53 protein-coding genes and 3 pseudogenes (1 of these 56 only partly in view) are annotated in these 56,892 nt (G+C 59.0%); 33 read left to right on the forward strand and 23 right to left on the reverse strand.

Translation table 11 applies throughout. The features are described 5' to 3' along the window. Window positions 1-373: the 5' portion of a trypsin-like serine peptidase gene (locus tag J2Z31_RS08650; RefSeq protein ID WP_209601497.1), read on the reverse strand. It extends 836 nt beyond the left edge of the window; the window shows 373 of its 1,209 coding nt (coding positions 1-373); its start codon is at window positions 371-373; the stop codon falls past the left edge of the window. 1,797 nt (window positions 374-2,170) lie between these two features. Here J2Z31_RS08650 and J2Z31_RS29170 point away from each other — a divergent pair. The 3 genes from J2Z31_RS29170 to J2Z31_RS08665 all read left to right on the forward strand — a co-directional run bounded on the left by J2Z31_RS29170 (window position 2,171) and on the right by J2Z31_RS08665 (window position 3,691). Next, on the forward strand, window positions 2,171-2,509 hold the full coding sequence (locus tag J2Z31_RS29170) for a YybH family protein (RefSeq protein WP_268828449.1): 339 nt from the start codon (window positions 2,171-2,173) through the stop codon (window positions 2,507-2,509). A 74-nt stretch (window positions 2,510-2,583) separates the two neighbouring features. Next, window positions 2,584-3,177: an ankyrin repeat domain-containing protein gene (locus J2Z31_RS08660; RefSeq protein ID WP_209601499.1), complete on the forward strand. Its 594-nt coding sequence runs from the start codon at window positions 2,584-2,586 to the stop codon at window positions 3,175-3,177. Between the two features lie 16 nt (window positions 3,178-3,193). Beyond that, complete coding sequence (locus J2Z31_RS08665) at window positions 3,194-3,691, forward strand: YHS domain-containing (seleno)protein (RefSeq protein WP_328243261.1); 498 nt, start codon at window positions 3,194-3,196, stop codon at window positions 3,689-3,691. 18 nt (window positions 3,692-3,709) lie between these two features. Here the strand turns inward: J2Z31_RS08665 and J2Z31_RS08670 are convergent, their stop codons facing one another. Next, a complete protein-coding gene (locus tag J2Z31_RS08670) occupies window positions 3,710-5,887 on the reverse strand; it encodes an adenylate/guanylate cyclase domain-containing protein (RefSeq protein ID WP_209601500.1) in 2,178 nt (725 codons plus the stop codon). A 137-nt stretch (window positions 5,888-6,024) separates the two neighbouring features. Here J2Z31_RS08670 and J2Z31_RS08675 point away from each other — a divergent pair, with 137 nt between their 5' ends. Then, complete coding sequence (locus J2Z31_RS08675) at window positions 6,025-6,372, forward strand: hypothetical protein (protein ID WP_209601501.1); 348 nt, start codon at window positions 6,025-6,027, stop codon at window positions 6,370-6,372. Window positions 6,373-6,395: 23 nt separating this feature from the next. Here J2Z31_RS08675 and J2Z31_RS08680 read toward each other — a convergent pair whose 3' ends face one another. From J2Z31_RS08680 to J2Z31_RS08690, 3 genes are all read right to left on the reverse strand, one after another. After that, complete coding sequence (locus tag J2Z31_RS08680) at window positions 6,396-6,608, reverse strand: hypothetical protein (RefSeq protein ID WP_209601502.1); 213 nt, start codon at window positions 6,606-6,608, stop codon at window positions 6,396-6,398. A gap of 78 nt (window positions 6,609-6,686) precedes the next feature. After that, entirely contained in the window at window positions 6,687-6,920 is a 234-nt protein-coding gene (locus J2Z31_RS08685) for a PD40 domain-containing protein (protein WP_209601503.1), read from the reverse strand. Window positions 6,921-7,000: 80 nt separating this feature from the next. Then, a complete protein-coding gene (locus tag J2Z31_RS08690) occupies window positions 7,001-8,200 on the reverse strand; it encodes a Calx-beta domain-containing protein (protein WP_209601504.1) in 1,200 nt (399 codons plus the stop codon). Between the two features lie 272 nt (window positions 8,201-8,472). Between J2Z31_RS08690 and J2Z31_RS08695 the strand changes: the two genes are divergently transcribed. The 3 genes from J2Z31_RS08695 to J2Z31_RS08705 all read left to right on the forward strand — a co-directional run bounded on the left by J2Z31_RS08695 (window position 8,473) and on the right by J2Z31_RS08705 (window position 10,634). Continuing rightward, complete coding sequence (locus J2Z31_RS08695; RefSeq protein WP_209601505.1) at window positions 8,473-8,838, forward strand: DsrE family protein; 366 nt, start codon at window positions 8,473-8,475, stop codon at window positions 8,836-8,838. A gap of 250 nt (window positions 8,839-9,088) precedes the next feature. Then, window positions 9,089-9,664: a transglutaminase-like cysteine peptidase gene (locus tag J2Z31_RS08700; RefSeq protein ID WP_209601506.1), complete on the forward strand. Its 576-nt coding sequence runs from the start codon at window positions 9,089-9,091 to the stop codon at window positions 9,662-9,664. A 256-nt stretch (window positions 9,665-9,920) separates the two neighbouring features. Beyond that, window positions 9,921-10,634, forward strand: a complete 714-nt coding sequence (locus J2Z31_RS08705; protein WP_209601507.1) for a LuxR C-terminal-related transcriptional regulator — start codon at window positions 9,921-9,923, stop codon at window positions 10,632-10,634. On the opposite strand, the gene J2Z31_RS08710 is transcribed toward J2Z31_RS08705, so the two are convergent. Continuing rightward, a complete protein-coding gene (locus J2Z31_RS08710; RefSeq protein WP_209601508.1) occupies window positions 10,631-12,421 on the reverse strand; it encodes a flagellin N-terminal helical domain-containing protein in 1,791 nt (596 codons plus the stop codon). The two genes, J2Z31_RS08705 and J2Z31_RS08710, sit on opposite strands and share 4 nt — an antisense overlap. Window positions 12,422-12,615: 194 nt before the next feature. On the opposite strand from J2Z31_RS08710, the gene J2Z31_RS08715 reads away from it, so the two are divergent. From J2Z31_RS08715 to J2Z31_RS08740, 6 genes are all read left to right on the forward strand, one after another. Beyond that, window positions 12,616-12,969 (forward strand): hypothetical protein, encoded by a 354-nt coding sequence (locus J2Z31_RS08715; protein ID WP_234939342.1) that lies wholly within the window; start codon window positions 12,616-12,618, stop codon window positions 12,967-12,969. 274 nt (window positions 12,970-13,243) lie between these two features. Next, window positions 13,244-13,489, forward strand: coding sequence for a hypothetical protein (locus J2Z31_RS08720; protein ID WP_209601509.1), 246 nt, complete (start codon window positions 13,244-13,246; stop codon window positions 13,487-13,489). A 555-nt stretch (window positions 13,490-14,044) separates the two neighbouring features. Next, window positions 14,045-14,740 carry a hypothetical protein gene (locus J2Z31_RS08725; protein ID WP_209601510.1) on the forward strand — a complete coding sequence of 232 codons (696 nt, stop codon included), beginning with the start codon at window positions 14,045-14,047 and terminating at the stop codon, window positions 14,738-14,740. A 5-nt stretch (window positions 14,741-14,745) separates the two neighbouring features. Beyond that, complete coding sequence (locus J2Z31_RS08730) at window positions 14,746-15,372, forward strand: hypothetical protein (protein ID WP_209601511.1); 627 nt, start codon at window positions 14,746-14,748, stop codon at window positions 15,370-15,372. A gap of 596 nt (window positions 15,373-15,968) precedes the next feature. Beyond that, the gene (locus J2Z31_RS08735; protein WP_209601512.1) at window positions 15,969-17,144 is read left to right on the forward strand and encodes a helix-turn-helix transcriptional regulator; all 1,176 of its coding nucleotides are present in this window, start codon (window positions 15,969-15,971) and stop codon (window positions 17,142-17,144) included. Between the two features lie 117 nt (window positions 17,145-17,261). Further along, on the forward strand, window positions 17,262-18,134 hold the full coding sequence (locus tag J2Z31_RS08740; RefSeq protein WP_209601513.1) for a hypothetical protein: 873 nt from the start codon (window positions 17,262-17,264) through the stop codon (window positions 18,132-18,134). Between the two features lie 742 nt (window positions 18,135-18,876). On the opposite strand, the gene J2Z31_RS08745 is transcribed toward J2Z31_RS08740, so the two are convergent. After that, window positions 18,877-20,055 (reverse strand): tyrosine-type recombinase/integrase, encoded by a 1,179-nt coding sequence (locus J2Z31_RS08745; protein WP_209601514.1) that lies wholly within the window; start codon window positions 20,053-20,055, stop codon window positions 18,877-18,879. Between the two features lie 365 nt (window positions 20,056-20,420). On the opposite strand from J2Z31_RS08745, the gene J2Z31_RS08750 reads away from it, so the two are divergent. Beyond that, window positions 20,421-22,196, forward strand: a complete 1,776-nt coding sequence (locus J2Z31_RS08750; RefSeq protein ID WP_209601515.1) for an adenylate/guanylate cyclase domain-containing protein — start codon at window positions 20,421-20,423, stop codon at window positions 22,194-22,196. A 1,191-nt stretch (window positions 22,197-23,387) separates the two neighbouring features. Here the strand turns inward: J2Z31_RS08750 and J2Z31_RS08755 are convergent. The 3 genes and pseudogenes from J2Z31_RS08755 to J2Z31_RS29175 form a co-directional block, all read right to left on the reverse strand. After that, on the reverse strand, window positions 23,388-25,109 hold the full coding sequence (locus J2Z31_RS08755; RefSeq protein WP_209601516.1) for an adenylate/guanylate cyclase domain-containing protein: 1,722 nt from the start codon (window positions 25,107-25,109) through the stop codon (window positions 23,388-23,390). Between the two features lie 277 nt (window positions 25,110-25,386). Further along, window positions 25,387-25,686, reverse strand: a complete 300-nt coding sequence (locus tag J2Z31_RS08760) for a hypothetical protein (protein WP_209601517.1) — start codon at window positions 25,684-25,686, stop codon at window positions 25,387-25,389. Between the two features lie 72 nt (window positions 25,687-25,758). Further along, window positions 25,759-25,899, reverse strand: a pseudogene (locus J2Z31_RS29175) (non-homologous end-joining DNA ligase); the annotation flags it as partial. A 603-nt stretch (window positions 25,900-26,502) separates the two neighbouring features. Here J2Z31_RS29175 and J2Z31_RS08765 point away from each other — a divergent pair. From J2Z31_RS08765 to J2Z31_RS08780, 4 genes are all read left to right on the forward strand, one after another. Continuing rightward, window positions 26,503-26,691 (forward strand): hypothetical protein, encoded by a 189-nt coding sequence (locus J2Z31_RS08765; protein ID WP_209601518.1) that lies wholly within the window; start codon window positions 26,503-26,505, stop codon window positions 26,689-26,691. A 266-nt stretch (window positions 26,692-26,957) separates the two neighbouring features. After that, window positions 26,958-27,611 (forward strand): SOS response-associated peptidase, encoded by a 654-nt coding sequence (locus tag J2Z31_RS08770; protein WP_209601519.1) that lies wholly within the window; start codon window positions 26,958-26,960, stop codon window positions 27,609-27,611. Window positions 27,612-27,619: 8 nt separating this feature from the next. Further along, a complete protein-coding gene (locus tag J2Z31_RS08775) occupies window positions 27,620-28,138 on the forward strand; it encodes a thermonuclease family protein (RefSeq protein ID WP_209601520.1) in 519 nt (172 codons plus the stop codon). 228 nt (window positions 28,139-28,366) lie between these two features. Then, the gene (locus J2Z31_RS08780) at window positions 28,367-28,744 is read left to right on the forward strand and encodes a hypothetical protein (protein ID WP_328243262.1); all 378 of its coding nucleotides are present in this window, start codon (window positions 28,367-28,369) and stop codon (window positions 28,742-28,744) included. Between the two features lie 350 nt (window positions 28,745-29,094). Here the strand turns inward: J2Z31_RS08780 and J2Z31_RS08785 are convergent, their stop codons facing one another. The 4 genes from J2Z31_RS08785 to J2Z31_RS08800 all read right to left on the reverse strand — a co-directional run bounded on the left by J2Z31_RS08785 (window position 29,095) and on the right by J2Z31_RS08800 (window position 33,648). After that, window positions 29,095-30,027, reverse strand: coding sequence for a ketopantoate reductase family protein (locus J2Z31_RS08785; protein WP_209601521.1), 933 nt, complete (start codon window positions 30,025-30,027; stop codon window positions 29,095-29,097). A 57-nt stretch (window positions 30,028-30,084) separates the two neighbouring features. Then, complete coding sequence (locus J2Z31_RS08790) at window positions 30,085-31,863, reverse strand: adenylate/guanylate cyclase domain-containing protein (protein ID WP_209601522.1); 1,779 nt, start codon at window positions 31,861-31,863, stop codon at window positions 30,085-30,087. A gap of 276 nt (window positions 31,864-32,139) precedes the next feature. Next, window positions 32,140-33,378, reverse strand: coding sequence for a COG3904 family protein (locus J2Z31_RS29180; protein WP_234939343.1), 1,239 nt, complete (start codon window positions 33,376-33,378; stop codon window positions 32,140-32,142). Window positions 33,379-33,405: 27 nt separating this feature from the next. Continuing rightward, window positions 33,406-33,648 (reverse strand): hypothetical protein, encoded by a 243-nt coding sequence (locus J2Z31_RS08800; RefSeq protein ID WP_209601523.1) that lies wholly within the window; start codon window positions 33,646-33,648, stop codon window positions 33,406-33,408. Window positions 33,649-33,833: 185 nt separating this feature from the next. Here J2Z31_RS08800 and J2Z31_RS08805 point away from each other — a divergent pair. The 3 genes and pseudogenes from J2Z31_RS08805 to J2Z31_RS08815 all read left to right on the forward strand — a co-directional run. Continuing rightward, window positions 33,834-35,063, forward strand: a pseudogene (locus J2Z31_RS08805) (flavin-containing monooxygenase). Window positions 35,064-35,346: 283 nt separating this feature from the next. Beyond that, a complete protein-coding gene (locus J2Z31_RS08810; protein WP_209601524.1) occupies window positions 35,347-37,089 on the forward strand; it encodes an adenylate/guanylate cyclase domain-containing protein in 1,743 nt (580 codons plus the stop codon). Between the two features lie 9 nt (window positions 37,090-37,098). After that, window positions 37,099-37,323: pseudogene (locus J2Z31_RS08815) on the forward strand (MBL fold metallo-hydrolase); the annotation flags it as partial. Window positions 37,324-37,528: 205 nt separating this feature from the next. Here J2Z31_RS08815 and J2Z31_RS08820 read toward each other — a convergent pair. Then, entirely contained in the window at window positions 37,529-38,257 is a 729-nt protein-coding gene (locus J2Z31_RS08820; protein ID WP_209601525.1) for an NIPSNAP family protein, read from the reverse strand. Between the two features lie 98 nt (window positions 38,258-38,355). Between J2Z31_RS08820 and J2Z31_RS08825 the strand changes: the two genes are divergently transcribed. Both J2Z31_RS08825 and J2Z31_RS08830 read left to right on the forward strand, forming a co-directional pair. Beyond that, window positions 38,356-38,964 (forward strand): TetR/AcrR family transcriptional regulator, encoded by a 609-nt coding sequence (locus tag J2Z31_RS08825; protein ID WP_209601526.1) that lies wholly within the window; start codon window positions 38,356-38,358, stop codon window positions 38,962-38,964. A 1-nt stretch (window position 38,965) separates the two neighbouring features. Beyond that, window positions 38,966-39,412: a hypothetical protein gene (locus J2Z31_RS08830; protein ID WP_209601527.1), complete on the forward strand. Its 447-nt coding sequence runs from the start codon at window positions 38,966-38,968 to the stop codon at window positions 39,410-39,412. Between the two features lie 325 nt (window positions 39,413-39,737). Here the strand turns inward: J2Z31_RS08830 and J2Z31_RS08835 are convergent, their stop codons facing one another. Continuing rightward, window positions 39,738-41,609 carry an ABC transporter ATP-binding protein gene (locus tag J2Z31_RS08835; protein WP_209601528.1) on the reverse strand — a complete coding sequence of 624 codons (1,872 nt, stop codon included), beginning with the start codon at window positions 41,607-41,609 and terminating at the stop codon, window positions 39,738-39,740. 594 nt (window positions 41,610-42,203) lie between these two features. Between J2Z31_RS08835 and J2Z31_RS08840 the strand changes: the two genes are divergently transcribed. Beyond that, window positions 42,204-42,827 (forward strand): hypothetical protein, encoded by a 624-nt coding sequence (locus J2Z31_RS08840; RefSeq protein WP_209601529.1) that lies wholly within the window; start codon window positions 42,204-42,206, stop codon window positions 42,825-42,827. A gap of 199 nt (window positions 42,828-43,026) precedes the next feature. Then, window positions 43,027-43,476, forward strand: a complete 450-nt coding sequence (gene rpiB / locus J2Z31_RS08845) for a ribose 5-phosphate isomerase B (RefSeq protein ID WP_209601530.1) — start codon at window positions 43,027-43,029, stop codon at window positions 43,474-43,476. A gap of 529 nt (window positions 43,477-44,005) precedes the next feature. On the opposite strand, the gene J2Z31_RS08850 is transcribed toward rpiB, so the two are convergent. The 4 genes from J2Z31_RS08850 to J2Z31_RS08865 all read right to left on the reverse strand — a co-directional run bounded on the left by J2Z31_RS08850 (window position 44,006) and on the right by J2Z31_RS08865 (window position 47,582). Further along, on the reverse strand, window positions 44,006-44,248 hold the full coding sequence (locus J2Z31_RS08850; protein ID WP_234939344.1) for a hypothetical protein: 243 nt from the start codon (window positions 44,246-44,248) through the stop codon (window positions 44,006-44,008). 102 nt (window positions 44,249-44,350) lie between these two features. Then, window positions 44,351-45,025 carry a hypothetical protein gene (locus J2Z31_RS08855; RefSeq protein WP_209601531.1) on the reverse strand — a complete coding sequence of 225 codons (675 nt, stop codon included), beginning with the start codon at window positions 45,023-45,025 and terminating at the stop codon, window positions 44,351-44,353. 466 nt (window positions 45,026-45,491) lie between these two features. Then, the gene (locus J2Z31_RS08860; protein WP_209602278.1) at window positions 45,492-47,030 is read right to left on the reverse strand and encodes a winged helix-turn-helix domain-containing tetratricopeptide repeat protein; all 1,539 of its coding nucleotides are present in this window, start codon (window positions 47,028-47,030) and stop codon (window positions 45,492-45,494) included. Window positions 47,031-47,117: 87 nt separating this feature from the next. Continuing rightward, window positions 47,118-47,582 carry a cupin domain-containing protein gene (locus J2Z31_RS08865; protein WP_209601532.1) on the reverse strand — a complete coding sequence of 155 codons (465 nt, stop codon included), beginning with the start codon at window positions 47,580-47,582 and terminating at the stop codon, window positions 47,118-47,120. Window positions 47,583-47,902: 320 nt separating this feature from the next. Here J2Z31_RS08865 and J2Z31_RS08870 point away from each other — a divergent pair, with 320 nt between their 5' ends. Both J2Z31_RS08870 and J2Z31_RS08875 read left to right on the forward strand, forming a co-directional pair. Next, window positions 47,903-48,946: a PD-(D/E)XK nuclease family protein gene (locus J2Z31_RS08870; protein ID WP_209601533.1), complete on the forward strand. Its 1,044-nt coding sequence runs from the start codon at window positions 47,903-47,905 to the stop codon at window positions 48,944-48,946. Window positions 48,947-48,963: 17 nt separating this feature from the next. After that, entirely contained in the window at window positions 48,964-49,200 is a 237-nt protein-coding gene (locus J2Z31_RS08875) for a hypothetical protein (RefSeq protein ID WP_209601534.1), read from the forward strand. A gap of 119 nt (window positions 49,201-49,319) precedes the next feature. On the opposite strand, the gene J2Z31_RS08880 is transcribed toward J2Z31_RS08875, so the two are convergent. After that, the gene (locus J2Z31_RS08880) at window positions 49,320-49,562 is read right to left on the reverse strand and encodes a hypothetical protein (RefSeq protein WP_209601535.1); all 243 of its coding nucleotides are present in this window, start codon (window positions 49,560-49,562) and stop codon (window positions 49,320-49,322) included. Continuing rightward, window positions 49,519-49,929: an ATP-binding protein gene (locus tag J2Z31_RS29925; protein WP_209602279.1), complete on the reverse strand. Its 411-nt coding sequence runs from the start codon at window positions 49,927-49,929 to the stop codon at window positions 49,519-49,521. Before J2Z31_RS29925 ends, J2Z31_RS08880 begins: the two co-directional genes overlap by 44 nt. Before the next feature lie 873 nt (window positions 49,930-50,802). On the opposite strand from J2Z31_RS29925, the gene J2Z31_RS08890 reads away from it, so the two are divergent. The 6 genes from J2Z31_RS08890 to J2Z31_RS08915 all read left to right on the forward strand — a co-directional run bounded on the left by J2Z31_RS08890 (window position 50,803) and on the right by J2Z31_RS08915 (window position 55,863). Continuing rightward, window positions 50,803-51,606, forward strand: a complete 804-nt coding sequence (locus J2Z31_RS08890; RefSeq protein WP_209601536.1) for a hypothetical protein — start codon at window positions 50,803-50,805, stop codon at window positions 51,604-51,606. A gap of 74 nt (window positions 51,607-51,680) precedes the next feature. Then, window positions 51,681-51,926: a hypothetical protein gene (locus J2Z31_RS08895; protein ID WP_209601537.1), complete on the forward strand. Its 246-nt coding sequence runs from the start codon at window positions 51,681-51,683 to the stop codon at window positions 51,924-51,926. Between the two features lie 181 nt (window positions 51,927-52,107). Further along, on the forward strand, window positions 52,108-52,338 hold the full coding sequence (locus J2Z31_RS08900; RefSeq protein ID WP_209601538.1) for a hypothetical protein: 231 nt from the start codon (window positions 52,108-52,110) through the stop codon (window positions 52,336-52,338). A gap of 203 nt (window positions 52,339-52,541) precedes the next feature. Then, window positions 52,542-53,675: a phosphoribosyltransferase domain-containing protein gene (locus J2Z31_RS08905; RefSeq protein WP_328243267.1), complete on the forward strand. Its 1,134-nt coding sequence runs from the start codon at window positions 52,542-52,544 to the stop codon at window positions 53,673-53,675. Between the two features lie 131 nt (window positions 53,676-53,806). After that, window positions 53,807-54,904, forward strand: coding sequence for a cysteine protease StiP domain-containing protein (locus tag J2Z31_RS08910; protein WP_209601539.1), 1,098 nt, complete (start codon window positions 53,807-53,809; stop codon window positions 54,902-54,904). Continuing rightward, window positions 54,904-55,863 (forward strand): HpcH/HpaI aldolase/citrate lyase family protein, encoded by a 960-nt coding sequence (locus J2Z31_RS08915; protein ID WP_209601540.1) that lies wholly within the window; start codon window positions 54,904-54,906, stop codon window positions 55,861-55,863. The genes J2Z31_RS08910 and J2Z31_RS08915 overlap by 1 nt, the downstream gene beginning before the upstream one ends. Before the next feature lie 483 nt (window positions 55,864-56,346). On the opposite strand, the gene J2Z31_RS08920 is transcribed toward J2Z31_RS08915, so the two are convergent. After that, window positions 56,347-56,631 carry a DUF4236 domain-containing protein gene (locus J2Z31_RS08920; RefSeq protein ID WP_209601541.1) on the reverse strand — a complete coding sequence of 95 codons (285 nt, stop codon included), beginning with the start codon at window positions 56,629-56,631 and terminating at the stop codon, window positions 56,347-56,349. Window positions 56,632-56,892 lie beyond the last annotated feature (261 nt).

Genomic DNA, 56,892 nt, shown 5'->3' on the forward strand with positions numbered 1-56,892 from the left:
TTGGCAAAAGGCGCGGCAGATAGGCCGGCGGAACGCCGACAGGGCGGAAGCCCTCGATCGAACGACCGCCGTGCGTTGCGCGATGCCGAAGCTGACGCGCTGCCAACCGTTCTTCGAGAGTTCGGGCGATCGTAACGCCCGTGGCATGCTCCTCATCGAGCAGGGGAAGGCCCGGAAACATAGGCGAAGACGAGCGAAGCACATAACCGCCTTCGACTTCCGTCTCCTCGACGGCGATACGGTCACGTGAGAAGAACGCAAAAGCGCTGCCGTTGACATGCCCCCATGGCCTTGTGTCGCGTTCGAGGAACTCTCGATCATCAAGTGCAATGAGTTCAGTCGTAGTAAGTGGGCGTGACTCTTTTCCCTGCATTGCTGCTCTCCCAATTTTTGCAAACTATTGGTCGGCTCGGGGAACGTTGAAGTTGCCAAGACCGTCCCGTGGCAGGCTGGAAATCAACAAACAAGTGTGAGACTCACAGGATCGCGCCGTTCCGCTCAGCGCTCCAACCAGCAGCCAAGCACGTGACCGCTTCACCCTGCCCTAGTCGAGGTTGTATAGTTTACACCTAAGATTCAAAGTTGCACACCCACCCGAATGGGCGACGCCGGTACCGCAAGGTAAGTACTGGCCCTCACGCTGTGCCAGCAGTTCGCCCCGGGGCCTGGAACGCGGGCCGGCGGCAAGCTTTAGCCATCGTCGCGGTTGCTCTTTCTGGCAGACCGATAAAATGTGACGCTCGGCATCGTCGCGGAACGGCTGCGTCTTACGCCACTGCAGGGCCGAAAAACTTGGAAACTGCGAGTGGAACTCCCTCCCGACTTCGCGTGCTTCACCGGTCCTCCCCAAGTTGCGCGTGCGCGGCCGCGAGATTGCGTTTTGAGCCAGGTCCACCCGCCTGTGGATGGCGGAGCGTTTCGACAGCATCCTGCTAACCACCGGCGGCATACTGCGCTCAGCCGAGAAACGACTAGTGGTCGCCCCAGGGGATAGGGGTTAAGGCGAAAACTATTCTCGGCGCATTCGACGGGCTCAGTTGCACGCCCCTCGAACACCCGGAGATCGGCAAGGCGGGCCCATCCCGCGGAGTGATTGGGGTTGAGGCGAACCCCCTGCTCGAACTCGGCCACTCCCGCTTCGAACTCGCCCTCATAAGCCCGCAGGTAGCCTAGCACGATATGCGCGTCGGCGTTTTCTGGATCGATCTCGACCGCTTCGCGGCCGCAGCGCGTGCGGCGGCGCGATGTTCGTCTATGGGCTCCCCGTAATAAAGCGAATCAGAGTGATGGCTCATCGCAAGCCAGGCGTGCGCCCCGGCAAAGCCCGGATCGATTTCGATGGCCCGGGCCAGGAGTGGGCGGGCTGCCCTCGTTTCCCGTAGCGATTGCGTTGCGAGCGCTCGCCCCCGAACAAAAAGGTCGAATGCCTCGAGATTGGTGACCCTTCGGAAGGGGCTTTGCCGACGGTAGGGCATGCGCAAGGGCGTTGATCACCTTGCCGACCACTGCGTCCTGCAGGGCGAAGATATCCGCGAGGTCGCGGTCAAGGCGTTCGGCCCAAAGACAGCTGGCATTGGAGGCGTCGATGAGCTGAGCGTTGATCCGCACCCGTGTGGCCGCCCGCCGCACGCTTCCCTCGATGAGATAGCGAACCCCCAGTTCCCTGGCGATCATGCGCAAATCCATCGACCGACCCCTGTACGCGAAACTCGAATGACGGGCTATCACCAGCAGGCCATCGACCTTGGAAAGATCGGTGATAAGGTCTTCCGCAAGGCCTTCAGCGAAATACGCCTGTTCCGCATCGTTGCTCAGGGTGTGGCGAAAGGGAGCACCGCGATCGAAGCGACCTGCGGCAGTGACGGCTCGGCATCTGGGCCGCCATGCGCCGCCCGTACACTCGAAGCGGGGACCGTAGTTTCCCAGATCACACGAAACACCCGGGGTCCGGCAGAAACCAGGGTTGGTTCGTCGTCGTCCGGCATTCTGGGAGGGTACGCCCCGCCAGTTCTGCCTTCAAGCAAAGAAGAAGCTCCCCGAAATGACGTCGGGCCGTCCACGCCAGTATGGGAATCGGCAACCTGGCGGAACATTGATAGATTCAGGATCAGCACTTTCCCTCCTGGTTCGGGAGTTACCTGTGGCCGTACTGTTCGATTTCCAAGCTCTCATGGACCGTATGACCGCCGCTTACCGCGCTGGCGACGCATCTGCGTGTGCCGCCATGTTCACGTCGGATGCTCAGCTTTACTCGCCATATGCTCCTCCAGCGCTTGGCCGGCAAGCAATCGAGGCACTTCACCGGGAATGGACCCGTGACGGTGTGCCGGACAAGGAGCTGAAAGTTCTCCAGGCCGGAAGGTCAAATCAAACCGCTTGGACCCTGAGCAGCTACTCGGAGGACGGGGGAAAGACCCGAGGGACAAGCCTGTGCGTCTGGCAACGGGAAGCTGACGGGAACTGGCGAATTCACCTGTGCAGTCTGAATAGCGAAGTAGTCTCGCCATGAGCCCTTGGGATGCGCCGCCGTCTACACAACAAACCGGGTCCATGCTATTTTTTTCCCAACCTCGAGGCACAGCCATGCGTGGGTTGCTGGCATCCGTCGGGCTGATTTTCACGGCGACGATCGCCGCCGCGGGGAATCCCTTGTTGGATGCCGTGGCGACTGGAGATACGGCCGCCGTCGAGCGGGCTCTCGCCGCGGGTGCCGATGTCGACACCCGGACACGCGACGGGGCAACTCCTCTCATCAACGCCGCTCTCGCAGACAGGCCTGTGATAGCCGAATTGCTGATCGCCAAGGGGGCCGGCGTCATGGCACGAAATTCCGGCGGCTTTACACCACTTCACGCCGCCGCCTATTCCGGCAGCCTGCCGATCGCCAAATTGCTGCTCGACCATGGCGCGACGCTCGACGACGTGGCCAACAAGGCAGGCGCGACGCCGCTGATGGTTGCCGGGGAGGAAAACCACCTCGCGCTCGCCGAGTTCCTGCTCGCCAAGGGTGCCGATGTCGGGCACGCCGAGGTCCACGGTTATATGCCGATTACGCGGGCGTTCTTGAAAGGCAACACGGAGATCGTCCGGCTGTTCAAACGGCATGGCGCGACCTGCCCTCCGTCCAGTCTCCTGGGCGATAAAGATCACGCGAAGTGCATGAAAATCCACGATTGAGCGGGAGGCTAGTGCAGTGACCAGAAGCGCTTCCACACGACGGATTCGTGGTTCCGCGGCGATATTCATTGTGGCGGCGGCTGTCGGCATACCTTTGACAGTCGCCGCCGACGAAGTGAATACGGGCTACTTCGGCGGCGTGGCGATCATGGGGTACGATCCCGTCGCCTATTTCACCGAGGGCAAGGCCATGAAAGGCTCGGAGAAATTCTCCTACGAATGGCTGGGAACGCCATGGCATTTCGCGAACGCCAAACACCGCGAAATGTTCATCGGCGACCCGCTGAAGTATGCGCCTCAGTACGGCGGCTATTGCGCTGGCGAGGTGACGAACGGGTCAGCCACGGTCAACATCGATCCGGAAGCGTTCAAGATCATCGACGGCAGGCTCTACCTGATCTACGACAAAGGATCGGCCGACTGGTTCGCGGCCAATGCGGCGGAAACTGTCCCCCAAGCCGATGGCAAGTGGCCGAAAGTCGCGGCCGACCTCCAATCCGATCGGTATCACTGAAACGGCCGGCTCTAAATTCTATTTGACGGGCGAGAAATAGAAGACCTTGCTCGAGTTCACGTAAGCATAGCTGGTTTCATCGGCCGACCCTGCGCGTCTGTATACCGGTCCGCAATCGGCGCGACCGAAGAAGATGTCGCGACCCTGCTCGCAGAGCGTGTCTCCCCTGACGACAACCGTTTCGACCGTCATCTGCGTGGCAGACCGGAATACCGCCTTGCCGTCGCGACCGATCTGCATGAGCGCCGGGCTTCCGGAGGGTTCGGTCATGCCCTTGAGCAGCTTGCCCATGACGGCGCTGGCGATCTCGTCTCCGTCCAGGCGGTCGCGCTCGTCGCCCCGGAAACCAAACGGCCATTCCGGCATGCCGGCGTCGCGCAAGGCGTCAAGGATGGAACGCAGGTCCTGCTCGTTTCGAAAATGAGCAAAGCTGAGACGCCAGCCCGCCAGGGATTCGCGTCCTTCGAGGAGGCGAACGCCTTCGGCGACAGCCGCGCGGGCGTCGTCAATGCGACCGGCACGAACATAGGCCATGGCGAGAGGCGTGACGAACAGGCCGTTTCCCGGCGAACCATCGCGCGCGCGCTCGAAACTCTCGGTGGCCCTCGCGTAGTCGCGCTGTAGATAGGAGATCAGGCCAGCGGTGAACTGGTCGATGGCCGATAGGTTCGGTTCGTAATCAAGCGCCGTCTCGACGGCCGCGGCGGCTTCGGCATGGTTCCCGGAAAACAGTTGAACATATGCGACAGCCATATGCGCCTCGTCGTCGGCAGGTCCTAGCGACGCCGCCTGCCGCGCCGAGGCGATCGCCTCCTCGTAGCGGCGGTCCACCACCTGAATGACGGCCAGCACCGAGTACGGCGATGACAGATCGGGATCGAGTGTCAGTGCGCGGCTCGCCTTGTCGTAGGCTCTTTTGCGCGCCAGCGCGCTCGGAAGAACGTCGTCGAAGGTGCTTCGCCAGACGTAGGCGGTGGCGCGCGCGTCGGCCGCGAACGCCTCTGCGAACCGTGGGTCGAGTGCCTCCGCCTTTTCGAAGAGCGCCAAGGCCTCCAACAGCTGCGAGGGGCGTCCGGTCCGCGCCGCCTGTTCGGCCCTTAGATAGTAGTCGTATGCCTCGAGGTTCGCTGTCGGCGGTCGGGAGAGGCGCTCGGTCTCGGATTGCGTCAGCTCCACGCCCAGCGCTTCGGCGATCTGCCGGCTCATCTCGTCCTGGATGGCAAATACATCCGCGGCGCGGCGGTCAAATCGGTTAGCCCACAGATGGTCGCCATTTGCCGCATCGATCAATTGCGCATTGACGCGGACTTGATCGCCGGTCCGTTGGACGCTGCCCTCCACGGCATAGCGCGCTCCGAGGTCGCGGGCGACATCGGCCAAGACGACGGGCTTGCGCTTGTAGGCAAACACAGAACTCTTGGCAATGACACGGAGATCGGAGACCCGGACGAGATCGTTGATAAGGTTGTCCGTAACGCCGTCGGTGAAATAGTCCTGGGCTGGATCGCCACTCAGATTAGCGAACGGTAACACCGCGATCGATGGACGGTTTGGTGCGAGCGGCCGTTGCCACGCGAGGAAGATCGCGGTAATCGCGGCCAGCATAACAGCCAGCGCAGCCAAGATCATGCCTCTCCGGCGTGGTCTGCGGCGGGCGGCGGCGACCTTGCCCGCCTGGGAGGGGTCGAGCAGAACGCGATATGCGCGAACCGGATCGGCGATGTTCTTTAGCTTTTGCTCGCCGAGAGCCGAGAAGCCGACGTCGATCTTATGGACTACTTGGTCGAATGCCGTGCCGGATATGCAAATGCCGCCGGGCTCTGCCATTCCCTCCAGTCGCGCGGCTATGTTGACACCGTCGCCGTAGATGTCGTCGCCTTCGACGATGACGTCGCCGAGGTTGATGCCGATACGGAACTGAATTCGCTTTGTGTCGGAGAGGCCGTCATCGCGGCTGGCCATTTTTCGCTGGATCGCCGCGGCACACTGGACGGCGTCCACAACGCTCGCGAACTCGACCAGCGCGCCATCGCCCATAAGCTTGATGATGCGACCGTGGAACCTGTCGATGGCCGGGTCGACCAATTCCCGGCGGCAGGCCTTCAACCGCTCCAGGGTGCCGACCTCATCCTCTCCCATGAGGCGGCCATAGCCGACCACATCGGCAGAAAGGATTGCGGTGAGCCGCCTCTCCATTTCTCTGCCCACCCTTCCGATGGCGAGCCTTATCCTAGCACTTCAAGGGCCGCTCAGGCACCGGAACCGATGGCGAATGACCGCGTGCCAGGTCGGAGTCCCAACTGCCGCCGCGGAAGACCTCGAGAGGACCAATTATGAAAGTCGCGATCCCTGCGCTCGCGCCGTATTGGCGTGCTTTTTTACTCATTGCGCGCTTTCGGGCCGATGACGGCAGCCGGTGTCCGCAGAAGGCAAATTTCGTCGTCGAGCGGGTGGTTGGGAAAAAGGTGAAGAAACTGCCCCCGGGAACGTTGGCGGCTGGAAATTTCCCGACACTCACGCAGGCCCAAGGCGCTGCAGGCCCGACCTCGCTCGTAGCGGGGACGGAAGGCCAAGGTGTGGCTGTTCACGCTTGGTCCGAAGGATGGCTCTACGCCGGCAGAAACAAGATAGTCGAGATCGGCCCCCCTGAGTGGACTGATGTGGATCGCCTATTTTGCTGATCCTAGAAGGGGGTTGTGTTAATTTAGCAACCCGCCAAATAGCGGGCCGATTGGGGGAAGCCATGGATCGTAAGCTTGCCGCTATTCTCGCCGCTGATGTTGTTGGCTACTCCACACTCATGGAGCAGGACGAACAGGGCACTTTCGAGCGCCTGCGAGCCGGGCGCAAGGAATTGTTCGAACCCGAAAGGTGCCGATGTCAATAGCCGGACACGCGACGAGGCAACTCTCGTCATCAACGCTGCTCTCTCAAACAATCACGTGATAGCCGAATTGCTGATCGGCAAATACACTGCTGGACGTCTTACATGGCATTATGCCACCCACCATCCCTGTGTCAGCCCATCCGCAACGAAAGTGTCGGTCTGTCCATTCGTGTCACCCGCCACCAAATTGCTGGCATCGGAGATGAATGCGATGTAGCGGCCATCAGCCGAGATCGCGGGAAAAGAGCTTCTGTCGTTCGCCTGGCCACCGGCCGAGTCGACGTTGACGCGCGTGGTCGTGGCGAGTTGGCGATCGTACACGGAAAATGTCTCCGAAGCCATTTGTGTCGCCGGCGACAAGGTTGCTAGCGCTCGAGACGAATGCGACGTAGCGCCCGTCGGCGGAGATCGAGGCCTGAAAGCTACCGCCGTTCGAATCGCTGCCGGCCGCGTGGATGCTGACTCGGGTCGTCGTGCCGAGCTCGAGATCGCGCACGAAAACATCCGAGCTGCCATTCGTGTCGCCCGCGACAAGGTTCGTGGCATCGGATGAGAAGACGACATCGCCCATCACCCGAAATCTCGGGGAAGTCGAAGAAGCCGCTCCCGCCGTTCGCTTCGCCCCCGGCCGAGTCGACGCTGATGCGGGTGGTGGTGCCGAGCTGGAGGTCGCGCACGAAAACGTCATCCTGTCCATTTGTGTCGCTTGCGACAAGGTTGTCCGCCGATGAGACGAACGCGACGTAGCGCCCGTCGGCCGAGATCGAGGAGCCACTGCTTCTGTGGTTTGCCTCGCTGCCGGCCGAGTCGACGCTGACCCGCGTCGTCGTGCCGAGCTGGAGATCGCGCACGAAAACGTCCGAGACTCCATTCGTGTCGCCCGCCACCAGGTTGCTGCCAGACTCGAACGCGACGTAGCGCCCGTTGGCGGAGATCGAGGGAAAAACGCTGCCGTTGAACCCCACGTTCCCAGACGAGTCGGTGCTAACGAGCGTGGTCGTGCCGAGCTGGAGATCACGCATGTAAATGTCCAGGGCCTGATTTCCGTCTCTCGGGTCGAGGTTGCCAGCAGAAGAGAACGCAACGTAACGCCCGTCGGCGGAGATCGCGGGCATAATGCTAAAGTTATTCGCTTGGCCACCAGCCGAATCCACACTGGCGCGCGTCGTCGTGCCGAGCTGGCAATCGAACACGAAGACGTCTGGCCATCCATTGGTGTCGCCCGCAACCAGGGGAGCAAAGGAAGAGAACGCGATGTAGCGCCCGTCGCCCGAAATTGCGGGAGCAAAGGAACGGTCTTCGATCAACGGCCCCGAACCGGGGACGCCGACGACGCCGACACGTTGGATTGCAAAATCATGAATTGTGCTTGTCGCGGTACCGGTGGCGATAGTTCCTCCTACCGGGTTCGAGAGGGCGACTGTGAAGGTCTCATCCGGCTCTGCCAGCATGTCGCCGGCTACCGGGATGCTGATGGTTATCGAAGTCTCACCGTTCCGGAAAAAGATGGTGCCGCTCGGGAAAGCGCCCCCGATGAAGTCATCCGCTTGCGCACCCGTGACAGCGTAGTTCACCCGTGCTGCCCCGCTGCCCGACGTTCGAGTGACGGTGAAGGTATACATCGTCGTACCCGTGTCGCCCTCAGGCAGCACAGCATCCAGTGCGCTAATTGAAAAGCTCGGGGGTGGCGGCTTGGGCGGTTTGGGCGGCTTGGGCATTGACATTCCCTCCGTACCGAAAGGCTGCCATGAAGCCATGCCTCGGTATGGCGCACAATTCCCCATTGGCATTAAGCCGGACTCATTGCACCGCCGAACAATCCCCTTTTTGCCTGGCTGCTCGGACTGTGTTGCCGCGGCCTAAGGTGCTAATCTGTCACTCCACGGAGGCGATCATGGCCAAGATACTCGTTCATGTGACCGTAGGCCCGAACGATCCGAATAGGGCTGCTCTTGCATTCTTTGTCGCGAGAGCCGTCATCGAAGAGGGCCATCAACTCGTGCTGTTTGTCGCCGGAGATGGCGTGCATCTCCTCACTTCAGCCAGTGCAGCAAGCGTGGAAGGGCTCGGCACCGGAAAGCTTTCCGACCACTTCGAGGCAATCAATGCCTCGGCGACAGCCGAGATTTACTTCTCGGGAATGTCTGCGAAGGCCCGCAACATTGCGCCCGATGAGATCGTTTTGCGGAGTGCTACTCCGGGGATGCCCAACAAGTTGGTGCAACTCATTGCCGAAAGCGACAAGGTCATTAGCTATTAGGCGACGCTTGGCCTCGTCTGCGGCATGGCCGCTGGGCAGCTCAACACGGGCGGCGGCTCGCGCTTCAGTGCCCTTTGGCGTCATCACCTGCCGGCGTCGTATCTTAACCGAGATGGTTGGGCGCTACCCCGATTTTGACCCCCGACGCATTGCAGAGCAGTGAAACACGCGAAGTGGGTCCTAAGTGGGCACATTGACCGCTGGAAATACATTTGCCAGGCTCCACACTCAAAGCTGGAGCACTCTCATCATGAAGCTGAAATCAATTCGCATGGCCGTGGTGTTCTTGGCCATGCCCTTGTCTGCCCTGATCGCGGCCGAAAGCAGGCATCCGCATATGGTGATGGGCGGGTCGACCAATCCGCCCATCGGCTACTTCGAATTCTGCAAGAAGAACCCTGCCGAGTGCGAGCCGCGGGGAACGGTGGCGAAACCCATACGCCTTTCTCACATGCAGTGGAGCGAAGTCCGGCTGATCAATGCCGAGATCAATCAAGCCTTACCGCACACCACCGACCAGGAACTCTACGGGCGCGAGGAAGTCTGGGCCTTTCCCGACAAAGCGGGAGACACAGAAGACTTCGCCCTCCTCAAGCAACGCCGATTGAGCGAGTACGGCATCCCCCTCGCCTCACTGCTTCTGACGGTCGCTCTCAAGCCCAACGGCGACGGTCACGCGCTTCTGACCCTCGTCACCAGCGAGGGCGACTTCATTCTCGACGACGAAACGGACGACATCGTTCCGTGGCACGAAGCCCCTTACCGCTTCCTGAAGCGTCAGGACCCGTTACGTATTCCTTGGGTAAAAATTATAGACGCCGACTGACACATATATCGGAGCCACTTCTGGTGATCTACAGGCGTCTAAAACTCACAGGCCCTTGCCCTCCAGTGGATCGTGGCTACCGAAACGTGGCCGATATCTGCAATATAGATTTGGTTCGTGACAATGGCTGGTGCCCAGTAGCTTTTGGATAAACGCCATGGTCGAAATGCGAGCGCAAGCCGCGATTACCCATTGCGGCGAGCAGCACTTTCGGTTGATTAGCAGCGTTTAGCTATTCTCAACAGAACACAAAATAATGGCCCGAGAGACTCCCTTTACCGTCGTCATTAGGCGGATGATCGATGCCTGGATACAGACAACGCCGGAGCATCCAGCCGCCCCTGAAGACGTCTTTCGTGACGTGCTTGACCTCCTGTCGATCAAAATGCGGCTGACGCTCATTAGCATCGAAGGCGACGATCCGTGGCGGTGGCGCATGCAGACGATCCGTCACTCCGGGTTTGCTTCCAGGGTCCTCAACATCAACAAGATTTTTTCCGACTGCAGGCTCGGCGAGTTCAGAGATCGGCAATACATGCAAGAAGCCGTTATTCCCAGGCTGCAAGATGTCTTGGAACGCCAACAGCCTGTGACCGAGCTAGTGAAAACTAGGCTAATGGGCGTCAACCTGGGATACGATCGCATTCTCCTGCCTCAGAAAAACGCGGAAAAGCCCGAGTGGGTAATCTCCTCGTCGTACGCTCAATTCCTTTTAAGTCCCCCGGAACGCCGCGAGAAAATGGATGTGGCTGACGAGGCGATCATCCAGCTCATGATCGAAGGAGCAACCGCGAAGGAGGTCGCTACTACACTCGGCGTTTCGCACCGGACGGTAGAGCACCGTATCGAAAAGATGAAAAACCGTTACGGTGCGCGAAACGCGGTTCACTTGGTTTCCATGTTAATTGCCACGCACCTAGATCGGTCTTCTCCGGATAGCGGCCCCGCTATGGCGAAAACCGACGACTAGCGAAACAACTGCATTACGATCTGAGGCTCGGAATTGGCGATCTGAAGTGCCTGGAGCGCCAGCTGTTCCTGCGTCTGGAGCGCCTTCAATCGGGTTGATTCCTCGTTCATGTCAGCGTCGACGAGCCGAGCGACGCCCTCTTCGGTAGCGTCCATGAGCTTGGCGGCGAAGTCGGACTGCATGTCAATCCGCTTCTGAAGCGCTCCGAGGGTGGCCGCTCCGTCAACGATCCTGCCGGTCACTGCTTCGATGTATGTGATGTAGGAGCCGACCTTCTGCGGATTTTGCGCAATGTCGATATTGAGGAAGTCAATTGTTGGAAGTGGCTCAATGCTAACGTTGATACCCGTGAACCCGATTCTCGTATCCGACCCCGACCGCCGATCTGAGGTCTCGGCTAACTTCAGCGTGACGGAACTGGCAGATGTCGTCTCGATGATGACGTCCGGCCAGTCAGCTCCCATTAGCGACTGAAGCACCATGACCATTTCATCGGCAGTCTCAATCTTGCCAGTGTCCTTGCCCAACAGTTCGTTGACGTTCGTCCGGTCAAAGGAATAGGTCTTCGTCGAGCTGTCGTTGACATAGAAGCCGAAACTGACCTCGACTCCGTCTGGATCGTCGCCGTCTTTATAGACCTGGAACTCATCGAAGGTGAGGGTCATTTTCGAGCCGCGGCTTCCAAACTTTGAGACATCTCCGAGCCCGCCCGATCCGACTGTGCTGCTGAAATTACTGACTTCTATATAGGACCCGTCCAGACCAAGACTGCGATTTTGGCTAGTGGAAATAGACATTGCCTCTGGATCATGAACCCATGTACCAGACGCAGTCAGCTTCGAGTAATTGGCGGATACGAACGCCCCTGAGTTTGCTTGGTTCAATGCATAATTCAGGACCGCCGCATATTGCGTATTGGTCGAAATAACGCCGTTCCAGCTGGCATCGACCGCGTCTATCGTCGTCCGATCGATCACTATCGAGGTCGTGTGGCCCGGGTTGTATGGGGGATCGATACCGTCATCTGGATTGTCCGCATCCACCGTCACGTCGAACGCGATCTGATCCCCTGCATCATCGAACGTAAGTGGTCCTGAAAAGGTGAACGAAGAACTCGCTCTCACGCCGGTTCCGAAGCGGGGTTCCCACGTCTCGACCCACTCTTCGCCGTCCCACTCCAGCACATTGTAGCGCATCCCGCCAATCGATTTGAGGTCTCGCGCGTCCGGCTGCAGCAGCCCTCCCCCAGTGCTGTTGAACAGCGCGACATCCGAGAGATGGATGTCCATCGTTTTGACGGCGACGCCCGCCGTGCCCCTTGCGAATGATGAAGCGACCGAAGCTTTATTGATATCGTTGTCGTATATATCGTCGATGTCGGTGTTGAGCCAGTTGACCCCGCTGAAGCTCGCGGACGTCGCTATGCTCTGGACCTGTTCCTTGAACTGATCAAGTTCGACCTGAATCTTCGCCTTGTCGACGCCGCCCTCCTTGGAGGCGACCAGCTTCGCTTTGAACTCCATCAGAACATCGATGATGGAATTCAGTCCGGCATACGCCACCTCCACCTTCGCCGATCCCAGGCCAAGAGCATCTGATACCGCCGAGATCGCCAAGTTGTCAGAACGCATCGTTGTCGAGATCGACCAATAGGCCGCGTTGTCGGCTGCGACGGCGATGCGGCGTCCGGAACTCACGCGACTCTGCGTGTCCGCGAGATTGGAGTTGATCGCGCGCAACGTCTGGAGGGCCGCCAGCGCGGAGACGTTTGTGAGTATGCTCGTCATGAAAAACGCCGAAGAAAGGATTCTCAAACAGTTCGGTGTCGTCATGACGCCAGCGCGGGTCTCATGCCCCGAGCGGACTATGGTTCACGAAGCGTTAACGGAGAAGGCAAGGCTGGAGGGTGAAAATACCCTGGAGCCATTTGCCGCCTTACAGAGCCCCTGTCACCACTGGAGTTCAAGAATGTATTCGGGCGATGAAGCCGTACGATGCCACCAAGCATTATTTCGAGGTGACGTTCGCCAATCGACCAGATGTTCAGAGTGGACCCAAACGGTATTTCCGGCACTTGCAGCCTGCGTTGAACAACGCAGCTTTTCTGGCTGGTGAACGCAAACACGTATGCATCTTTGAGCGCGAAGAGCACGGTGGCACAGGAGATAAGTGGAAGGCCTTTTGGTGGTCTAGGGGGCTGCAGAAGAGTATGACGTCGAGCCGAGAGGCAGAGGGTGGGGGTTATATCCGTATGGCGAAGGCGACGATGACGACAACACCGCTTTATCCGTATGTGCCGCTCGATCCTGACTACCGCAAGAAGGCGGTCGCGTAAATGAGACGCCTTGCGCAGATTTCGATGGATTCGCAGACGCCCATTTCGACCAGTCAGTTGATCTCTAAGATTTCGCGATCACTTCGAGGGCCTCCCCTCCAATGCCCGTCAGCAAGCTCCTCCGCGAAGACGAAAGTTGGAAGGGGCCACCAACTGATCGCGGGCTAAATTCCATCTCCGCAGCAGACTGATTGCCGTAGTCAACGGTCCTCATAGTGGGCTGGATAGCACGCTTGGCGTGCAGCGCGCAGGCGGTCGCCGACAGCACTAACGAATGCCGACGGCAGAAAAGTTTACGCTTGATCTTCCCGATCTCAAGAGCGTTACCTCGTTTATTGCCACACAACGTACAGACGAGCTGCGCCATCAACGAGATGAGGATGACGTTTTTCCCGAAGCGGCGACCAGCGTCCGGGCGATCTATGCATCCCTGGTGACCGCACTTCGAACACTTTCCCGAGAGCAGATACCATTTCTCGAGCTCCGAGAGCCTGAGGCGGTGTTCTGGTGTCCGGCATGAGCTTCGGTCGGCCGCACCCGCCGCCAGAGCGGCAGACAAAGAGAGGGACCTGAGGGTCCGGCACTTCCTCGCATGACATTCGGGCATCCCGTTGAGATGCACGAGCACCTTTCCAGGACGCTGTCTCATCGCGGCTCTATAAGCAGGCCACCGAGACTTGGAAATCTGTGGCCCTCGAGATTGTCTCGAGTAGCGCTCACCTGCCTCTGGTGCATCGCTCCAGACTTCGATCCGGTAGGTTCAACGCATAACCGCCGTGCGTGGCCACGGAAACCAAGCTGCCGTTCCTGACCAGCTCGATACCCCTGCGGTGGTTCATCGCACCCTCTCGTAGCGCGGTCTCCAGCCCCGACCGATGCCCTTACTCATCAAACACGATGCGGTGTAGACCTGGTCCCGGAGGAAATCGGCGTCGGCCAACAACTCGCAGACCGCAGCGCGGGCGTCGCCTCCATGAGCGATAAGGACCGTTTCAACGACCCCCATTTGGGAGTTGTACCCAGTTGGGCGCGTTCATAGGCTCAACTCAGCTTGGTCAACTTATGGACAATTGAAGTGGCAAAAATCATTCGAATATCGCCTATCGTCATTGGCTTGGTCGCTGTTCTTCATGTGGCCGAAGCGAGTGCTGATCAAATATGCGGCCCGGGAAAACATCTAGCCAGCAATGCGTTTGCGTGCCTTCCTGGCGACAACGTGTCCCGCTCCGTTGGTTCCCGCAACAGCGGCAATCAGATCGCAGCTGGGCTTGCCGTCGGTGCAGCGGTTTTGTCGATTGTTCAGTCGTTGGCCAGCCAAACGCAATTTACCGACAATCTTGGTCCGGTCGAACAAGATCAACGGATGCATGGCACCAATAGCCGGAGATTCAATCGTCAAGCAATCACCCTCCAACAAGCAGGCAAATTCAACGAGGCACGAATTGCCTTTAAACGGGCGGCAGACGAAGCAGTTCGGGCAGGCAATCTCCGCGAAGCCAAAATCAACGAGAAAAACGCCGACATTGCCGACGCCCTACACTGGCTCCGCAATGGCTACCAAGCCGAGAAAGCTGGCAAGACCACAAAAGCGAACATCGCCTACCGCATGGGTATCGATGCCGCTACGAGGGCAGGTGACACGAGAACGGCAAGCCAGCTGAAGAAGGCTAATGATGCCCTGATCAAGAAAAGTGGAAGCGACCGCCTAATCAAGTCGACTAAGGAGAACTGCTCCCTTATCAATGGAAAATATAGCTGCTTCTCGGGGTAATTTGGATGCGGTTTTTTCTAATTCTGGCTTTCGCCATCACCATGTACACGTTCGTTGAAGCAGCTGAACAGCTCCCTTTTCGATCTATGAGTCTGGATTATAACCTTCAGATCGATGATTATTCTTGGGATTCTCTAAAAAACAAATACACATTGTTTAGACATAAGTTCAATAACGCTTTTGTTATTTCTCTCCAAAGTGTGGAGGGCGAGGAGCTTTTGGTTGTCGTGTCCGGGGGAGGTTTTATTTCTGGTTGCGACGTCGATGGTCGCTTCTCGATGTTCTCTCCAATGTTTAGATTGGGAGGCCGACATTCGGATGTAATCAAATGTTCGAACCCAGCGAAGCCGGGAGAAAAAGGAACGATCAAGTATTCGTCGTCGAGCAGTTTCAACGGTAACGTTTTGACTTTGCGTAGCCAAATGTCGGAGGTCCGCCGCTACCCGGGGATGGAAGGGACTGTTCTCGGGCAAGATGCTTTGGACAAGATTGAAATTCAAGTGAAGTTCGAGAATGGAAGGTGCAAAGTCCTCAAGGCATTTTACGCCGGCGAAAGAAAGAACTTTGGCTTGAAGGGATACGCCAAGGCTTCCAGCAAATCGTCAAAGCCAAACTGCAAAATTCATATGTGAAGGAAGCGCCGGCTTGGCTGCAAAATCACAAAATAAGAGCCCGCGTCGCAATGCATAGGCCTCTTTAGGGGGCGGAATTGTACCGAAAATTGGATCGGGTTTCTCTGTTTGTCGGCTGGATTGACTGTATTGACTGTATTGACCGTGTGCTGCCATGTTCTTCGTCGGGCCGGCGCTTGCTGCCTCCGACTGCCCAGTCAACCTTGCCGGCAAGGCATTTTTGGCGGGGGCGCGGTAAATCACGATCGAAACGGCCAGGTCAAAACTGAAGATGATCCTTCAGGAGACCGGGGCAGTTGATGCTGCTCCTGTCAAAAGTTCAGTGACTGAACGGCTACCGCGTTCTGGGCGAGTGCCGCTTTGAGGGCCCGACCGTGCTCGCCACGGTCGGCCAAGCGCAACGGCAATATCAGCTGCCACGGCAAAACCTTATGCAAACATCGAGTCAATTCCGACCTGGATATGGGTAAGTATGCGTCAGTTTCCCGAGATTGCTGAGCTCCAGCAAGGCTGTTCCCAACCGCAATAGTACACGCTATGTCTTCCTGTGGGGACGATTTGAGGAAGAACATTCCACTCATATTTGGGGGCGGCACTTGGCCGCATCGAGGATGGGGCAGCAGCCTATCTACATTTACGACGAAAACCGCATAGCTACTATAAGCGCGCACGTTGGTGCGGCGATCGACAGGGCTTCGTTTGGGAGCGGGTCATGGGACGAGATTCCGGTTGCTTTCAGTCAGGCGTTCCCAGGGTCTTTCGCAGGCCTATGGAATATGAATTTCGGCGAGAGCAGGCTCAATTTTCAGTCGTGGGGTAATACCGATCCAGCATTTATCGCGTCTTACGCCGACCATTTCGCCTACATCAATCCTTGGACACCTTATTGGTCGGCAGCAAAGAGCGGACTCGTCGCTCTTTCCGAAGAGGTGTGTCCCGCGCGTCTGTTCTCGAACACTGAATTCTATAACGATTGGCTCCGTCCGCAGAAGGATGCGGATGCAGCCGCTGGATTAAAACTTATCGGCGGCGACGGCGAGACCATCCAATTCGTCATACATTTTCCAATGCAGAATTCCGAAGCCTATGGGCAGGCCACGGCCGAAGTCCTTAGGCGAATCCGCAGCAGCCTGGGTCGATCAATCAGTCTATCCCGCCTCATGCGCGCCGGGACCGAGGGAGCGGTGGCTGCCGCGGCGCTAGTGGAACGCGGCCGATGCGCGGCCTTCGTGATTGAAGGCAATCGGTTAATCCGAGAGGCAAACCAGCTGGCGGTGCAATTGTTCTCGTCAGGGAGATCGGTCATAGTTCGCAACAACCGCTGTTTCCTGGCTGATAGCGACGCGGATGCTCGCTTCGGTTCGGTGCTGGAGCGGCTCTCGAAGGGATTTCCAACAGGCGGGGCAAGCTTTTCCTTCCGCACTGCGAAGGGGGCAATGCGAGTCACGATGGCTGCTCTTCCCGCCGCCTCGTCGTCCAGTAGCTTGGCTGCACTGCTTCCGCCTCGTCAACTCGTTTTGGTAATTGTTACCGATCTCGCCCCGTCGGCCGCCGACACGCCTGATCTCTCGACACTGAGAGCTGCATTCGGACTGACACCTGCGGAGATTTCGTTCTGCCAACGCCTGCTTCTCGGCGAGTCGGTTTCGGATGCGGCAGAGCTACTCGGCATTTCGGTCGAGACGGCGAGAACGAGATTGAAGTCCATCTTTCACAAGACGGGGACTTCGAGGCAGGGGCAGCTGATGCTGTTTCTTTCGAAATTGCGGTAGGCTCTGCCTCCCCCATATGGGAGTGGTCACCCCTCGCACGCTTTCATACGCTCCAAGCGATCTCGCGTTGCAGGGCTTCGCGGGCGAGTATTTTTCGATCAGTTCGGGAGTGGGATTTTGAAAAGGACTCTTTTGGCTTTGGCACTGTTCAGCATTCCGGCAATTGCAGTCGCCGGCGATCCGTATGGGCAATGGTCGATCAAGGTCCAGTGCAGCTATGGCAGCGGAAGCTACCTGTTTAACATCGACGAGAACGGTCAATTCCAAGGGAGCATAAACGGCAGGATCACCTCGGGCAGGATATCTGGTGTGAGCGTCCAGTTCACCACTTCGAATTTCCTTAACTCCGTCAACTTCACGGGGTCTATCTCGCCCGACGGCAATTCCATGACAGGGCAGTATACCCAGGCCACGTGGAGTCAACCCTGCACATGGAACGCTGCAAAGGTCGCGGGCTACCGCCAGGAGCCAAGGACCTCCGAGAATCAATATCGGAAAGACGCTGCCGAGGCGATCCAGATCGCGAAGGAGATGGCGAAGAGGTGTACTTACGCTGACCAAATGGCTGCCGCCGATCAACTACAGAGGGCGGCCTCGGCATACCGGAGCATAGGCGACCAAAGAAGATTGACGCAGGTGAACGCCGCGATCACGAAAATAACCAAAGACGGCGGTACTGCAGATCAATGTGCCCAACGGCAGAAAGGCACTTCGTCCCGGAACAAGGTTGCCGCATCGCCCCCGAAATCGAACAAGAAGCCCACGTCATCCCAATGCAACAAGGCGAACGACTGGGCCCTCCAGCTAATCAAGTCGCACCCCGATCAGAGCAAATTCGCCAGGGACAGCGTTGAGCAGCTTGGTTGCAAGCCTGCGTTTTCTGCCATGCCGACTTCGTGCAAGTTGAAAGACCAGCTCAGGTGGCAACGTCAGAGATTGACCGAGGCCCAGATCGCGCGGGAAAAACGACGGTTGAATTGTTCAGGTTGAATGATTTCAGATGTGAGCGTTTGAATGCTACGCTATCGCGCTGCTAGAAGTGGCTGCTTTCCTAGAAAGTGAAGGGTACAGCCCTGCGCGCGGACGAGGTATTTGTCGATGGCTCAAGTAGAGGAGCGAAGCGTGACTCGGGCTATTTGTATAAAATGCGGGAATGAGAAGCATGGATGCTGGACCCCGTGCCACAAGTGTTGCCATTCCCCTTTTGGAGAGCAGGAACTGGCGCAATCATTGGTGTTGTCGGATCAATTTCTTACGGACGAGGGCCTGGCTATGGTCTTCGATTTCGTGGCTCAGAACAACGAACTCCCAGTATTCAAAGGCGACACATATCAAGGGATGTATGATCGCGCCGAGCAAACAGTGAGAGATTCGGCACGAGCGCTAGCTAAAAGAGGGCTAATGCCACCGACCGACACGTGATGATCGGATCGGGCGGCTAACGGCGGCTTGATGCGTCAGCTCTCCTTCTGGGGCTAGTTCTCGGGGTCCTCCGCGTACGAAATTCTGATCAAAGACATCCACGCGGCCGAGACGAATTCCGAGGCCAAGGCGGTCATTCTCGATATCGACAGCCCAGATGGCGAAGTTACCGGCTGCGCCGGGTAGCGGATGCGAACGATAGATGGCCGGCGTCACCCAGAACCGCAGTGCCAAGGGAGCCTTAAACGGTACAATGTTGCTATGGGCGACTGCCGACGCGCCTCTATCCTTCAATCTCTTCCTGGTTGGATCAGCCATCTGCTTTCTCCAGGAATGTGTGCCAGTCGATATAATGATCGGCCAGGACTGTAAGGCTCGTTATCCATCTCAAATAGATCAGCGTGGTCTCGACATCGACGTGACCGAGTTGTGGACGGATTCGGGTATCAATAATGTACCGGCCAACTTCATAGACCCAGGCTTCCGGCATCTCGGAAATGGTTGCTTTTGCTCTCGATGTCTCCTGCTCCAATGCGGAGAGCAGGGTTTGGCAAGCCCAGTAGTGACGACCTGTGTGGGGATGCCAATCGTCGATCTTGACGTCCGGAGTTAGCGTCCAAGCTCTGTAAAGTGTATCCATCGAAATTGGCGTGCCATCATGCTCCCCGAGAAACAGCCGCGACGGAGGAGGACTACCCTTGTTGCGTTTCATCCACATCGTGGCTGGTTTGAGGCGTCTCCAGGTCCGGTATTGATCGAGCTCCTCAGCAAGGTCCATGGGAACGCCGATGGTACGCGGCGGCCCCATTTCGCCGCCATCGCTGCTGTGGCTCTTGGCACCTTTCGTACCGTGGACCAGCCGCATCTGCACTTGCCCACCAATGACGACCCAGTCCTTGCGTTCCGGAAGGTCATCAACCCTCATTTCTACGACCTCACGGCGGCGCATCCCCGTTCGCAGAATGGTCCTGCACATTAGCGCCTTCGTGTAACCGCGACGGGCCTGCACGCTCGACAGCCACCGCCGGACCTCGTCAACCGTGGGCAACGTAATGAACGGCTTTACCTCGGCCCGGAGCGATCCCGCCCGGGAAGTGACGGTTAGAGAGTTATGACCATGGGAGCTGGTACCAGAAGACGCTTCGGTGGAAATGGAAACGGACAGCACGTTGAACGAAGGCCTGAGGCCACGTTCGCCCGCCCATTTCAGGAAGGCGCAGGCGATTTGGACCCGCACGTTTATGGTGGACGTCTTCAGAGGGCGACCGTCTTGGGACCAGCGGCCGGTCAGCATGTCGGCTTGGTAGCCTTGTACGATGTCCGCAAGATAGTTGATGGCCTTCCAATCACGGCCGGTCTCGTGAAGCCAGTCGTCGAAGTTCGAGAGCCGTTCAGCCCAATCTTGAAGCGTGGCCCGGGAAGGAAAGGAAATCCGCCTACCTCGTAACGCAGCAGCATCGGCTGTGTGTCCTTCCGGGTGCCAGTCCAAGGTGGCACGTTCCCGGAGGAAGCGATTTAGCTCTCGACAGTAGTGATGTTGTCGGCCGAAAAGGACAGGTACGTGTTGTACTGATGCAAACCCAGCTGCGGCCATAACAGACTGGGAAGGAATGTGGAGGAATGCCATTACCGATACCATTGCCGCATCGTCAGAGCCGCCAATTCAGCTCCTGTGACACGATGCGCTTTCTGATACCCACGCTATTTTTCAGGCTTGCAAGGAACGAATCCAGAGAGGTGAGGTCCTCGACCCCTTCGCCGCGCGCGCGACTCCGGGAGTTTCCCCTCAAAGTCGAGTTGCCGTCCGGAAAGGAAGATGCGAAACTCGCGTAGGCAAACTCTTGTGGTGCATTCGTGTCGGCGGCGGATCGAATCGAACGGCGACTGGCGGCGATCTTCGCAGCCGACGTGGCGGGATACACCCGCCTGATGGGCCTTAACGAAGTTCAGACGCTTCGGACGCTCATCTCCCATCGCGAGATCATGGACGCCTTTATTGTCCAGCACGGCGGCAGGATCGCCAACACGGCCGGCGACAGCGTGCTGGCTGAGTTCCCAAGCGTCGTCGATGCCGTCCAGTGCGCCATTGCGGTCCAGGAGGCACTTTGGCGGGAAAACGAGGGGCAATCCGGCGAGGATCGTCTCCAGTTCCGCATCGGTGTCCACGTCGGCGACGTGATGGTCCGCGGCGGCGATCTCCTCGGCGACGGCGTCAATATCGCAGCCAGGCTCCAGGGGTTGGCCGCGCCGGGCGGGATTTGCCTCTCAGGCGACGCATACAACCACGTCCGAAAGAAGGTGAAGGCCAGCGTCGAAGACCTCGGACCGCAAAGCGTCAAGAACGTTGAGGAACCCGTGAGAGCCTATGCCGTCGCCCTTGGCCTTGCCCGCCGGCCGCAGGGCGGAACAGCAGGGGACGTCAAATCGCTTCTGCTTCCCGACAAGCCCTCTATAGCCGTCCTGCCCTTCACGAACATGAGCGGCGACCCCGAGCAGGAGTATTTTGCGGACGGCGTGGTCGAGGACATCATCACCGCGCTCTCCCGCATCCGCTGGCTGTTCGTTATCGCCAGGAACTCCAGCTTCACCTACAAGGGAAAGACAGTTGACATTCGACGTGTCGGACGCGAACTCGGCGTCCGCTATGTCCTCGAAGGCTCAATCCGCAAGGCGGGGAACCGCGTCCGCATCACGGGCCAGCTAATCGAGGCGGAAACCGAAACCCACGTCTGGGCAGATCGCTTCGACGGCGACGTCGTCGACGTGTTCGCCCTGCAAGATCGCGTCACGGAAAGCGTAGTCAGCGCGATCGAGCCAAGGGTGCAAAAAGTCGAGATCGAACGGGCTCGGAGGAAACGCCCCGAACACATCACTGCCTATGACCTGTACCTGAGAGCCCTGCCGGAATTCCAGACTTATACGCGCGAGGGCTTCCTTCGCGGACAACGGGTATTGGAAGACGCGTTGGCTATCGACCCGTCCTTTGCCGATGCCTGGACGGCCTTGGCTGACTGCCTGGGAAGACTATTGATCAGCGGCTGGCTGGAGCCTGTCGAAGAAGGCAAGGCGCGGGTATGCGAGACGGCCTTGCGCGCCGTCGACCTGGACCCCGAGAACGGCCCCGCGCTGGCAATGGCCGCATGGGCGCTGGCAGTCGTTGGAGACGATGCCGAGCGAGGTGCTGAACTCGGAGACGAAGCGCTGCGCGTCCATCCGAACTCGGCTTACGTGCGGATGCACTCCTCCTTCGCCTTCCTCTTTAGCGGGCAGATCGAAAAGGCCCTTCAGAACCTGGAGATCGCGCGCCGATTCAGCCCGCTCGACTTGCGGGCTTACACAATCTTCGCAGGTATCGCGAACTGCCACATCTTCGCACGACGCTTTTCGGAAGCTGTTCATTGGGCGGAGCGGGCGATCGAATTGTCGCCGAATTATGCAGTCGCTTTGCGATCTTTAACGATTTCCCTGGCTCATGACGGCCAATTAGAAGCTGCCCGACGCGCGGGTGAGAGGCTGATGGCTGCGGTTCCGGGAATGTCAATTTCTTACACCCTGAAGCGACCGTTCGGCCTGCCCTGGATGATGGACCTGTGGATCGAAGGGCTCCGCAAGGCCGGCATCCCCGAATGAGTCTAAATCTCCTGATGTCGGTTGCTACACAATCCCGCGAACGTCCAATGCGGGCCGAATGTAGTCTTTGGTGCGATAGCTGCGGACAAGGGCCTGCTCCCCTGTTTATCCGCATTTATAAGTTAGCTCTGTTCAGGTTTGGTCCTGATCGACGAGGCCGAATTGGCAGGGGTGCTGATCGAGCATAATGTGGGCGTCCGCAGCTACCGCCGTCAGCTGCTGGATGAGCACTTTTTCGCCGAGGAGTAGCGAAAAAGCCCTACGAATCACTCGGGCATAAACGCCACGATAAGCGATGATCGTGTCTCGGCCGTGCAGGCCATCCTGAGCGAGTATGTGCGGATTCCATCTCTTCGACACCTCCGCGACCCTCGCTCTCTGCATCGGGTAGCGCAAGATATCGTCAAGTGCTTAGACCGCGAGTGTGGCGTATGGCAAAAATGGACAGGTGAGCGGGAGGCGCTTCTAAAATCAGCCGTGGGATGCTGGATTCCCGTGGCAACATTGCGAGAGTATCTTAACGGGCTGTCTGGCCCGCCTCTGACGATGACGGATGTTGGCCAAAGGCTGCGAGTGTTCGAAGAGGAGCCGTACGCCAACTATCCGGATGAAGATTTGAGAGGTGGCTGCCTTGCCAAATTCGCGAGGGAAAAAGCCGAGGGGACTGAGCTTCCAGCAGTAATCGGACTTCTGTCGGAGTACGTCGAGGGGGAGCAGCAGCGCATTCGCCTCGAACGTGTGGCACGATACAAGCGTATGCGGGCACAGGAGCGACAGGAGGCGGAGCAGCGATTATTATCGGGGGCAGATTGCGGGTGAACGCAAATTGGAAAAGCACCGACCTGGTTTTGTCGCAAAAATGGGCGCACGTTTCGGTTGAAGACAACGCCCGACAAACGATGGGAAATGCACCGAATTGATGCTTGTCAGCGGAGGAAAAAGGGAAGTTCATCGGAAGATATAGCGGGCGCGGCGACGCGACCAAAGTAGTGGCGCATATCGCATACCAACCGGAGTCGCCGATAAGGTGATTGTTGCCTTGGCCAACGACCTCGAGCGAGCGACTTCGCGTCGATTGCGGCCGCCGGGAAAGTGCAACCGCCGATGTCATACGTGACTTCTCGACGGGTGATCACATTGATCTCAGCCCGATCGACGCCAATTCGGCCGGCGATCCCACATTCACGTTCGCTAGGGAAGCCCGGCCTGCAGATAACCGACGATGAAATGCTCCTTCATTTCCCCATTCAAGAAAGGCTGGCTGGTGGCCCAGTCTTGAACCGTAAAATGGGGACTCGCTGCCAAGAACATTGCAGCTTCCCGACGGGCCTCGTCTGCACGCCCTAGTCTGGCTAGGCTTGCGGCCAATATTCGCTGTGACGGAGTTCGATACGTTTCCTCGCGCCGCAATGTTTCAACCGCTTCGGAGTACAGTCCCGCCGCAAATTGCGCCTGTCCCAGCGCCCAATAGTACCATCCCGGAGGGTGGGGGTTGAGGCGCAGGGCGTTTTTCACGCAAGTGATCGCTTCCGCCGATCGACCCTGCATGACCATAAGGTCTGACATGAGAGCCCAGCTATCCGCGTGGTTGGGATCGAGGCGCAAGGCAGCCCAGAAAGCCTCTTCTGCCTTGATGTGCTCAAAATCATACAACTTGACCAAGGCGAAAACCATGTGGCCGCCAGCATCTCTCGAATCGAGCGCGACGGCTCTTTGCGCTGCGGACAGAGCCAAGGTCCGATTCGGCTCCCGCGCTTCGCCAAGATGTAGCCAGCCCATCCAGTGGCAGAAGGCCAGCGTTGCATACGCCTCTGCGAACTCGGGATCGAGAGCCAGCGCTTGTTCAAGAAGCCGGCGCGCCTCCGGAACATTGTTGGGTGATTGCGCGAAGAGCGCGCGTGCTCGGGCGAATAAATCGTAGGCGTCAACGCTGGTTGTTCGCCGTCTGGTCGCGGGTCCACTCGTCGAGATTATCCTGGAAAGGGCTTCGACGATTTGTGCAACCACCTTGTCCTGTAGGTCGAAGATTTCCGCCAAGTCGCCGTCGAAGCGATCCGCCCACAGTTGGCTCTGATCCTGAGCGTCGATAAGCTGTGCATTGATCCGAACACGCGATGCGGCGCGACGGACACTTCCCTCAACGATGTACCGCGCGCGAAGACTCCTGGCCATTGATCTTATGTCAGTAGCTTTGCCGCCGTACGCAAAAGAAGAGTGCCTGGCGATCACCATGAGTCCGGAGACCCTGGACAAATCCGTGATCAGATCGTCTGCCAATCCCTCGCCGAAATACTCCTGCTCGGGGTCGCTGCTCATGTTTGTGAACGGCAGCACGGCGATAGCCGGCTTGTCCTGAAGCGAGAGCGGAGAGCGCATCGGCGGGGCAGTCGGCTCGGCGTCGCCGCCACGGAGGTGATATGCTCGGATAGGTCGGGCGATATTCTTGACCACCTGCTCGCCCATGTCCTCGAACACACAGTCGAGCTTGCCCTGGAGTTCCTCATGGACTTTACCCGAGATACAGATGCCTCCGGGTTCCGCCAGCGCTTCGAGCCGCGATGCGACGTTGACGCCGTCTCCGTAAATGTCGCCATCCTCGCCGATCACATCGCCAAGATTGATGCCGATGCGGAGGACAATATGGCAAGCATCAGACGAACGCTCGTTCTCTTCCGCCATCCGCCGCTGCAACTCCAGGGCACTAGCCACGGCGTTCACGGCGCTTCGGAATTCGACCAGAACGCCGTCGCCCATGTGCTTCACAACCCGCCCGTGATGGGTCCGAACTATGGGATCGATAATGGAGCGTCGCCGCTCCTTCAAAGCAGCAAGCGTGCCCTGCTCATCCTCTTCCATCAGACGACTGTAGCCGACCACGTCAGCGAACAACAGTGCGGACAGCCGGCGTTGCATCTTCCCCACCTCCCACGATCCTCGAATCTAGCCTCGGAGGCTTTGACAGTCCACTGGTGTGAGGCGACGGGCGCAGCTCCGCGGCACAACGAATCCGTAGCATCAATCTTGGCGACGTCAGTTGCCGCAGGGCTGTCTATTTGGTGGCGGCGTCAGGCGTGTGTCCCTGTTCCAGATGTCTTTCTTCCTTAAAGGCGAAACTGGTGCGGCGTAGCCTCCTCCAATGCCGGACGAGGACGAACCAACCTTGATTTCTGCCCGTCCTCAAAGCTGGCAGTCATTCTTGCGGCTGATGTCGCAGGTTGCGAATTTCGGATTGACGGACACCGATTCCGGTAAATCGGACAGTCCAAGACTGCATCACCGGACGCTTACGACAAGGGCGAAGGTCGTGCAGTTGCCCGGCCTTGTCGCCAGCCGCGATCTCATGCTCATCATCAGGCCGCATGAGGGTCGAGCGATCCTGGGTTTGTAATTCACTATGCCAACTGAGACCTGCTATGGGGGCGAGCAAATACTGCTCGTGAAAGCCTGATTCTAAACTGCCCTGAGGCACGATGCGCTTTCTGATGCCCACACTACCTTTTCATGCTCATAGGGAACTAATCCTCCGTGTCTCAGTCGATACGATTTTATAGATGTCGTACTAACCATCCCATTTTACTTCGTATGCCCAGTCCGGCCCCTGCGGCGGCCTGTCCACGAGCATCGCAAGGCACGGATCGACGCGGCTCGGCATTGGGTCGGGCGGAGGCTTGTCTGACGGCTTTTTCGACGATGCTCTGGCCATTCGCCAATTAACAAGCCGACCTTTCGTTGGCTGTTTGCGATCGCAGCACGGATGCGGCCGAGATGGCCCACTACCTCTGGCCCTCCTCTTTCGTTTCTTGCGCGGATCGAAGTCACATTCCCCATGTCGCGCCCCCTCAAGCGGCACGATGCCTTACATCAGAGGTTGATTCCATTAGCCCCATCGAATGAACTGACGGGAAACTGCATTCCCGGCCTGTCACGGTGGCCTACGCCGCCCCTCGCCGCCTGTCGCCCTCAGTCGGAGGCATGAACATGACGGTCACCGCCCTGGAGCCGCATCGTGGACAGCGAAGACGGCTGGCGACCATCGAGAGGGGAAAGTCGCGGCCACGAAGCCACCAGCGTCAGCATGTCGAGATCGTAGCTCCAGGTGCATCGGCGAACGGACTTCATTCCCTCGCGATTGCCGTATGCGCACCGCGCCTTTAGCTGCCATCCCAAGCTGAAAGCTTCACCGATTGTCTCGACCATTACCGCCAAATAGTATAAGAACAAATAGAGAACAACGACAGCCGCGTGCGAGTTCCACAGATTTGGCTGGCGAGATCGCCCGTTGGGAGGCTGGCGAAAGGAACGTGCGATGAGTGACGAACGAATATCGGGAAACAGGCGAAGCGACACGGTCCTGTTCGTTCATTGGTGCGAGCAACCGGGCTGCAAGAAGTGGGGCAGCTTCGGCTTCGCCGTGGGGCGCAGCGAACCCAAGTGGTTTTTCTACGAGCACCGCCCGGAGTGGAGATCGAGCGATGAGGCACGCCCCCAGTATTGACTTAAACCCCAGCAGGCCCGCGATTGATCCGGAGAAAGGCATCGGCCACCTGCGCCTGGCTGACTTGGGAGAAGATCAGATACTCGGTGCCCGTTGCGCCGCCTGCGATCACGACAACTGGGTCAACCGGTGGGAGATCGCGAGGAAATGGGGCGGTGGTAGGACCCTCGATCAGTTGAGACCGCTGCTCCGTTGCACGCGGTGCGACAACAAAGGTGATAATGGCTGGCGGCTCGGCAGGATCGACCGCGACTCGGAGTGGACGAATGTGCAATCGCTATCGTATCGAAGTTCAGTTTGACGAACTCTGGCGGGTGGCCAGGGCGCACCGCGACATGACAAACCGCGCGAACCCGACGACCGAAGTCTTCCCCGACAAGCCAGGGCCGGTCATTCGCAACAGTCGAGACGGCGAGCGCGAACTGATCAATCTCACCTGGGGCATGCCTTCGCCGCCGACCGTGACCAACGGCAGGCCGGATTATGGCGTTACCAATGTCCGAAAGCTTGACTCGCCTCACTGGCGTCGATGGACGGGCGTCGAATATCGCTGCCTCGTGCCGTGGACCGCTTTCTGTGAATACGAGGATACGAGACCGAAGAAAACAGCGCGGTGGTTCGCGCTCGACAGCAGCGAGCCCCTCGCCTTCTTCGCTGGCATCTGGACCCCGTGGACGGGCGAGCGTGGCTCAATGAAAAATCCTCGGCGCGGTGAGCACGAGCTGTTTGCGTTTCTCACGTGCGAGGCGAACGCTGTCGTCAAACCGATCCACCCTAAGGCCATGCCTGTCATCCTGACGGAGCCTGCCGAAATCGAGCTCTGGATGAACGCGGAGTGGAAGGATGCGAGAGCTCTCCAGCGGCCATTCCAAGCGGAGCGGATGATACTGCTGCCCGTCGAACAGGCCGCCCTTCTGTAGGAACCTCAATGAAGTATTCAGATGTCCTCTGTGCCGGCGCGATTCTGCTCGTCGTCAACATACAATGGAACGCTGCGATCGCCGCCGAGGCGATTGTCGGACGCGCCTCCGTCATCGATGGCGACACGATCGAAGTCAGAGGCGAGCACATTCGTCTGCATGGCGTTGATGCGCCGGAAAGCTGGCAATCATGCAAGGATAGCGACGGTGCCACCTACCGTTGTGGTAAAGAGGCAGCCATGGCGCTCGACCAGTTCCTCGCGGCATCCCGCCCTGCGCGCTGCGAATTCGTCGAGCGAGATCGATATGGCCGCGTCGTGGGAATCTGCTTCCGCGCCGATGGCCGCGAGGTCAATCGCTGGCTCGTCGAAAGTGGCAATGCTGTCGATTGGGCAAAATACAGCGATGGCCGCTACGCTGCGGATCAGGCGGCCGCACGGTTGAAAGGTATTGGCCTCTGGCGCGGCGCGTTTCAGTTACCTTGCGAAGCGCGCGCTGAACATGCTGGGCGTGAGCCGACCTGCTGAAAAGCTAAGACCTCCAAACGAACTTCCTTCTCCGCGTGGGATCGCTGTCCGCTGCGGCGTCGGTAACAGTCGGCGCGTCTGGTCGCTTCACTAAGAGATCACCAGAAGCCGCGTTGGCTTGCAGCGGCGATCTGAGGATCAATCCCGCCGTCGGGATGATATCTCCTGCTGCCAAAGCATTGGAATCGGCCACGACTTCGGGTATCCTATTACGTGAGAGGTCTTCCAATGAAGAAACTTGCAATTGTGCTAATTGCAGCAGTTATTGCCGCCCCCTCTGCATACGGACAGGCTACCATCACGAGAGCGAGATCAGTTGGCTTGATTGATGGGTATCGCGCTTACATCAGCCGAGATGACCTGTTCAGTTCAAGCGGAGTTCGGTTAACCCAGCCCTGGCAGGTAATCAGGCAAGACCGGGCGAACTTCCACATGTACGGCATTCGCGACTCAGGTGACCAAAGCGATACCTTCTTTGGAGATGCCGTGAACCGGCAGGCGTTAGAGGTGATGCTCTCGAACGGTTCGATGACAAGCGACGCCGCGAACATGATTGTTCGCGGCGACGTTTGGTGGACATCCAGATTTATGGTCGGGGTGATGTAGGCCGATGGATTGACGTCACGGTATCGTATTGATTACCTTGCTAGTATTGCCGGGCAAGGCAAGCTTCGACTCCCCATCTCGTGCCCCTAGCGAAGCGATCGGGCTTGCTTGCGGCCCGCTACCCCGCTCAACCTGATCAAGTTCAACTGACCGCACGCCCTCAACAAAGGGCCACATAGACATGTCAGTAGCGCTTGCCTGTGGAACTCACGCTTTCGGCAGGGCGCTGATCTCGAGGATCAAGCCACCTGATCGAGCCTGAGCCGTGTCGCCGCCTGCTTGTCCTGCACAGAGCGAGCGAAACTTATATGGGAGTTATCCATCCAGCGATCACGAGGCAATCTACCGATTTATCCACCAGCACGGACATCATTGCGACCCCATGCGTGAGGATGAAGCGCCCTGTAAACAGCCGTGTGGGCGGGTGTTGAAATGCCACATTTCACTCCAAGCGTGTGAAGGCGGCCTGATAGCCACTCTAGCTCTAGGCGCTTCCCCTGCGCCAGATCATGGGCCATCGAGGCTTGAGTTTCCGGCGCTATTCTCAGAAACAGGTCTACGGTTTCATCCTTGAAATCGTGAGGCATCGAATGTCCCTCGGCAGCCGCCACGGCGATGCCCTCTCCCAAGAGCTGCTCCATGAATATCCGCGATTCCTGGTCAGCCATGATCTGGCCGATGCCAAGCCGCATCAGACTGGTGCCGCCGGAAAAGGCGGCAAGCCTGACGAACTTCTGCCAAAGAATGGGTTCGATGTCGTCCACGACCGTGAGAGCAATTCCGTCGGCACGAGAACAAACGGTGCCGAACTCGGCAATCACTGGGTCATTTGATCCGCCCGTGAGAACCTGTGTCATCTGGCTCGCCTGACGGATCACACCGGGTTCTTCCACGAAGCTCGATAGGTAGGTCGCCCCGCCGACCACCTGTTCTCGCGGAACCGCCTGCGACAACATATCGATGCCGTCGATGCCGTTCTGCAGGGTAAGCACTCTCGTTTGCGGTCCAACCATCGGGAGGATGGCGGCAGCGGCCGAATCGCTGTCGTAGAGCTTGACGGCAAATACGACCAGATCGACCGTACCCACTTCGCGGGGTTCCGACGTCACATGAACCCTCGCCAATTCGACGTTCCCGAGCGGACTGAGAAGCCGAAGTCCCCGCTCGCGCATTGCCTGCAAATGCGCTCCACGGGCAATAAACGAGACGTCTTCCCCGGAGGCAGCAAGGCGAACTCCGACATAACCGCCTATACCCCCTGAACCCATCATTGCGATCCGCATAGTCGGTCCCTCTCCAGTTAATTTTCGGCTTTGTCGAGCAAGTGTCCGAGCAGGTGCTCATTCCGGCAGACCCGCCTTGACGTAGCCGTCGATGAAATGCTGACGGTCGGCATCGTTGCGGAACGGCTGCGTCTTGCCCCACTGCCGGGCCGAAAAATTCGGAAACTCCGAAAGGAACTCCCTCCCCGTCTCGCGTGCTTCCTCAGTCCGCCCTAGTTGCGCGAGCGCGGCGGCGAGATTGCGTTTTGAGCCAGGCCCACCCGCCTGTGGATGACGGAGCGTTTCGACAGCATCCTGATACCGACCAGCGGCATATTGGGCCCAGCCGAGGAACGAGTAGTGGTCGCCTGGAGGATAGGGGTTGAGGCGAAAACTATTCTCGGCGCACTCGACGGCCTCAATCGCATGCCCCTCGAACACCCGGAGATCGGCAAGGTGAGCCCAACCTGCAGAGTGATTGGGATTGAGGCGAAGCCCCTGCTCGAACTCGGCCACTCCCGCTTCGAACTCGCCCTCATAGGCACGCAAGTAGCCCAGCACGATATGCGCGTCGGCGTTTTGCGGATCGGTCTCGACGGCTTTCTCGGCCGCGGTACGGGCCGCGGCGCGATGCTCGTCAATAGGCTCGCCATAATATAGCGCATCGAAATGGTGGCTCATCGCGAGCCAGGCATGCGCCCCCGCAAAGCCCGGATCGATTTCGATGGCCCTGATCAGGAGCGGGCGAGCCGCCCTCGTTTCCCGTAGCGATTGCGTCGCGAGTGCGCGCCCCCGAACGAAAAGGTCGTAGGCCTCGAGATCGGTGACCCTGCGCTTTGGAAGAGGTTTCGCAGTCGGCAACACGTGGGCAAGCGCGCCGATCACCTTGCCGACGACTTCATCCTGCAGGGCGAAGACATCCGCGAGGTCGCGATCGAGGCGTTCAGCCCAAAGACAGCTGACATTGGAGGCGTCGATGAGTTGGGCGCTGATCCGCAACCGCGTCGAAGCCCGCCGCACGCTTCCCTCAACGAGATAGCGAACGCCTAGTTCCCTGGCAATCGTGCGCAAGTCCAGAAAGCGATCCCTGTAGGCGAAACTCGAATGACGGGCGATCACCAGCAGGCCATCGACTTTGGATAGATCAGTGATCAGGTCCTCCGCGAGGCCGTCGGCGAAATACTCCTGTTCCGCATCGTTGCCCAGGGCGGCGAACGGGAGCACCGCGATTGAAGCGACCTGCGGCAGTGACGGCTCGGAATCAGGGCCGCCATGCCCCCGTATAGTCGAAGCGGGGACCGTAGTTTCCCAGATCACCCGAAACACCCGGACGGGACGGGCAATGTTCTTCAGCGAACACCCGCCCTGATCGACGAACTGTACCGGGAGCTTCCGATCGACATGCTCGTGTACGCTGTGGGTTATAAGCACGCTACCTGGTTCAGCCATGGCCTCGAGCCGGGCGGCGACGTTGACCCCGTCTCCGAACACGTCTTCCTGGTCAGCCAGCACGTCTCCGAGGTTGATGCCCATGCGGAAAACCAGTCGGCGATCTTGGGCAACTTCCGTGTTCCGCTCTGCCGCCGCTTGCTGGACCTCGACCGCGCAGCGTACGGCCTCGATGGCGCTCGCGAATTCCGCCAGGAAGCCGTCCCCGGCGCTCTTGAAGATGCGCCCCTTGTGTCCTTCCACGCTTGGCCGCACAATATTGCGCAGTAACCCCTGCAACCGCTCGTGGGTCCCCTCCTCGTCGGTTTCCATCAAGCGGCTGTAGCCTGCGACATCAGCCGCAAGAATGACTGCCAGCTTCCTTTGGGGTGCGGCAGAAACCAGGGTCGGTTCGTCGTCGTCCGGCATTTCAGGAGGGTACGCCGCACCAGTTCTGCCTTCAAGCAAAGAGAAGCTGCCTGGAGAGACGTGCAATGGATGGAAAGTCATTCCGACCAAATTCAGTTTGGCCATGAATCAGGAAATCCGGCTTTTTGGCGTTTCCGGCGGAACTCCAAAGCTACATCGACTTCGCCATTGGCATCAGCGCCGACGCAAGGGGCGCAGAAGCGGCCAAGCAACTGTATAGAAGTTCGGATTTCGTCGGCAGATGAACACTCCTGCAGCCGCGCGCAACCCCTCGGACTACCTTCCGCAGGCATGCCACTCCATTTGATAACCCGCTTCCCCGTCGCGCCCGAAGCACCAGCCCACTGCCTGGAGCTTCGCTCCGATGGCCTCTCGACGATCGCAGGCCTTCCACGTCTCGTCGGAGTCGCCAGAACCGCCCCTACAATCACCGTTCTGGTCATGCCATTGAGAAATTATCCTAGCTGGTTCGCGCGCCTTCCTGTCCACCGCCAGAACTTTGCCGGTCTCGGACATGATCCTGCTGGTCGATGGGTCCCAAATCAGGGAGAAATCGGCTATTCCCGAAGAAGACTTCGCGCGCCTCAGGCTATGCGCGAACCATTCGACAACACCGCTGACGGTACACGTGGCGGCGCAGACCACCCGCTCTGAGCGATACTTCACACTGTAAGCCCGTTGCGGCCAGCGCTCCGCGAATGCGGCCTTTTCCTTCAGGACGTCATCTCGTGAGACCGTCTTGCCGTAAAAGCTCACGCTGTCCGCGTACGCCGTGTTCATGAAACCCATTGCCTCGGGATTAGCCCTCGACCACGCATCGTGATAGTCGGCGATAAACCGAAGTGCGCGGGCTTCCTCGGAGGGCGCAGCGATTGTCGACCCCTGCTTCATCGGCGGGCTGTTTCCGGCGGCTGCCGTGACGGTCTGATTTGTGGTCGGTACGGATGTCGTCACCCCAAACTGCGTCATCTCGCCGGCAGTCAGGTATCGGATGTCCGAACTGGGGATCGAAAGGCTCAGCTGCAGGAGCTTAGGATCGACCCCCATTTCGATGAGATAGGTCATGATCTCCGCCGTCATGGCCTGAACAGCCGCGACCGCCTCGTGGCCGTCGAGCGCTGCGTCGCCCGAGAACGAGGATTGATGGACCCCTATTGAACCCGGTTCTGCTGTTCGCCTGGCACCACCCACGAACGCAAGCGCACAGGCGGAGGCGCACTCCGCTGCCCGCAACTGCACAGTTTCAAGTCCGAGCGCCCGGATCGTCCGCCCGAAGGCCATGGCCGCATGGACGTTTCCGCCATTGCTGTTGAAGGTCACGACGCGCGCGCCGGATTGAGCGACCGCGGCACTCAGCGCTTCCGGCCTGTCTCCGAACTCGAACTCGCCTCGAACCACAAGTACGGTCTCGCCGCCTTGGATTTGCAGCTTCTCGATTGAGACAGCCGCATGCGCGTGTGGAATAACCGCCAAGAACCCGGCGAACAAACTCCAGACGCCCACCCCAATACGCATGCCTCGCCCCCGAACACTCTTCCCGCTCTAGGAGAATATCGATGTCCCAGACAACTGCAATTGCCTTGAATTGGTTGGCGGTGTCCGGCCCGCACCCACAATACCATATGGCGCGGCGCAGACACCACCAAGAAGAGCATAGCGCGCCGGTTTCTTGCTGAACGCGTAGCGTGCGTTCTGGTCCCGAGAGCGGTAATGGGACAGCAGCGCGCTCTTCTGCATTTCGGTCGTTGAGATGGCGATGCCGACCTGGGCTACAGAAACAAACAACGCCTTACTCCTTAGAGTTGATGATCCTCCATGTTACCGTGGTGTCCTCGCGGGGTGGTCCATTGGCCATGTTGTATCAAAGCACATCCGCGAAGACAGAAGGCGGCGGAACGCATCGCTAGTTGGTCCCCCTGAACGATGATCCAAGGCCGTTCCTACGATGCCGTCTTTTTGGAGTATGCGTTATGGCGGAGATACTCGACGTGGTTGTCGTAGGAGCGGGTTCGGCAGGACTCGGGATCAGTTATTTTCTCAAGCAGCAAGGTCGCGATCATCAGGTTCTCGAACGAGGCCGCATCGGAGAAATGTGGCGCACCCAACGCTGGGATTCCTTCCACCTGAACACGCCGAACATCCGCTCCTTGTTGCCCGGTGATCCCCCTGACGTGCCCGACCCCTGGGGTGCAAGCACACAGCATCAATTCGCCGCCTATCTCGAGAGCTATGTCGAGCGGCATCATTTGCCGGTGATAACCGAGGCTCCCGTAGAGAAGCTTTCCAGAGATGACGGGCTCTTTCTCGTGACGACGCCACGCGGTGCAATTCGGACCCGCAACGTAGTGATAGCGAGTGGCAGCCTGAACTGTCCGAAGCGACCGCCTGGCTCGGCCGAGCTGCCGACAACACTCCGCCAACTCGATTCCTCGGCCTATCGTAATGCCGCCGAGTTGGAGCCAGGCGCGGTTCTAGTGATCGGCAATGCAATCGGCGGCCAGATCGCCGAGGACCTGGCTCTCGCGGGACGCTCGGTCTTTTTGGCGACGAGCCGGGTTGGCCGCCTGGTCCGCCATTATCGCGGCGGCGACATCTTCAACTGGATGATCCTGTCCGGTTTTCTCGACGTGCCGCGAAGGGACATCGTCATGCCGTCCGGGAAGCTGCCGACGCGAGCCCTGCTGGGTGCCACGCACACCATCAGCCTGCAATCACTGAGCGCCCAGGGCGTCGTGTTGCTCGGTCGCTTCTTGGGACTAGAGAATGGCAACCTGATGTTCGGCGACAACTTGGATGAGCACATGCGCTTTGCCGACGAGAGTTCAGCCGACGTCAAGCGCTTTGTTGACGATTACATCCGGCGGGCCGGGCTGAACGCGCCGCCAGCAGAGGATGACCCGGCCGAGATGATCGCCCCACGCCTTTCCAGTCCACCGATCCGCTCGATCGAGTTGGCGACGAGCGGCATATGGTCGGTGATCTAGTCCACAGGCTTTAGAGGCGATTTCGGGTGGATCAAAATCCCGGACACCATCGACGGCGATGGCCAGCCTATTCACGAGGACGGAATCGGGACTGTTCCCGGACTGTACTTCTCCGGCCTCGACTTTGCCTCGACACGGAAATCGGGAATCATAGCGGGAATCACTGAGGAAGCAGCGCGTCTGGTGAACCATCTCGCCAAGAGATTGGCCAGTTAAATCGATTGGTTAGAACCAGCATGGTAAGGACCATTGTGAAGGGCTAATCCCTCTTCGGTACGCCGTGTTGGAGCTTCAGCACTCTGGCGGGAGCGACCAAGCCTCTCTGACGTAGCGCTCGATGGGTGCGGGCCCCTCTAAGTCCCAGATCGTCGGCATACGCGCGCCTTGTCGTGCCGATTACAACGGGGGTATGCTTCTCCATGAGGCCGAATTGGCCACATACATCTCAGGCCACAAGAATAGTTGCGCTTTGCAACCAGTCGAGGAGCCTACCGCTCAAATGGCCGAAGAGCGCATCCAGCGCCGTCTTGCAGCAATCGTCGTCGCGGACGTCGTTGGCTACTCGCGATTGATGGAGGAGGACGAAATCACGACGCTGGCAGTGCTGAAGGAGCGCCGGGTGACAATTCTCCAGCCTGTCGTGCGCGCACACGGCGGCCGCATCGTCAAAGTGATGGGAGACGGGGTTCTCCTGGAGTTCCCAAGCGCGGTCAACGCCATGTCTGGAGCGATCGAGTTGCAGCGGAAGATGCAGGACGCAAACGCTGCCACGCCGGAGGCGCGCCGTATCGTCTTGCGCATCGGGATCAATCTTGGCGATGTCGTCATAGACGGCGGTGACGTCTATGGCGACGGCGTCAACATCGCCGCGCGGCTACAAAGCCTCGCAGAGCCGGGTGCCATCTACGTGTCGGCGGCCATCCGCGATCAAGTCAAGCGGAAGCTCGCGCTTGGTTTCGATGACCTCGGGCAGAAATCCCTTAAAAACATCGCAGAAGAGGTGCATGTCTATCGCGTATTCTACGAGCCCGGAGCCACGAAGGATCACGCAGACAAGCCGGAGCTACCGCTTCCTGCCAGGCCGTCCATCGCCGTGTTGCCGTTCACCAATCTGAGCGGGGAAGCCGAATACGACGTTTTCACGGACGGATTGACCGAAGACCTGATCACCGACCTTTCAAGAAATCCCGGTCTGTTTGTCATCGCGCGCCATTCGACCTTCGCCTATAAAGGGAAATCGGTCGACGTTCGATCGATCGCTCGCGAGTTGGGCGTCCGCTACATCGTGGAGGGCAGTGCACGCCGCGCCGCCGGTCGCGTCCGCATCAACGTTCAGCTAATCGACGCCGTTGGCGGAGATCACCTCTGGGCCGAACGCTTCGACCGAAATCTCGAAGACATATTCGGCGTACAGGACGAAGTCACAGACAAGATCGTCGAGGCTCTAGTCGGACGCTTGGCGGAATCACCGTCACGCAACCGTCCGAAGAGCCTGGAAGCTTATGACCTTTGTGTCCGCGGGCGAAGTCTGGTCTCAGCGTTCAACAGTTCCCCAGAAGCGCTGCGCGAGGCCGAGATACTCTTGAACCAGGCAGTCTCCATCGACCCCGAATATGCGGAGGCATTGCGCTGGTTGGCTTTTGTTTACTGGCAACTGTGGGCGCAGAGCATCGATCCCACCGAAGAGAACCGATCACGAGCCCTTGAACTGGCCCGCCAAGCGGTAGCATTGGACGAGAATGACGCCGCCAATCATTGGTTTATGGGATTTTTGTGGGCCAATGAGAAACGCTGGCCCGAGTCCGATGAAGAGTTCGCAGCCGCCTTCACGCTGGAACCAAACAACGCCGATGCCCTGGCCGTGTGGTCGGAGATTGCGGCGTTGGCCGGTCGCGCATCGGAAGCGATCGAAATGATCCAAAGGGCGCTCCGACTGAACCCGCACCCGGCCGGGTGGTATTATTGGCAGCTTGGATTCGCCCACTATGCGGCCCGCCAATATGAAGAAGCCGTCAGAATTTTGCGGATGGAGGCAATCTACCGCAGCCCCTCGCGCCGCATACTGGCGGCCAGCCTTGCCCAACTCGGACGCAGAGACGAGGCGATGCGCGAGGCAGCTCTTTTCATGGCGATGACCCCGAAATTCACGATTACGCACTGGGCCTCTGCACAACCTGCCCGCGATCCGGAGACGGTCCAGCGCTTCATCGAAGGCTATCGCATGGCCGGCCTGCCAGAATGATTAGGCTGAGTACTGATGTCGGGGGACGCCTGCACCAATGATGTCATCTTCTTCGAGCATCCTTCATGGCATTTCGGCTTCGATACCGATGCAGAGACCGCGCTCAAAAGCAGGCAAATGCTCTTGGATCGGGCTGCGTCCGAGAAGTTGCGGATGCTCGGCTACCACTGGGCGTATCCAGGCATCGGGTATGCGGAGCGTCGCGGGAGCGGATATGCGTTCGTGACGGCATAGCACGTCACTCCCTGTGTGCATTGGCGTCCAAAGTCCTGCACTTCGTCTGGATAGCACCAGCACCGGAATTTCCTGTGCAATCGGCGTAGGGCAGCACTGGCTGGGGAACCGAAGTCAACGCGAAGGTGCCGGACGGCAGCTTCGCGCGAAAGGCGTCCTTGACGATCAAGCTGCGAGCGCAAGGACGCAGGACTCGTCCAGCCGATTACCAACTGCAAAGCGACCGCGACGTCGGTGTTAGGCGTGCCACCTCAATCCTCCGCCAGCACTGGCCGTCCATTCTCGGGTAGACCTCGTCCGCCCAATTGACGTTCTGATGCAAGCGTTCTTGATAGCGGGCTGCACTTTCCTCGTCTTTGTGGCACTCGAACCAAACAAGCACCGTCTCTCCCTCGCGAACCGGGAGCCTCGGAAAGCCGTTGACGCTTCGCTCCGTGACAAACACCGCATCGATGCGTCCTCCAGCTTCTTGCATAACAGGAAGTGCTTTGTCGGTGAAGTATCTCGCAAAATCCTCTTCGGTTCTGGGTGGCAGCGAGCAGATATTCACGACAACTAGGCCCCTCGCTTCGGGCCGCTCAATCTCCTGACTCCTTTGCAGATTATGCGCGAACGGTTGCACGCCGCCTATCGGCCTTAGCAGCAATACGTTGTCCGAATTGAGCATCGTCTCGTTGGCGGCTGGTCCATGTTCTTTCCAGACCGGGCTTGAATAAAAGGATGCGAGCGCTTGCGTTCGGGCCTCCATATCCCTGAAGGAGCGAACCCAGACAAAGGCATCGGGATCGTCGAGATGACGGAACTCGCCTTCGATGCGCATACCCGTCGCTTCCTGCGGTTCAACGAATTCCCTGTCAAACAGGCTAATCAATGCCTCTCTGCCATTTGGGAGAAGCCTATAGCGGCGGAGTTCAAACACAGTGTGGGCGTTCATGGTTTTTCCTGACAGGTCAATCATCCTGTTTGACAAAACAGGACAATTGACCTGTTCTGTCAAGATGCTATTGTGGATGTAGATCGCAGACGGCTCCCATGACCGAAAACAGAAGAACCAATGACCCCCAGGGCGTGCGTCGCCGGATCGTCGACGCGGCCTACGACGCCTTCGTCAGCCACGGGTACATCGCGACTGGAATGCTGGAGCTTCGCGAAAGGGCTTCAGTGTCCGGCGGTGCAATGGCGTATCATTTCCCGGCGAAGCGCGAACTCGGTCTAGTGGTCATCCGCGATCGGGTGGCCGAAGCCGTCCGGCAAACCTGGATCGAGCCGCTACACGCCTGTGCAGACGCGCCGACCGCTATTGATCTCATCTTTGGAAGCATCATCAACGAACTGACGCGCAATGGCACGGTCTCCGGTTGCCCCCTCAACAATATGGCAATGGAAGTCTCTCACCTTGACCCGGAAATGCGCGACGCTCTCAGCGGGGTTTTCAGTTCCTGGCACGAGGCGCTATCTGCAAAGTTTCGGGCGGACGTAGCAAATGAACGCGCACACGACGTCAATCCGAGCAGCCTCGCAACGCTCGTTATTGCCGCCTATTCCGGTGCCATGGCGATTGCAAAGGCACGCCAAGACGTCGGTCCGCTCGTCGACTGCCGGGCGGAACTGGCGGCGATGCTGGTGACCAAGTACGGCTGACTTGTTCGGGCAATTCGTTCTGTATCTGCGCGAAAATGATATCGACATTGAAGCCGCCATTGAGTGCAAGGGGCTTCGACATCTTGATCATTATGTTGAACCCGACGGCACAGCGACAATGGAGATATTGCCATCGAGGATGACCTTTGGCTGGGGCCGCCTACCTCGGCGGCTTCTCGCGCCATTAGCGGTCGTGTTGTCCACAGCGCTGGCGGCCTCCCAGGGCGGTTGTGCTGGCGGCATTTCAAGACCGTTTGGTAGAAAAATCCAGATGACGGTTTGTGCCTCTGGGGAGTGGCGCGAAATGGCCTTTGCCATGCGTGTCCGCAACAAATACGAAGCTACCCGCCTGACCCCATCCAGTCGGACCGTCAGCACGGGCTCCGGCACCTTATACCAAGCAACTTCGCGCATGCCTGCCGGGATGTGGGTAATGCGCGCACGCTAGTCGCCGGATAGCGGCGACGGTACGCCGGCGAAGGCAGCAGGCCAAGAGGCCGGCAGACCAAGTCCGCAAGACCACCATTCCAATTGTCACTCAGCCTTCGTCGGCGGCGGGCCAGTTGTTGGACGGTTCTTCGATGACGCCGACGTCTTCGGCGGGATCAGGGTCTCGTTCGTAGGCGGCCCGAAGGTGTCCAACCTCGTCAAGAATGGCGGCGTAGACATACTTGTATATGCGGTCGGGGTTTCGACAGCCAGAATGACCTGCATGTTTGAATTTCCGCGATGTATTCGATCATGATCGGGAAGTTAGAGCATTCTGGCCAGTTTCAATCCGACCGCGTGTGCGATGTGCTCGGATGAGGGGGACGAATGTTAGAAGAACTCGAAAGCTCATGCGTCAGAAGGCTGTGCTGCGCCTTGGGCACCCCATCAAGGCTCAGCACGCCAGCCACGGTGTCGATCGGTCCCTCGCGCTCGGCCGTCCCGAGCCGCCCGCGGTGGATTCGAATCTGCGCGTCGCAGTGCATCAGTGTGCTCAGGCGGTGGGCGATGATGAACGTGGTACGGCCCTCCATCAGTCGCCCGAGGACGTCGACGATTGCGCCCTCCGTCCGCACGTCCACCGAACTGGTCGGTTCGTCCAGAATCAGGATGGGCGCGTCTCTGAGGAAGGCGCGGGCGAGCGAGATGCGCTGGCGCTCACCGCCTGACAGGCTCATGCCGCGCTCGCCGACCTGCGTGTCATAACCTTCCGGCAGGCCGGCGATGAAGTCGTGGGCCTGGGCGGATTTAGCGGCCTCGACGATCTCCCGGTGGGTGGCGTCCGGTCGCCCATAGGCGATGTTTTCGGCGATGCTGGCCGAAAACAGCACCGGTTCCTGCAATACGATCGCGAACTGGTTGCGCAGGTCGGCCAGCCGGTAGTCGCGCAGGTCCACGCCATCCAACAGGATTGCCCCGTGGCTCGGGTCGTAGAACCGGATCAGCAGATTAACCAGGGTGGTCTTGCCGGACCCAGTCGGCCCCACGATCCCGACCCGAGTCCCCGGGGCGACCCGGAACGACACGTCATACAGCGCTGGGCGGCCCTCATCGTAACCGAAGCAGACATCCCGAAACTCCACTGCGCCGCCCGCGCGCCCGAGCGGGCGGGCATCAGGGCGGTCGTCGGCATCCGCCGGTTGGTCCAGAAGCCCGAAGGCGCGCCGCCCGGCGGCGAAGGCGACCTGAAGCGAGGATAGGCTGTTGGTGATCGTGTGCACCGGCCCCAGTATCTGCCAGACGTACCCGATCACCAGCAACAGCTCCCCCAAGGTCAGAATCCCCGCCCGGACGTGCAGGACGCCGATCGCCAGTACCGTCACGGCACCCAGCGCGATGGTCAGGCCCTTCAACAGGTCGAATCCGCCGTTTATCGCAGCTATCCGCACATTGGTGGCGATCACCCGGCGAGAGCGCCGCGCGAACCGCTCCGTCTCGTGCCCCTCCCGACCGAAGGCCTTGACGACCCGCAAGACCGACAGCACCTCCTGGACAATGGACAGGGTGCCGCCTTCTAGCTCGCGGCTCTGGTCCCAGCACGGACGGACGCACTGGGAGTGAACCCGCGAGAGCAGGAAGATGATTGGCGAGACGGCCAGCGCGACGGCCGCCAGCTGCCAATCGATCACAGCTGTGACGTAGATCATGCCGATGAGCGTGACTGACGCAGTCAGGACCGGGATGATTCCGTAGATGGTGACCCACTGGACGCAGGGCGCGTCGCTCAAAATCCGGTGAGTCGCGTCGAATGAGCCGTTCCGATCGTGATAGGCCAGCGGGAGGCGCTGGGCGTGGCGGAAGAGGCGGGCGCGGAACGCGAGCGTCAGCTGCTCGCCAGTGTAGGTTCGTAGAAGCGAATCGGCGAAGTTCCGCACCTGACCGACGATCGCCAGCGCGACGGCGAGGCCGACCGCGACCGCTAGTGCGGCGAGCGGACGCGCAGCGGGGACGGGCAGCAGCGTCCCCAGGGAACCCGGCAGCGGCTGCGCGCCTACGGCGCTGTCCACCGCAATCTTGAGCGGCAGGGGCGTTAGGAGGGCTATCGGCGACCAGAGCAGGCCGATCAGGAGTATCCCGAGCAGGTGCAGGCGGTGAGGAGCGGCCTGTGACAGCAGCCGCCGGAAGAGGTCTACATCGGAGTACCGGCACGAGAGCATGACACCACTTGAATCGCTCGGCCACCAGGACGAAGCTCCCCCTGCCCGCCGCCGATAGGCCGGGGTGAAAGTGCGCCCGCGATGACGGGCTATTTGCGGCTAGAATTGTCTCTTCCGGCCGGCGACGGGTCTTTCAAAGGGTTACCCACTTCGTCGGTACGACGACATCGGCGGCGAAAATAGTGGTAAACTTACGATCCATAGCTCCCCCAAAATCGGACCGGTGTTTTGATGGCGTCTAAATTAGCACATCAAAAACTTACGGTCAGCAAGATTGAGTTGTGTGGCGTAGCGAATTCGCAGCAGCATATCTGGTATAACCACCCGCCGTCGCGCAACTCCAGCGTCCAGAAGCGCGCCTGTGCACGTGCGCCCGCACGAATGGCCGAAAGGTCCCCGCATAGCGGTCCATTCGCTCGTTCGCCTGGGGCTTTCGTTACCGCCCACTCCCGACGGACAGAAAAATCCGGAATTAGGTAGAAAATGCCCGAACCGCGCGTCTATCGGCGCAACGCTCCGCCACGACCCGTCTTGCCAAATCGCGATCGGCATTCATATTCGCCACGCACTGAACAACTGGGGCAGGCAGCAGAGATGAAGTACTGGATGACATCGGTAGCCATGACCGTGGCCATTTTTGCCAACGTTGTCGTCATCATCCTCGCGATGACGGCGCTGGCACTGTTGACGTTTCATATTGTCTCTTTGGTCAGGTACGACGAGATCGCAAGAGAGGAGCTGGTTATTCTCCTGTTGATCTGGCTGATTCTGGCTTCTTATCTCGTCGGTGGTTTCACGCTTTTCGCTAGCAAGGATCGGCCCTGGCGGCGCGGCGCACTCGCAGCCTCGACGACGTGCCTGCTCCTCGGTGTGCTTGGAGCAGGCGTTGCCGTCTATGTTCAAGGAACCCGCGAATACCGCCCGATCAACACGGCCGCAGAGGCTCGCCCTTGGCTGGAAAGACTTCTCAAGCGATGGGCACGCTCCTTCCCTGATGCATACAGGATCGTCGATCTGGACGGCCAAATCCGCAACATCCGCGTCCACGGCCCCAGTATGTCATTCGACCCCGAGACGGCTCGCTATATTGAGTTCGAGTTCGACACGGGGTGCGGAGAAGTCATCCGCCTGACCGCGATGACGGGTGGAGAGGGGACAGAGCTTTGGCCGATCAAAGAACTACTGCCAAAGAGATGCGGTCTGCCTTCCACGCACTAACCGGACCAGACGACTCCAAAAAAGGGCAGCTTCGGGCCAAGTGCGGAAGTCTAACGTCAAAGTGCTTCATGGCTGCTTCGCGGGCAATGCTGCCATTGCTCCCACACGCGTAGACGTCCGCGATGCCTATGCTACAAAGAGCACCTGATCCAACTCGGCGAAGCCGCCAAATTGCCTTGGGAACCGGGACGACTTCTCTATGACAGCCAGCAACCGCATCGTCCTCTCAAGCGACCACGCCGCCATTCAGCTTCGACAGGCCATTGCCGCTCATATCGCGGCGCATGGCTGGGTGGTGGTCGACATCGGACCGACGACGCCGGAGAGCACACACTATCCTAAGCACGGCGAAGCGGCGGCACGGCTCGTCGCCTCCGGCGATTGCCGGTTTGGCATCATCCTATGCGGCACGGGCCAGGGCATCATGATGGCGGCAAACAAGGTAAGGGGCATCCGTTGCGGCGTCTGCGTCGACACATTCTCAGCCCGCATGATCCGCGAGCACAACGATGCCAACATGCTTTCGATTGGCGTGCGCGTGGTGGGCGAAGGGCTTGCGCTCGATATCGTGGATGCGTTCCTGAACGCCCGTTTCGAGGGCGGTCGACATGCGACGCGGGTGGAGATGATTGAGGCGCTGGAGGGGTAGCGTCCTCCTTCGAAGGTTTTCCTACGCCGGCCGCAACGCACTCACCCCGCGGCCCGCCGCGAAAAACCTTCAGGAAAGCAGACGCTAAGGCGCTTAGGGTAGCAAACGCAATACAATCAGGACTGAAAGCGTATGAAGCTCGTCATGGAAGGACAACCACTACTCGTCCATCTTGGGGTGTGGATATGTGTTGCTGTCTTTCTCGCCAGCTTAGTGGGGGTGCTTTGCGGTATCTACCTTGTCCTAACAAGGACCGCCGCGCTGACAACTACGCCCGATGAAATAGAGCTTCCATATTGGGAGCGGGCTGCGCGTAAGAACAGCCGAGCTAGCAGCATCTTTGTCCAACGTGAGTTCAAATACCTGCGCTACATTATGTTCTCTGCGATATTCGGCTGTGTCGGCTCCTTCGGCACTCTTCTCCTCATAGTCGGCGTTTTTGGGGAGCGTGCTTAGGTCCGCAATAGGGCAAATTGTGTCGGAGCGTATTCAAACCTGATCAGTGGTAAGGTAAGCGGACCCTCAACGGTCAAGGCAGCCGATGTTGGCACTTCATGCGTTCCGCTGACGTGATCAGCGCTGGGCGCGAAGAATTGCGCTTCCAGATGGTGCCGCCGAAATACCGATTGAACACCAGGAAGTACGCAACGATCAATATGATGGCGAGGAACGCAGGGCCGCCTTGGAGGTGAAACCCGTTTTCCGTTCTTCCGCCGAAGACCAAGGCCAAAATATATCCGATCCCGAAGAAGGCGAAGAAGAAGTCAAGCAACGCGGCAAGTACGATCCGCCAACTCGCCGGTCCTTTGTGGGATTTAGCATCAGTCATTGTTTAGACCCAGTCGTTTCAATCCAAAACACAGTCGATAAGGAGCTAGAGCAACGTCGCCATGATCAAAACGGCTCCGACTACCAGGAAGTACGTCAAAGTGCGACGCCTCCCCCGTTGTTTAATTTTCTGAATATTCGCATGGGCATCCCCTGCACCAAAGTCATCACTGTGGGAGCTGTTGCGAATAGCATTGATTTGATCGGCGAGTTCTTGTGCCGCTTGAGAGTTGTTTCCGATGAGTGGAAAGACGGGAACGTACTTAGCTGCATTCACGCCATTGGGCCTCACAAGGTGGGCATTCGCGGCCATTGCCCGTTCTTCGTCCAATGTGAAAAAGGCGAGCCACGTGCCGCCTGCGGATTGGAAAACAGTGGCCTTGCCCAGTTCCCCCAGGTTCAAGGCTACCGATCGGCCCAGAACGCCCACGAAAACAAGGCGGTTATTGCCAAATGTCAGGCGCGGATATCCGAATATCGGCCCCAGAAGCAGGGCTGCACCGCCGCAAGCTAGAAGCACTCCGAGCGCCAGCACGAGCAAACTGAAAATGTGTTCCCTGACCGTTGAGGAAGCCGGGAGGCCGACGAATGCCCAGATGAAGACTGCTCCCATGCAGATGTTAATGATGCGGAGAAGGAGGTTTCGGAGTGATGGTTTCGCATGACAGAGCAGCTTTGCGCCATCGTGCTCGGAGGGTGCGCGCTCGGAATTAATATTCACAACACCCTTTCCCGAGCAACTGTCAGCCGCCCTCGCCAGTCTTTCTCCAATCGCTACAATCATGCCGAGTGCTGGCGATTGAGTCTAGCTTGCCCGATTTAGTCATGCCTTCACCCGTTCGAGCGATAAGGCAAATCCGTGCTTCACAACGATCCTCCCGGTGACTGCTGTGACTTGCCGTGGCTCAGTAGTCGAGTGAGCAGACCCAAGGAAATCCAGGCAGCTTTCCGGAGCTTCCGTCTCCGGCTCCCTGGTTGCATCACGGCTGCGCTCGATGGTTCAGCCTGCTGACAGTCGCGAGGCGGCACATAAATATTGCCCTGGTCGCGGGAAAGGATCGTTAACGCCGAAATCATCTGTCTGCCCCCTCTCGCGCTTGGTCGCGCGGTCAGGTGCAGGGTCGATCAAAATGGCGATTCGGGTCCTAAATCGCCTACTGGAAAAATTCCGAAATCTTCTAAATCCATCAGCCTTCCTCTAGTCCCGCCTTTCGCAGCCCTTCGAGCAAGGCGTCGGTCCTTGTCGGGTCCTTTGCGGGCTGTCCGGACTTGATGCGGGCGATCGTAACCGCCGGAGTGAGCCGCTTGAGGTCATGAAGGAACCGATGCGCCTCTTCCATGCGGCCGAGATGAGCGTTCGCCGCGATAAGCACCCAGAGGGTCGGTTCGAAGTTCGGATTGCTTGCGAGCGCGCGGGCGGCCCAGGCAATCGCCTCGGCGTAGTCTCCGCGAATCCTATGGACGTCCGCGATCCCGCAGAGCGAAAAATGCGCGCCGCGGTCGCCTGGACTCAGTCGGTTTGCCCTTTGAAAAAGGGCGAGCGCCTCCTCGAGGCTCCCGCAATGAAGATGCGCAAGTCCCGCCCGGACCACGACCATCAGGTTGTTCGGGTTGGCTTCCGCCGCGGATTGCAGGACCGCCACCGCCCAGTCGTAGTCCTTTGCTGTCTGCAACAAGGCGACGCCGCAATGCGCCATCACCATCCCATCCCCGGCCGCGTGTTCGAGGCCCCGGCGCGCCAGCGCCGCGCATTGCCGCACGTCGTCCTTGCCGAGCGGTGGCCAGCCCATCGTGTGCCGATGTTCGAGGGCCCAGGCGGCATGGGAAAGCAGGAGGGCGTTGTCAGGCTCGGCCTCCAGCCCCTTCATCAGGAGCGCGTAAGCCTCCGCGTTTTCCTTCTCGGACTCCGTCGAAATTTTTGCCAAGGCCTGCAGATAGATGTCGTAGGCTGCGACGCTTCCAGACCGCTCCCGCCGCGACCGCTCGATCTCTGCCGCCTGGATATGCGGTTCGACTATCGTCGCGACGCTCTGGGTGATCTGGTCCTGGAAGTCGAGCAGATCGCCGATTTTGCCGTCGAAGCTCTTGGCCCAAAGGTGTATTCCACTGTCGCCGTCGACGAGATGTGCCGCGATCCTCAGTCGGCTTCCCGACCGCCTGACGCTGCCTTGGAGGAGATAGCTGACGCCGAGTTCCTTTGCGACGAGCCGCACATCCCGGAAATTTCCCTTGTACGCGAAGGAGGATTGGCGGGCGACCACCGCGAAGCTTCTAAAGCGGCTGAGGGCGATGATGATGTCGTTGACCACGCCGTTCGCAAAATAGTCCTGGTCAGGGTCGCCGTCGAGATTGGCAAAAGGCAGGACCGCGAGCGCTGGTTTGATCGGCATCACTTCGGCGACGTGAGCCGCCCGTGGAGATGCAATGACGAGGCGATAGCCGATGCGCGGTATGGTCGTGATCCACTCCCGCCCGTCCGGAGCAGGGCCGAGCGCCTTGCGCAAAGAAGCGATCTGGACGGTGAGATTGCTTTCTTCAACAATCGTGTCCGGCCAAGCTCGTTCCATCAGGTATGCCTTGGAGACGACTTCGCCCCGTGCCTCCAGCAATACTCGAAGAAGCGCAAGGCTGCGGTGACCAAGAGTGACGGACTCGCCGTTCCGTCGCAGCCGGCTGCGGTCGGGATCAAGCACGAAGTCACCGAAGGCATGCAGCGGTTCCACCATGACGAGAAATATACCCGATAGCTCGACACTGGGGAACCGACGGCGAAGCACCGTGGCGTTTCACGGCCGATCGTCGCCGTCGCGGGACTACAGGCGAAGCGCCAGTACAGCGTCGTTGATGATCCCCATGCGGGCTTCGATCTCCGCAATCTTCTCGCGCGTGTCGGCGCAGGATGTCTCGATGTCGACAAAGAGCTGTTCGAAGCCACCGGGAGTGACCATTGCGAACAACTGCCCTGGCTCGTCCCCGATATTTCGCCAACTGTGGCGCACATGTGGCGGCAGAACCACGACCGTTCCTGGAGGCGCGTCGAATTCCTCGTCACCGCATCGGAAACGATAAAGTCCGCGGATCACTCGAAAGACCTCCGTCTCTCGAGTGTGAGTATGAGGCTCCGGGCCTTGGCCTGGCGGAGTGAACGTTTCCCACATGCCGAAGGCCCCTCCGGTCTCGGCGGCAGTTGCATGGATCACTACCTTCGCACCATGGGGCGCTTTGGCTAGACGTTCCCCGCCCGGCATGGAGACAACCGCCTTCTTAAAACCTGGCATAGCCCACCTCGTTGGTTAGCGGGAACCATAGAATAGATAGAAATCCAGTAGGCCCTGCTCGCGATCGTTTTCGGGTGTGTTTCAGTATCGACCGCTGACCTGAGCTGTGTGCCATTAGGCGCATGTGTTTGCTGGTAATTTCATAGTCTCCATTGCGCCCCGGGTGGCACGGTCGCGCATATCAGCGGTTGTGTCTATTAGCCCCATTGGGTGAATTGCCGGGGAAATGCAATTTCTTCAAAGTCATACAACCTAGAAGAGCGGGCGATGGATGAGCTCCAGCGCTGTAATATCCAACTCCGATGCAGGACACGGAAACGATGGTGAATTCAGAAAGCCTGCTCACCCTTACCCATGCCACCGAGCGTGATGTTGATCTCATCCTAGTCGAAGAACTCGCCTGTTCTGCGGAATTCGTCGCGTGGATTTCTCGTCGGGTGAGCAGCGGAGACATTACCTCGAGTTCAGTCGCTCACAGTAAACGGCGTACCTTCAATCGACGAGAAATCGATATAACGTTGTCCGTTGAAGGCCCAGCCGGCAAGACGATCATACTGATCGAAAACAAGCTGGATACCGCTGAACAACCGCGCCAGGCAGAGTCCTACGCAGAAGAAGCGCGTACCCTGGTGGACCGCGGAGAGGCCATTGCGGCCACCACGGTCTTGATGTGTCCTCGCCAATACGCGGCAACAGCGTCAGCCTTCGCTCGAAAATTCGATCACGTCATACCGTATGAAGATGTCGTTGAATTTCTTGATAGCCGCAGCGGGCAGACCGATGGTGAGTTGGCATCTAGGCTTAGGCATCGCCGCGAACTGCTGATGCAAGCCATCACGAAAGCACGCCGAGGCTATGAAGCAGTCGCCCTGCCTGAAATCGATCAATTCGCCTCTCAGTACGTAACGCTGTTGAAGGAGGAAGGAATACCGCTCGAGCCGGGACCTTCAATGGTAAAGCAAGGGCGTCCAGGAGAAAGTCGCACAATGATTTTCTCACCGGATGCGCTGCCGAAATGGGACTTTCTCCCACAGACGCGTCTTGTGCATCAGCTTAGAGAAGGTAATGCGAATATCAATCTCTACGGCTGGGGCGACGTCTTCAGTAGAATCGCGGCAGAAGTAGCCTCTGACCTTAATGGTACCGATATACGAGCTGTTCCTTCCGTCAACAAACGCATTGGCGGGCGATCTGGACTAATGCTCGTCGTTCAGACACCAGCAATTGACAGCCTCGCCGCTTTCGATCCGCAAAAAGAGGTTATACGCGCGGGTGCCCTTGCTGCCGCGAAGCTAAAGCATTGGTTCTGGTCGAACAAACCGATCGTTGAGAGGTGGGCATTACTCATCAAGGCCGCTGGATAGCGGACGTCGGAAACCGAATGTCGATCATCTATACGATAGTAATTATCATCGGCTTCCTAATCACTGCCCCCTTTCTCGCAGTGGGCATGGCGTCCATTCTGATAGCTGCCGTCGTTGGCTTACTATTTTTCTTCGTTGTGACCTTGGTCGGCGTGGAGCCATCAGGCGGCGTGCTCGTCACCTGCTTTGTGATGGCGTGCCTAACAATGCTCATCTATGCATTGGGAAAGAAAGCCGACAAACCGCATGAATAGGATCGGGGCTGTCGTTGTTTTGGAACGCTGACCCGAGATTTGAACGGTGAAATCAGCAATTGTGATTTCGACCTAGTCAGCCACCTTTCGTGTACGCAGCCCCCGCTGACCAGACGAATTCAGTTTACTTCCGCCGAGAGAATCTTCGCTCCCCTTCCCTTCCCGGTGAAACGACCCGAGACTTCTTTTCGACGACGGCCGCGATGCACATACAGCAGGTCAATCTCCATCGACCGAGCGTCGATCTGGCGGCTGGTACGATGCTTCATGTTCTTTTGGGCAAGGCGCAGGCTGCGCGGAAAGGCCCAGGCGGCACTGTCACAGATGTCCGCCGGAACTGTTGGTGTGCGCGTGCCGAACATCGAGTATGGCGGTCTCGAACGATTGTTCCCTCTGCCGCATCGCGTGCGAGGCTCTCGCAGGCATACTGTATGGTCTGCGCGGTTCGACACTTGGAACGGCACGTCCTGGCCCTTGGGGCGCGAAACGAGGGTCACCGTCGAAACGGCTGCGATCGAGGCCAAGGCCTCCCCGCGGAATCCCAGCGTCGGAATGGCGCTGACCACGTTGCCGGGCAGTTTGGACGCGATGCTCGAGGCAAAGGCCGAGGACTTCGGGGATCATGCCGACGCCGTTGTCCGAAACGACGATCTCCTGCAGCTTCTGCCCTCTGACGGCGGGCGCGACCTCGATCGAGGTCGCGCCCGCGTCGATGGCATTGTCGCGCAGGGTGGTCGTGTGAAGATGACGATCAGGATACTGCCGCCACGCATGGCCGCGATGATCGCGGCGGCGAAGTGGTGGATCGGCCTGCCTCGGCGGTCAAGGAATTGTTCGCGCAGTGGTTTTCCAGCGCGTTCAGCGTTTCCCAGCTGTCGCGACAGTAGCCGCTGGAGTCGGTCGAATTGCTCCTGATGTCCTGTACAAGGCAGCGTCCTTCGGCGTCCATGAAACGAGCGACCGGCGCGGTCAATGCCTTGGGCGCGTAGGGTGCGTTCGACCCGACATAACGGCCCTTGCGGACGATGTCGCTGACCTTGCATGCGCGTTCGCCTATCCAGATCAGGGACAGGATGTTCGCCAGCGATATGCTTTTCCGCCTCGTGTTTGACAAGGATCGGGGAGATGAACTCGCTATAGACCCGGAAAATCCTGTCTCGCATGCGATCAGGAATTCAGACCGATGCTTGCTTCGGGAGCGTTGTGTCATCTCGCGTGCCGCTTTCGGGTGCGACTTATCCATCAAGTTTCAGTCGGTCGGCCAAGGAGATTGACCGGCGTCGCCTTTGGCGCTCGGCAGACCGTGAAAATCGGTTGGATTTCAAGCCCTTGCAAAAATTGTTGCCTAGTGCTTCAACGTCGGAATGAAGTGTTTCGAGGGGACGTGAATGGCACCGCGAAAGCGATCTTACGGCCGGGACAGCGACAGTTGTCTCGGCGTGTTTTTCCACAACATGCTGGTCGACATCGAACGCAAGGAAAAGCGTGACGCCGCGACGAAGAAGCGCCTCGACGACATCAGGGCCAGACTGCGAGCCTCCAACATCGACGTGTCCTGGGCCGAAACCGCCCAGGATATCATGCTGGAACTACGGATACGGCTTGAATCAGTTCGCGACCCGGGTGGTTCCCGAACTGAGACAGATCATCCGTCAAAAGGCAATCGAGGAAGAACGGAAGGCGCGCGAGGCGGAGGAAAAGAGAGGGCGGGACAGGCGCGAGGCCGAACTCCGTCGTGTCGCGCGGGAAACCCAGAGGAGCGAGTTGGCGGAAGCGGGACGTCTCAAGCAGGAGGGCGACGAAGGGCGGTCGCGGCTGGCGTCGACGGTAAAGTCATTCAGGAGCCAGACGGTTAGGTCCGGGTTCCTGCCGGAAACCCAGGACCCCGGAGAGGCGGTCCTTGCCGCCCGTTCGGACACCATAAGCGAGGCCCGCGCCGAACTCGCCGAGATCGAGGCGGCGATCGCCAATCCCTCCGTGTCGATCACGCGCATCCGCGGCATCGCGAACCGGTCGCTGTTTTTCGATTACCGGAGGCGTAGCCTCCTGAGGGTCATGGGGTTCATGGCCCTGGACCTGTTCCTCGTCTTTGTCCTGAGCTTCGTGGTGGTTGCCTGCGCCGAAGTTCTCGGTTTCGCCAAGGATGACGGGGTGGGATTGGCCACGACCATCGTGGGGTTCTCGCCTTTGTTCCTCATCTGGCACTATCGGCGGCTGCGGCGACGGCGCATCTACCTGTCAGACAAGCCGACCAAGCTCCGCTTCGAGGCGGCTTTCCGCGAGCGGGTTCCCGTCGGAGGGAAGCCGCCCAAGTTCAGGAAAGCTGATCTCCCCGCTGACTTCTCGGAAAAAATCCGGGCCTTGAGCACCGATCTGCGGGCCAAGGAGAAGGCGCGGAGTCCGTGATCCGCATTTCGTCCCGGGACATAGACACGCAACTCTATCGGTGTAGTCATGCGCGATCGACCTGGAGGGGCAAAATGGGCTTCAGATTCCGCAAGACCGTCAAGTTCGGTCCGTTCCGCACGACGCTCACGCACCGTGGCATTACGAGCGGCATCGGAACGGGTGGCATCAGCTATTCCAAGACCGCGCGCTTTTCCGGTTCTCGAAAGCGCTCCCCCACGACCGATGAGGGTCAGCCCGCCGCATCCCAAGGCAATCCGGTCGTAGGCTTCATCGTCCTCGCCGTCATCGGTTTCGCGATCTTCCAAATCCTGACCTGACCATTCACTGGCAGCAAGCTGCTTCTGTCGAAGACTATATGCAAGAATTCGGAAGCTGGGCGGGACGGAAAACCGTCTGTCGCCGTCGTATTTCATGAAGGCCGCGCCGAGAGCTCTGACGTCAAACGGCTGAAGTTCATGGCGGAACGAACCGTCGAGGCGGCGGCGGATTTTGGGCGTGATGGAAGCCAAGGCAATGCTTCAACAACGGGAGCGCCAAATTTCCCAAGTCGGTGCGATGCTGCGATCGCAGGGAAGCTTCCGCAGCCTGATCGTCAACTACTTTCAGGAAGCTCGTGCAAATAAAAAAAGTCAGCGCCGCGCCTCCCCGGCTCTGCCCGTCGACTTGCTATGTGGCCTGTCCTTTTTTTATTTCGACTTCAACCAGACGGATGAAGGTACTGCCCGCTGAACGAAGTTCGGCAGCAGAAAGGGCCGTCGTCGCGGTCTACAACAATTTCGCAATGTGGCGTCGTGTTAAGGCTAGGTTTATCCAAATGGGTTGTAATCCGCGGCGTTACAAACCTCATCGTCTCCGCGTTCTCTTTTACCACTTTCAAAGGCCGGAAACTGTATCGGAAATAAAACTGTGCTCTTCTCGGGGGATAGCTGATTGTGAATACCGCAATATTTTCAGCCCGACTTGCCGATGGAACGATCTGGGCGCAGGTGTATCGTAGCCTGATACCCCCTATTGAGATGTTCGGCTTCGGACAGCGCATCAATCCAAAGCGCTCATTTCTGTTCGTATCGAAGGTACTTGGCCGGCACATACCGGTCCGCCCGTCGGTCATGCGCAATACATTCGACCTTCTCGCACGCCAAATACCCGCTGACATCCCCGGTCCTATTCTTTTCATCGGTATGGCGGAAACAGCCGTTGGCCTCGGCGCGGGTGTCCATCAGCAGTTCCGTGAACTCACGGGTCGTAGTGATGCGATATATATCTGCACCACCCGTCACAACCTTAATCTGCCGCTGATCTGCGAATTCCAGGAAGAGCATAGTCATGCCATGCGGCACCTCCTGCACCAACCATTCGATCCGGTGCTCCGTAACATGGCTTACGGCGCGAAAAGCCTGGTTCTGGTCGATGACGAGGCTTCGACAGGCAAGACATTCGCAAATCTCTTCGCTGCCCTGCCCGAGAAAATTCGTTCGGAGGTGGAACACACGGTCCTAGTCACGCTCACCGACTGGTCCGGCGGTGCTGCCCGCGCGAAGATGACGGGAAGGGTCAGCGATGCAACTATACTTTCCGGCCGTTACAGTTGGACGCCGCACGAGAACGTATCAGCCGCCGCTCCACAGGTTCCCTCTTTCGACCGTCCTGCGCAGACCGAAGTTTTCCCCGACGCCGCCCGCGACTGGGGGCGACTTGGCGTCGTCGATCACTCCCAGCTTCTCAACGCCAAAGCGGCCGACAACGGCGTCACCCTCGTACTCGGGACAGGCGAACACGTGTGGCAGCCCTTTCTGCTTGCGGAGCGCCTAGAAAAGGAGGGCGCTGAGGTTTTTTATTCGTCCGTGACGCGCTCCCCCATATCCGTAGGACACGTGATCGGCTCGAAGTTCTCGTTCTCCGACAACTACGGCGGAACGGTTCCCAACTACCTCTACAACGTCGATCCCGCGCTGTATTCGAAGATCATCCTCTGCTCGGAGACAGGTCCAGAACACGTCTGCGCCGACCTGATATCCGCACTCGGTAATCCCGCCGTCGTCGTGGACCGGGAGGAGAGCGAATGAAAACTCTATCACTTGCGGGAAATCGCCATGCGCCGGCTACCTGTCGGAAATCGGTTCACGTCGGCGTTTCACTGACAATCTATAGCGGCAACAAGACTGGTTCCGCCTCCTCAACCTGAGGACATCACCCCATGGACAGTATCAACCACAGCATTACCGCTGCCGCACTCGGCTCCTACGCCAGAGATGACGTGACATTCCTCCTCAAGAGGGTGGAAATGGAGTCCACCGACGTGGCCACGAAGGAAGAGGCCATCCAATCGGGACGTCGACATTACTCGGAAATGATTTCCATCGAGAAGGCACCGACCGCCGAATACATGGACCTGTTCGCCAGGGCCATGGAAACGGGTGGCCCGCGCATGGGCGTGGAGACGGCCCGTCTCTCCCACGCTATCGCGGCGTCGGTCGAGCATCCAATTACCCTCGTCAGCTTGGTCCGCGCCGGCGTGCCGCTCGGTGTTCTCCTCAATAGGGCCATCGCCTCGCTCGGCCGGGATGTCGAACACTACGGCGTTTCGATCATTCGCGACAAGGGAATCGACGACGAGGCCATGCGCCACATCCTCGCTAGACGTTCTGTTGAGGGCATCGTCTTCGTCGACGGGTGGACAGGCAAGGGAGCGATTATGGGTCAGCTCGAGAAGAGCTTTAAGGCCTACTCAGACCTGCCTCCGCGGCTCGTCGTGCTGGCCGACCCCTGCGGCCGCGCATGGCTCGCCGCATCGGGCGAAGACTGGCTGATCCCGTCCGGCATCCTCGGATGCACGGTATCGGGGCTTATCAGCCGCTCGATCCTCAACGCCGACGTTGTCGGTCCCGGTGACTTCCACGCCTGCGTCCAGTGGGACAATCTCGCCGAGCACGATATCTCCCGTTCTTTCGTGGACGAGGTCTGGAAGTATGCCGCTCCCGCGCTTGCAACCGAAAATCCGAGCGTGTGGCATGTCGAAACCCGCCTCGCGCACCGCGAAGCCGCCGACGCAGCCGTCGCCTGGGTCGTGGGCGAGAATGCGGTAACGAACGTCAACCGGGTCAAGCCGGGCATCGCCGAGGCGACCAGGGCAATCCTGCGCCGCATACCGGAATTGGTCTACGTCTCGTCGCCGGCCGATCCAGAGCTCGCGGCCCTCATGCACCTGATTGAGGACAGAGGCGTTCCGTATGTCGTGTCGCCCGAGAAGATCGCCCCCTACCGCGCCGTAACCCTCATCCAAAAGCTCTCCTGATGCTCAAGAGCACCTCTCCCTACGAGCTCGGCGCAACGCTCTACATGCCGGTTCTCAAGAAGGACGCGCTGGAATACATTGCCGGCCGGAAGCTCCCGAAGCTGCGCTCGATGGTTCTTTGCCTCGAGGATGCCCTGCTCGAGACCGACGTCCTCGTCGGTATGGACACACTAGAGAAGACCCTGATCCGGATCGGACAGGTAAAGGAAGAGACTGAGGACAAGCGGTTTCCTCTGGTCTTCGTCCGTCCTCGCAACCTTGGGATGGCCAAGCGCATCGCCGAGATGGCCGGCATCCACAACATCGACGGTTTTGTGGCTCCCAAGGTGCGCCCAGGCGACTACGAGAAATGGGTGAGCGCCGTGCGCGACACCGACCTCTATATCATGCCCACGCTGGAGACGACCGAAGTCTTCGACGTCGGAGCCATGACGGCCCTGCGCGACGAATTCCTCGCAAACGCACCGGATCGCATCCTTGCCTTGCGTGTTGGCGGCAATGACCTGATGTCCTGCCTCGGCCTGCGCCGGGTCGGAAAAAGCAGCCTGTACGAGGGGCCGCTCTTCTACACAATCTCGATGCTGATGGGCATCATGAAATCCAAGGGCTTCGACCTCACCTCGCCCGTCTACGAAATCATCGAAGATGGGTCGACTGGCGAACAGGTCGAGCAGACCTGGCTCCGCGAGGAAGTGACGAAGGATGTGGCCTTCGGCTTCGTCGGCAAGACGATCATTCATCCTTCACAGATCGATGTCGTGCAAAATGCCTTTAAGGTCACTCGTGGAGATTATGAGTCGGCCAGGAAGATTCTCGCTGTAGACGCCCCGGCGGTCTTCAAGTTCGGCGGCTCGATGTGCGAGCCCGCCACCCACAGGACATGGGCGCAGCGCATCATGTCGCGCGCCAACGTCTACGGAATAGTGGGCGAGGACGAGACGAAAGCTGCGTACCCGTGATTTGAAGAACAACAGGCGCAAGGACATCGAAACGGTGATCGACCTCGCGGATCAATATGAAAGACCCCGCAACTTACCTGTCCATCCTGGACCCTCGACCGGATCAGCTAGAAAAACTCGTCAGATGCCGCCCTCAAAAGCGAGGCACACATCACCATCTCGACCGTCCATCTAGCCAAGTGTGACGTGGTCTACTTCCGAGCTTCGTGAAAGGGGGATACATTCCGTCTGCACTTCGCGAGGGACCATGAAAGTTTCGAGGAGAAGAAGCGCGTCCTTTACGTAGCCGTTGCGGGACCGCGGCGTCACCTTGTCATCACGGTCCCCACATTCAACGCGACGGGCAAGAACGAGCCGTCGGCGTTCGAAGACACCGTGACCGAGATTGGAAACGCTGGGCGTCGGCCAGGGTGCAACATGGCTTCGGCTTTGGCGGCAACTACGGCTCGCCGCTCGACCTTTCCGATCTCTGAGCTGGCGGACTCAGAAGACCCAAAGATAGATCACATAGGCAATGACGGCCAGAATTATGAAGCCGACAACCGGGTTTCCCTCCGACGCTGCCGCCTGGTTGTCGTTACCTTCGGTTTCAGTGACCGCATTGTTGTCTAAGTTCCCGATGCGCGACCGACGGCTGCCCACGTCGGTGTAACGTGTCGACTTCGAATACCTAACGCCACCCGCTCCGATGCTGTTGGTTATTCCCCTGTGAGTTAAGGTCGTGCGAAACGGCCCGACCTTGAACGACTTTCGAAAACTGAACCCCATTCTACCCCTCCAGGTTGACGAGAATTTGGTAAATCAAACGCGGTTGCATGTCTATACACCGCACGGGTTAGTTGGAGGTCAAGTATAGCCACTCACGACCTCGCTGGGTCCGACGATGGCCTCTTTGAAACGCTTTCGTCGCGGGCAGCCGCCTCATGAAGCGGGGGGCCCCGGCCGCCTGATGCTGAGCGGAGGCCCTTTTTCAATTCCTCGATCTTCGTCTGGAGCTGCTCCAGGAGATCATCATTGCGGAAGCTGGGA

The sequence above is a fragment of the Sinorhizobium kostiense genome (assembly GCF_017874595.1).
GTDB lineage: Bacteria > Pseudomonadota > Alphaproteobacteria > Rhizobiales > Rhizobiaceae > Sinorhizobium > Sinorhizobium kostiense.

Excerpts from the sequence above, each read along its gene's own strand:
- J2Z31_RS29170 (WP_268828449.1), top strand. The coding sequence starts at position 2,171 with ATGGACCGTATGACCGCCGCTTACCGCGCTGGCGACGCATCTGCGTGT.
- J2Z31_RS08660 (WP_209601499.1), top strand. The coding sequence starts at position 2,584 with ATGCGTGGGTTGCTGGCATCCGTCGGGCTGATTTTCACGGCGACGATC.
- J2Z31_RS08670 (WP_209601500.1), bottom strand. The coding sequence starts at position 5,887 with ATGGAGAGGCGGCTCACCGCAATCCTTTCTGCCGATGTGGTCGGCTAT.
- J2Z31_RS08675 (WP_209601501.1), top strand. The coding sequence starts at position 6,025 with ATGAAAGTCGCGATCCCTGCGCTCGCGCCGTATTGGCGTGCTTTTTTA.
- J2Z31_RS08680 (WP_209601502.1), bottom strand. The coding sequence starts at position 6,608 with ATGACGAGAGTTGCCTCGTCGCGTGTCCGGCTATTGACATCGGCACCT.
- J2Z31_RS08685 (WP_209601503.1), bottom strand. The coding sequence starts at position 6,920 with ATGGCTTCGGAGACATTTTCCGTGTACGATCGCCAACTCGCCACGACC.
- J2Z31_RS08690 (WP_209601504.1), bottom strand. The coding sequence starts at position 8,200 with ATGTATACCTTCACCGTCACTCGAACGTCGGGCAGCGGGGCAGCACGG.
- J2Z31_RS08695 (WP_209601505.1), top strand. The coding sequence starts at position 8,473 with ATGGCCAAGATACTCGTTCATGTGACCGTAGGCCCGAACGATCCGAAT.
- J2Z31_RS08700 (WP_209601506.1), top strand. The coding sequence starts at position 9,089 with ATGAAGCTGAAATCAATTCGCATGGCCGTGGTGTTCTTGGCCATGCCC.
- J2Z31_RS08705 (WP_209601507.1), top strand. The coding sequence starts at position 9,921 with ATGGCCCGAGAGACTCCCTTTACCGTCGTCATTAGGCGGATGATCGAT.
- J2Z31_RS08710 (WP_209601508.1), bottom strand. The coding sequence starts at position 12,421 with ATGACGAGCATACTCACAAACGTCTCCGCGCTGGCGGCCCTCCAGACG.
- J2Z31_RS08715 (WP_234939342.1), top strand. The coding sequence starts at position 12,616 with ATGAAGCCGTACGATGCCACCAAGCATTATTTCGAGGTGACGTTCGCC.
- J2Z31_RS08720 (WP_209601509.1), top strand. The coding sequence starts at position 13,244 with ATGCCGACGGCAGAAAAGTTTACGCTTGATCTTCCCGATCTCAAGAGC.
- J2Z31_RS08730 (WP_209601511.1), top strand. The coding sequence starts at position 14,746 with ATGCGGTTTTTTCTAATTCTGGCTTTCGCCATCACCATGTACACGTTC.
- J2Z31_RS08755 (WP_209601516.1), bottom strand. The coding sequence starts at position 25,109 with ATGCAACGCCGGCTGTCCGCACTGTTGTTCGCTGACGTGGTCGGCTAC.
- J2Z31_RS08765 (WP_209601518.1), top strand. The coding sequence starts at position 26,503 with ATGAGTGACGAACGAATATCGGGAAACAGGCGAAGCGACACGGTCCTG.
- J2Z31_RS08770 (WP_209601519.1), top strand. The coding sequence starts at position 26,958 with ATGTGCAATCGCTATCGTATCGAAGTTCAGTTTGACGAACTCTGGCGG.
- J2Z31_RS08775 (WP_209601520.1), top strand. The coding sequence starts at position 27,620 with ATGAAGTATTCAGATGTCCTCTGTGCCGGCGCGATTCTGCTCGTCGTC.
- J2Z31_RS08780 (WP_328243262.1), top strand. The coding sequence starts at position 28,367 with ATGAAGAAACTTGCAATTGTGCTAATTGCAGCAGTTATTGCCGCCCCC.
- J2Z31_RS08785 (WP_209601521.1), bottom strand. The coding sequence starts at position 30,027 with ATGCGGATCGCAATGATGGGTTCAGGGGGTATAGGCGGTTATGTCGGA.
- J2Z31_RS08790 (WP_209601522.1), bottom strand. The coding sequence starts at position 31,863 with ATGCCGGACGACGACGAACCGACCCTGGTTTCTGCCGCACCCCAAAGG.
- J2Z31_RS29180 (WP_234939343.1), bottom strand. The coding sequence starts at position 33,378 with ATGCGTATTGGGGTGGGCGTCTGGAGTTTGTTCGCCGGGTTCTTGGCG.
- J2Z31_RS08810 (WP_209601524.1), top strand. The coding sequence starts at position 35,347 with ATGGCCGAAGAGCGCATCCAGCGCCGTCTTGCAGCAATCGTCGTCGCG.
- J2Z31_RS08820 (WP_209601525.1), bottom strand. The coding sequence starts at position 38,257 with ATGAACGCCCACACTGTGTTTGAACTCCGCCGCTATAGGCTTCTCCCA.
- J2Z31_RS08825 (WP_209601526.1), top strand. The coding sequence starts at position 38,356 with ATGACCGAAAACAGAAGAACCAATGACCCCCAGGGCGTGCGTCGCCGG.
- J2Z31_RS08835 (WP_209601528.1), bottom strand. The coding sequence starts at position 41,609 with ATGCTCTCGTGCCGGTACTCCGATGTAGACCTCTTCCGGCGGCTGCTG.
- J2Z31_RS08840 (WP_209601529.1), top strand. The coding sequence starts at position 42,204 with ATGAAGTACTGGATGACATCGGTAGCCATGACCGTGGCCATTTTTGCC.
- rpiB (WP_209601530.1), top strand. The coding sequence starts at position 43,027 with ATGACAGCCAGCAACCGCATCGTCCTCTCAAGCGACCACGCCGCCATT.
- J2Z31_RS08860 (WP_209602278.1), bottom strand. The coding sequence starts at position 47,030 with ATGGTGGAACCGCTGCATGCCTTCGGTGACTTCGTGCTTGATCCCGAC.
- J2Z31_RS08865 (WP_209601532.1), bottom strand. The coding sequence starts at position 47,582 with ATGCCAGGTTTTAAGAAGGCGGTTGTCTCCATGCCGGGCGGGGAACGT.
- J2Z31_RS08870 (WP_209601533.1), top strand. The coding sequence starts at position 47,903 with ATGGTGAATTCAGAAAGCCTGCTCACCCTTACCCATGCCACCGAGCGT.
- J2Z31_RS08875 (WP_209601534.1), top strand. The coding sequence starts at position 48,964 with ATGTCGATCATCTATACGATAGTAATTATCATCGGCTTCCTAATCACT.
- J2Z31_RS08880 (WP_209601535.1), bottom strand. The coding sequence starts at position 49,562 with ATGTTCGGCACGCGCACACCAACAGTTCCGGCGGACATCTGTGACAGT.
- J2Z31_RS08895 (WP_209601537.1), top strand. The coding sequence starts at position 51,681 with ATGGGCTTCAGATTCCGCAAGACCGTCAAGTTCGGTCCGTTCCGCACG.
- J2Z31_RS08900 (WP_209601538.1), top strand. The coding sequence starts at position 52,108 with ATGGAAGCCAAGGCAATGCTTCAACAACGGGAGCGCCAAATTTCCCAA.
- J2Z31_RS08910 (WP_209601539.1), top strand. The coding sequence starts at position 53,807 with ATGGACAGTATCAACCACAGCATTACCGCTGCCGCACTCGGCTCCTAC.
- J2Z31_RS08915 (WP_209601540.1), top strand. The coding sequence starts at position 54,904 with ATGCTCAAGAGCACCTCTCCCTACGAGCTCGGCGCAACGCTCTACATG.
- J2Z31_RS08920 (WP_209601541.1), bottom strand. The coding sequence starts at position 56,631 with ATGGGGTTCAGTTTTCGAAAGTCGTTCAAGGTCGGGCCGTTTCGCACG.